Raw genomic sequence first — 54633 nt, 5'->3', positions numbered from 1 at the left:
GGCGCAGGGGGAAGGCGTGGAGCTGTCCGCCTACGGCAATGTGGAAGTTCTGTATACACGGGAGACAGACAAAGCCCTGACCCTGAAACAGCGGGCGGCCTACGCAAAATCCGTAGGCGCGGACTATCTGATTAGTCTGCATCTGAATGCCTCAGAGGAACACAATTTCTTCGGATCCGAAGTATTCACCTCAGCTTTCGGAAGCTACTACGCCTGGGGAAAGGGTGTCGGCGATCAGGTGCTGAGCCGGCTGGTCGGCGACGGCTTCGTATCCAAAGGGGTGAAGACACGGCTTGGAAGCAAAGGGGCAGATTACTATGGAATCATCCGGGAAAGCAAGGCGCTTAGGATTCCGGCTATCATCATCGAGCACGGTTACATGGATCAGGATGACGACTGGGCACGCATGAATACCGATGAAAAGCTGGCAGAGCTCGGCAAATGTGACGCCGCCGGAATTGCCGCGTTCTTTGGCCTGCAGAAGGGGAAAAATCTGCCGGAACTGCCCACAACCGACACACCTGAGCCTGTATCATCTCCGGTGCGTCCCGACAGCACAGATCCGGTCAACGTTTACTACACACTGACCCGTCAGGACACGGCGAACGCCCGGATCGCGCTCCACGCCGAAGATCCCGACAGCCGCGTCATGTATTATGACTACAGCCTGGATGGAGGGGATAGCTGGTCTAAACTGTATCTGTGGCCGGAAGGAACCGGCGACGACATCACCTTCACGGTTCCCGTGACAGAAGGTGAGGAATCGGAGTTGCTTATACGGGCATATAATACCTATGAGCTTAGGACAGAGGCTGTGAAAAAGTAAATATAGACGGACGAAGCGAGAGAAATCCCCTCTCACCGGGAACGCATAGTTTTCCTGCTTCCGTTCGCACGGCTTATTCGCGCCTGACCGCCAAACTCAGCCCTAAAGGGCCTCAAACAGTGGCTCCTTCAGGCGCTGCCTAGCGCAAACGGAAGCGACGGAAAACAAGCTAAACCCGGTGAGAGGGGATTTCTCTCGCTTCTTTGTATGGAATTAAGATTTTTTGAGACCGAGTAGTTTGGCTCCATTTTTATAGAGAATTTTCTCTAATTCATCATCGGTGAAACCGATACGTTTGATATACTCCACATCCTCCTTCTGCCCGCTCCAGGGAGAATCGGTTGCAAACAGGATTTTGTCGATGCCGTGGTTGCGGCTCATGCGCAGGATTTGTTCAGGCAGGGCCAGGCGCAGGATATAAGCCAGATCCATGTAGTAGCTGCCGCCCACCAGAAGCTGCTCGGACTCATTTTCCATATCGTGTCCGCCCAGGTGGGCCAGGATCAGTTTGGAGGTGTCGCCTTTGTCGCCCGGGAAGACATCCTCCAGCATGTGGTGCAGGCGGGCCGGGGTGGCGTTTACCTGGCGCGGGAAGCCCAGATCCCGGCCACAGTGGATGGAGATCAGCAGTCCCAGCTCTGTGGCGTAGCCGATGATGCGCTCATAGCGGATGTCATCAATGTAGGTGTTCTGATAGGTGGGATGGAGCTTGATGCCCTTGAGACCCATGTCGCGGATAGCACGGAGCTCGCCTTTATAGTCCGGGGAGTCCGGGTGGATACCGCCGAAGCTGATGATAGAAAGGCCGTCTTCGTCCGGCTCTTCGTGGGTGATGGAGCAGGCGAATTCGTTGATATGGCGAAACTGAGAGGGCTTTGTGACGATGGGGAGCACCACGGAATGGGTGACGCCTGCCTCTTTCATGGAATGACGCAGGTCTTCCAGTGTTCCGTCTGTATAAGCCACTACCCGGCCCACCTGCTCCAGATTGCAGACTGCCCGGTGTGCCACGGTATTGGGAAATATATGTGCATGGAAATCAATGATCATGGTGAGGGTCCTCCTGTATATCAGTAAAATTTAATATCCGTATTTTGAGGATAAAAAAATTTTTCTAAAAACTTACATAGTTTAGTATAGGAGATTTTATTTTATTTTTCAAGGGCAGAGCAGGAGCAGGGGAGATTTGGGCTATATATGGATTTTGATGATTCAGATCAAAAAAAGAATTCTGATTTTTCAGAATTCCTTTTGATGAGAGCGATAGACGGGGCTCGAACCCGCGGTCTCGACCTTGGCAAGGTCGCGCGTTACCAACTACGCCACTATCGCATCAGTTGTGTCGGCTGCTGTTCATCAGCGACATGTTGTATCTTACAGGATTTTGTTTCATTTGTCAACAGGTTTTTCAAAAAAAAATCAAAAAAATTTTCGATAGGGTGCAAACCCTTGTAAACAGGCCGATTATTTCCTATAATAGAAAACAGTGAAAAGGGATTACGATTCAGAAAGCGTAATACCTGATGAGAGCGACAGGGAGGAAGATACCGCATGAGTTATGCAGATCAGATATTTAAAGAGATGTGCCGGGACATCATCGAGAACGGCACCAGCACCGAGGGGGAGAAGGTGCGTCCTAAATGGGAGGACGGAACTTCTGCCTATACGATTAAGAAGTTTGGCGTGGTGAACCGTTATGATTTGTCGAAGGGGTTTCCGGCGCTGACGCTTCGAAGGACGGGGCTTAAAAGCTGTATGGACGAGATCCTCTGGATTTACCAGAAGAAGTCCAACAACATCCACGACCTGAACAGTCATATCTGGGACGAGTGGGCCGATGAGACCGGATCCATCGGCAAGGCCTATGGCTACCAGATCGGCGTGAAGAGTCATTACAAGGAGGGCGATATGGATCAGATGGATCGGGTGCTTTTCGATCTAAAGCAGAATCCCTACAGCCGTCGGATTATGACGAATACTTATGTATTTTCGGATTTGAGTGAGATGCATCTGTACCCCTGCGCTTACGGCGTTACCTATAATGTGACCAAGCGGTCGGGCGAGGAGAAGCTGGTGCTCAATATGGTGCTGAACCAGCGCTCCCAGGACGTGCTGGCGGCCAATAACTGGAATGTGTGCCAGTACGCCATTCTGCTGATGATGGTGGCCCAGGTCTGTGATATGGTTCCCGGCGAGCTGGTTCATGTGATTGCGGACGCCCATATCTACGACCGCCATGTGGACATTGTCAGAGAGCTGATTGAGCGCCCGGAGCATCCGGCGCCGAAGGTATGGCTGAACCCGGAGGTGAAGGATTTCTACGCGTTTACCACGGATGATCTGCATGTGGAAGGGTATGAGACAGAGCCGCAGATTAAGGATATTCCCATTGCGGTATAGGTGCTTGCGACTGTTGTATGTAAGAAAGTATGATAAGTAAAAATATGTAAAAGGAGTTTTCACTATGAACTTAATTGTTGCCGTAGATAAAAACTGGGCCATTGGCTACCAGAACAAGCTGCTGGTCAGCATCCCGGAGGACATGAAGTTCTTCCGCACCACCACCACCGGAAAAGTGGTTGTCATGGGCCGCAAGACCCTGGAGACCTTCCCGAACGGTCTTCCCTTAAAGAACCGCACAAACATCGTGCTGACCCGGAATCCGGAATACAAAGTGAAGGGCGCAGAGGTGGTTCACACGGTAGAAGAGGCGCTGGAGCTTATCAGCGAGTACCCGCCGGAGGATGTATATGTCATCGGCGGTGATACCATTTACAGGCAGTTCCTTCCCTACTGCGATGTGGCCCATGTGACCCACATCGATCATGAATACATGGCTGACGCCTGGTTCCCGAACCTGGAGGAGGATCCGGAGTGGGAGCTGACCGGTGAGAGCGACGAGAAGACCTATTTCGACCTGGAGTTCACCTTCTGTAAATACGAACGAAAAAAATAGGAAATTTCACACTTTTTCTCATTGCAGTATCAAAGAAACTGATCTATAATATAAAAAATTAAAGTTCAGTACGGGTAAGACCGCGGCAGCCTCAGTGTAAATACAGGCATACGGCTGGAGTGAATTTTCAGGAATCCCGAAAGGAAAATCAGAAAATTACTGAATGAGTGTAAGGAGGAGCTTTGACATGGAAAAGAAAAATTTAGACTGGTCAAATATCGGTTTTGGTTACGTACAGACAGATAAGCGTTACGTATCCAACTTTAAGGATGGCGCATGGGATGAGGGCGGTCTCACCGATGACGCAAATGTAGTCCTGAATGAGTGTGCAGGCGTTCTGCAGTACGCACAGACGGTATTTGAGGGTATGAAGGCATACACCACAGAGCAGGGCAAGACGGTTATCTTCCGTCCGGACCTGAACGCAGAGCGTATGGTTCAGTCTGCAAAGCGTCTGGAGATGCCGGTATTCCCGGAGGATCGTTTTGTAGACGCAGTTGTACAGACAGTAAAGGCAAATGAAGCATATGTACCGCCTTACGGAACAGGCGCAACCCTGTATATCCGTCCGTATATGTTCGGAACCAACCCGGTTATCGGCGTAAAGCCGGCTGACGAGTATCAATTCCGTGTATTTGGTACTCCGGTAGGACCGTACTTCAAGGGCGGTGTAAAGCCCCTTACCATCAAGGTATCTGATTTTGACCGTGCGGCGCCCCATGGATCAGGCCACATCAAGGCAGGTCTGAACTATGCCATGAGTATGCACGCTATCGTAACCGCGCATCAGGAGGGCTTCGATGAGAACCTGTATCTGGATGCGGCGACCAGAACCAACGTAGAGGAGACAGGCGGAGCAAACTTCCTGTTTGTAACGAAGGATGGCAAGCTGGTAACTCCGAAGTCCAACAGCATTCTTCCGTCCATCACGCGCCGTTCTCTGGTATACGTAGCAAAAGAGTACCTGGGAATGGAAGTAGAGGAGAGAACCGTGCCGTTCGCAGAGGTAAAGGAGTTTGCGGAGTGCGGACTTTGCGGAACAGCAGCCGTAATTTCTCCGGTAGGAAAGATCGTAGATCACGGCAACGAGATCTGCTTCCCCAGCGGCATGACCGATATGGGACCGGTTACCAAGAAGCTGTATGACACCCTGACAGGTATCCAGATGGGCCGCATCGAGGCTCCGAAGGGCTGGATCAAGGTCGTAGAGTAATTTTTAAACAAGACGGCACTTTACGTTACATAAGAGACGGGATAAGGAGACTTGTCCTGTCTCTTGTTATGTAATAGAAAATTCCGTTGGAATCTCCTATTACATAACAAAGCCCTTCGGGCAGGATCGCACTGCGGCGGAGTGGAATTGTGTCGCTGAGGCGACCCGCCGCAGGCGAAGAATCCTGCTTTGCAGGATTCTTCTTTGACGGATATCCGTTTTCAGCTTGCAAGAGGGATGGGAAGAAAGTATAATAAAAAGTAAACGAGTTTCAAAAAGGAGTGCCAGATGGCGAAAAAAAAGAAAAAGAGAAGAGTTCTCTCTTATCTGTTCAGTTATGATATGAACCTGATCGTGGCCGTCTTATTTTTGATCGTCTTTGGTCTGGTGATGATATACAGTGCCAGCTATTATACGGCCAGTATGAGTGACGCGTTCAACCATGATCCCACCTTTCTGTTGATGAGTCAGCTGAAATACAGCATCCTGGGCATTGTGGTGATGCTGTTTGTCGCCAATGTGGATTATCATTTCTGGAAGCATTTTGCGATGTTGGGGTTTCTGGCTTCGATTGTGCTCATTTTGCTTTTGAAGGTGCCGGGACTGGGCGTCACCGTAAAGGGCGCGACCCGATGGATCCGTATCCCGGGTCTTGGTCAGTTCCAGGTGGCGGAGCCGGTCAAGGTGGCGATGATTTTATTTTCCGCGACGTTGATAGGCAATTATTCCGGCAGGCTGGATAATATGAAGAACTTTATCACGGTTCTGATTCCGACGGCTGTGGTGTCTGTAATGATCCTGAAAATCAGCAACAATATGAGTACGGCTACCATCGTATTGGGCATCAGTTTCCTGATGGCCTTTATGGTATATCCGAAGTACTGGCCCTTTATGCTGATGGGCGGAGCGGGAGCCACGGGAGTCGGAGCGCTGATTTTCTATCTGAAGCAAAAGCTGGATTCCGGAGATGTGGGCAGTGGAAACGGTGGTTTTCGTGGCGCCCGTATCCTGGCGTGGCTGGATCCTTATTCTTATGAGTCGGACAAGGCCTATCAGTCCCTGCAGGCGCTGTACGCTATCGGTTCCGGCGGGCTCTTTGGAAAGGGGCTTGGAAATAGTATCCAGAAGCTGGGCCGTATTCCGGAGCCTTATAATGATATGATTTTTTCCATTATCTGTGAGGAGCTTGGCGTTTTTGGCGCGGGGCTGATTATCCTGATGTTTATCTACCTGCTATATCAGCTTTACAGTGTGGCACAGGAGGCGGAGGATACCTTCGGGCGTCTGCTGGCCATCGGGGTCTTTTCCCATGTGGCCCTGCAGGTCGTGTTGAATCTGATGGTAGTCACCAGCCTGTTTCCGACCACGGGCGTTACCCTGCCCTTCTTCAGTTACGGAGGAACGGCGTCGGTATTCCTGCTATTTGAGATTGGCATGGTGTTAAATGTAGAGAAGCAGAGTCGTTTCAAAAAGGAAAAAGAATTGCGGGAGGCAAGAATGGGATGAGAGAACATACAAAAGTAATTAAAATTGGCGGCCGGGTCATCGGAGGGGGCAATCCGATCCTGATTCAGTCCATGACGAACACAAAGACAGAGAATGTGCAGGCGACGGTGGCGCAGATTCAGGCCCTGACAGCGGCAGGCTGCGACATTATCCGCTGCGCGGTTCCAACCATGGAGGCAGCGGAGGCGCTGACTGAGATTAAGAAGCAGATTACGATTCCGCTGGTGGCAGATATTCATTTTGATTATAAGCTGGCACTGGCGGCCATCAAGCACGGCGCGGACAAGATTCGTATCAATCCGGGCAACATCGGAAGCAGGGAACGTGTACAGGCCGTAGTAGACGCTGCGAAAGAGCGCAGTATCCCCATCCGCGTAGGCGTCAACAGCGGTTCCCTGGAGAAAGAGCTGGTGGAAAAATACCACGGCGTCACCGCAGAGGGTATCGTGGAGAGCGCCCTGGATAAGGTACACCTCATCGAAGACATGGGCTATGACAATCTGGTTATCAGCATCAAGTCCTCCGACGTGATGATGTGCGCCAGGGCCCATGAACTGATTGCCGCAAAGACCGATTATCCCCTCCATGTGGGAATCACCGAGTCCGGCACCCTGTATTCCGGCAATATCAAGTCCGCCGTGGGACTGGGTATCATCCTGTACCAGGGCATCGGCGACACGATCCGTGTATCCCTGACCGGTGATCCGTTGGAGGAGATCCGCTCCGCAAAACGTATCCTGAAGACGCTGGGGCTCCGCAAAGGCGGCATTGAGGTCGTGTCATGTCCTACCTGCGGAAGAACCCAGATTGACCTCATCGGCCTAGCCAACCAGGTAGAGCGCATGGTAGAAGATATTCCGCTGGATGACATCAAGGTGGCAGTCATGGGCTGTGTGGTCAACGGACCGGGCGAGGCCAAGGAGGCCGACATCGGAATCGCGGGCGGCAAGGGCACTGGTATGCTGATTAAGAAGGGCGAAATCGTACAGCGAATGCCGGAGAGCGAGCTTCTGGGCGCGCTGCGCGAGGAGCTGTTACACTGGAACGAGAACTAGGGAGAACTGTCAATGGTAAAAATGTTCGCAGAGGTATTTCCGCCTCTGCATGTGGAAAAAGGTCTGTCAGACCTTCTGGAGCAGGTGCAGGTGGAAAAGGTCACTTCTAACCGGGCAAAAAATTTCATAAGAGTATATCTTGTGAGCGGAAAGCTGATCCATAAGGAGCAGCTTTTTCAGCTTGAAAAGACTTTAAAAAGGCAGTTGTTTGGCAACGCTGACATTACGGTAAAGATCCTGGAGCGCTACGAGCTGTCGGGACAGTACAACCCAGAGACCCTGATGGGGCTCTATAAGGACAGTATTCTTTTTGAGTTGCGTAATTACAGCATGCTGGAGTACAACCTGTTCCGGAGCGCGAAAATCAGCTTCCCGGAGAGTAATGTCCTGAAAATGGAACTTACGAAAACCACCCTGGGCGAGGACGCAGCCGATGAACTTATCCGCATTTTGTATAAGATTTTCACGGAACGATGTGGATTGGATGTGAAAATCCGGGTGGAGTTTGTGGATAAAAAGGAAGAAAAGAAGAGGCGCAGCGGCCGGGCGGACGTGGAGAAGCAGGCGGAGGCACTGAACGCGGCCATGTGGGCGGCCAAGCAGGCAGCGGACGCGGCGGAGAGCGCGGAAAATGCGGAAAGCGCGGATAGCAAAATCGCGGCAGCAGGCGGCGCGGGAAGCCCCGACAGGGCAAAGGTCGAGAAGAAGACGGCGGCCAAAGCGGACGGCGGTAAAAAGAACTTCGGCAATTTCGGCAAGAGCGAGTACGCATATGGTAAGACTCTGCGTTCCGGCGGAGGCTTCCGAAGCAGGGGTGCCAGCAATAATCCGGATGTACTGTATGGCCGGGATTTCGATGACAGCGAGATTACAGATCTGGTGCAGGTCATTGGGGAAATGGGCGAGGTGGTCATCCATGGCCAGGTCACCGGTTGGGATGAGCGGGAGATCCGTGGCGAGAAAACCATTGTAACCATTACAGTGACGGATTATACCGATACCATCCGCATTAAGATCTTTGAGAAAAACGACGAGATGGAAGCCTTCCGGGAGAAGGTAAAACAGGGATCTTTTATCAAGCTGAAGGGTCTGACTGCCATGGATCGCTTCGATAATGAGCTGACCATCAGCTCTGTGACAGGCATCAAGAAATCCTCAGATTTCCGGGCGCCCCGTACGGATAATAGCGAGCTGAAGCGCGTGGAGCTTCATTGTCACACGAAAATGAGCGATATGGACGGCGTCTCGGATGTAAAGAGCATCATCAAGCGTGCCAAGTCCTGGGGCCATACAGCCATCGCAGTGACGGACCACGGCGTGGTACAGGCCTATCCGGACGCCAGCCACAGCCTGGAAAAGGGCGATAATTTCAAGGTGATCTACGGCGTGGAGGGCTATCTGGTGGACGACCTGAAGGATATTGTCACCGACGCAGCCGGACAGAGCCTGGATGATACCTATGTGGTATTCGATATCGAGACGACAGGATTCTCCGCAGAAAACGACCGGATCATCGAGATTGGGGCTGTGCGGGTGGAAAAGGGCGAAATCACTGACAAGTTCAGTGTATTCGTAAATCCGCAGCTTCCGATTCCCTTCGAGATTGAGAAGCTGACCGGCATCAGTGATGAAATGGTTATGAACGAGCCTGCCATCGAGGAAATTTTGCCGCAGTTTCTGGATTTCTGCAAGGGCGCGGTCATGGTGGCTCATAACGCCGGCTTTGATATGAGCTTTATCCGAAAGAACAGCGAACGACAGGGGCTGCCCTGTGAATTTACAGTAGTAGATACAGTGGCGCTGGCGAGAATTTTACTGCCTCAGCTGAACCGTTATAAGCTGGATAATGTGGCGAAGGCATTGAATGTATCCCTGGAAAATCATCACCGGGCCGTGGACGATGCGGGCTGTACCGCTGAAATCTTCGTGAAGTTTGTGCAAATGCTGAAGGAACGGGATATCTTCGACCTGAACGGCGTCAACCAGATGAGTACCCTGGACGCGGACGCCATTAAGAAGCTGCCATCCCACCACGTCATCATTCTGGCGAAAAATGAGATTGGCCGGGTGAATCTGTACCGCATGGTTTCCTGGTCCCACCTGGACTATTTCGCCCGTGTGCCCAGAATTCCGAAAAGCGTGCTTCAGAAGCATCGGGAGGGCCTTATCGTGGGTTCTGCCTGCGAGGCCGGAGAGCTGTACCAGGCACTGGTACGGTCTGCCCCCGACGAGGAGATCGCGAGACTGGTGAATTTCTATGATTATCTGGAAATCCAGCCTCTGGGAAATAACGAGTTTATGCTGCGGGGAGAGCGTCCCACCTTTGAGTCTAAGGATGATTTGATTCGTCTGAATAAAAAGATTGTGTCCCTGGGCGAGCAGTTCCACAAGCCTGTGGTGGCCACCTGCGACGTGCATTTCCTGAATCCGGAGGATGAGGTCTACCGCCGTATCATCATGGCCGGAAAGGGCTTCAAGGACGCGGACGACCAGGCTCCCCTGTACCTGCGTACCACCGAGGAAATGCTGGCAGAATTTGAATATCTCGGAAGTGATAAAGCAGAAGAGGTAGTTATAACTAACACGAACAAGATCGCGGACATGATTGAACGGATTTCCCCGGTGCGCCCGGATAAGTGTCCGCCGGTTATCGAAAATTCCGATCAGACCCTGCGTGATATCTGCTATGAAAAGGCACATTCCATCTATGGCGAAGATCTGCCCCAGGTGGTAACGGAGCGATTGGAGAAGGAGCTGCATTCGATTATTTCCAATGGCTTCGCGGTTATGTATATCATTGCCCAGAAGCTGGTGTGGAAATCCAATGCGGACGGCTATCTGGTAGGATCCCGAGGATCTGTAGGTTCCTCCTTCGTAGCCACCATGGCAGGAATCACCGAGGTCAACCCGCTTCCGCCCCATTATTACTGCCCGGCCTGCCATTACAGTGATTTCGAGTCGGAAGAGGTGTGCAAATACGCGGGTGCGGCCGGCTGCGATATGCCGGACAAGAACTGTCCGGTCTGCGGCGGTCCCCTGAAGAAAGAAGGCTTCGATATTCCCTTCGAGACCTTCCTGGGATTCAAGGGCGACAAGGAGCCGGATATCGACCTGAACTTCTCCGGCGATTATCAGTCCAAGGCCCATAAGTATACGGAGGTCATTTTCGGTACAGGACAGACATTCCGTGCAGGGACCATCGGAACCCTGGCGGATAAGACTGCTTTCGGTTATGTGAAAAATTATTACGAGGAGCGGGGGCAGCACAAGCGAAACTGTGAGATCGACCGGATCGTCCAGGGCTGCGTGGGTGTGCGCCGTTCGACGGGTCAGCACCCGGGCGGTATCGTCGTATTGCCCCACGGCGAGGAAATTCATTCCTTTACGCCGATCCAGCACCCGGCCAATGATATGACCACGGACATTATCACCACCCATTTTGACTACCACTCCATCGACCACAACCTGTTGAAGCTGGATATTCTGGGACACGATGATCCGACCATGATTCGTATGCTGGAGGACCTGACCGGCCTGGACGCGAAAACGATTCCCCTGGACGACCAGGGCGTCATGTCCCTGTTCAAGAATACAGAGGCTCTCGGCATCAGGCCGGAGGATATCGACGGCTGTCCTTTGGGGTGTCTTGGAATCCCCGAGTTCGGCACCGACTTCGTAATCCAGATGGTGTGTGACGCCAAGCCCCAGTCCTTCTCGGACCTGATCCGAATCTCCGGACTGTCCCACGGTACCGATGTGTGGCTGAACAACGCCCAGCGCTTCATCAAAGAGGGAAAAGCTACCATTTCCACAGCTATTTGTACCCGAGACGATATCATGCTGTATCTGATACATCAGGGCGTGGAGCCAAGCCTGTCATTTACCATTATGGAAAGTGTGCGAAAGGGAAAAGGACTGAAGCCTGAATGGATAGACGCCATGAAGGCGGAAGGTGTGGAGGACTGGTATATCGAGTCCTGTAAAATGATCAAGTACATGTTCCCGAAGGCCCATGCAGCGGCCTACGTTATGATGGCCTGGCGAATCGCTTACTGCAAAATCAACTATCCGCTGGCCTACTACGCGGCCTACTTCAGTATCCGAGCGTCCGCCTTCAGCTATGAGCTCATGTGCCAGGGCAAGGAGCGGCTGGCTTACTATATGGCCGACTACAAGCGCCGCAGCGATTCTCTGTCCAAAAAGGAGCAGGACAGTATGAAGGACATGCACATCGTACAGGAGATGTACGCCAGAGGCTTCGAATTCTGGCCCATCGACATCTATAAGGCGAAGGCCCACCATTTCCAGATCATCGACGGCAAACTGATGCCCGCCTTAAGTACCATCGAGGGCCTGGGCGACAAAGCGGCCGACCAGCTGGAAGCCGCCGCCAAAGACGGCCCCTTCCTGTCCAGGGACGACCTGCGGACACGAAGCAAGCTGTCAAAGACCGTCATCGACTTCATGGGCGACCTGGGGCTGCTCGGCGACCTGCCGGAGTCCAATCAGCTGTCCTTATTTGATTATGTATCCTAATAGAAAAACGTACGGAAAACAAGACGGTAATATAAATAAAAAATAGTGAAACAAAATAGAATATGGAAAAACGTAGAACCCAAAACAACCGATATCCTAAATCGCAGGATAACTTAACCGTCCTGTAACGTCAGGAAAGAGAGTGTGCCTTGCTTGATCGGAGGTTATTATGTTTTACATCCTGTGCCCCCGCGCCTGCACCAGCGCCGTCAGCGACACATGAAACGTCGTAATCATATCTTCAATAAACTCATCTTCCGAGGAAATCTTCCGAAGCAGCACCCGGATAATCATCCCCGTCATACCGCTGGTATAAAAAGAAGTCAGGTACTCCCGATAAGCGTCGTCCAACGTAAGTCCAATCTCCGACTCGGCTTTTTGAATCACCATACGGATGGGAGCGGCAAAATCATCATAGAGAAAATTGCGGAGCTCATCATGACCAAGCTCTGTGATAACGCAGGTCAGAAGCTGCCGGTTCTGCTTAATATAACTCAGAGCGAAGCGGATTACCTTCTCCGGATCAGACGTTAATTCATTGCTGTCCACCACCGACAGCAGATCCTGTTCCAGCATCCAGCGCAGCAACGAATAAATATCTTCAAAATGATAGTAAAACGTCTTGCGGTTATACCCACAGTTTTCCACGATCTCCGTGACCGTAATTTTCGAAAACGACTTTTTCGTCAGAAGCTGCTTCAGCGAATCCACCAGCGCCTGCTTCGTAGCCTGACTTTGCATCTCATGTTTCATAAATCCACCATCCATCCTGCGTCATTCATCTTAGTGTACTGAATTTTCAGGTCTGAATCAAGCAAAAACGCGAAGTTTATAAAAAGTTCATCATTTTTCATAACAAAAAGAGGAGATAAACACCAAAATAGTCAAAAAATAATGCTGAAATTTATGGAATATTGTAAAAGTTAGTGATAGACAACCTGGAATGATTGGAGTATGATAGAAAAGGTAGTGTTTTACGAGGGGAAACTATATAAGCGGCAAGATGCCGTGAGGATGGAGGTAATAAATGAGAAAAAAATCACATATTTCACTGGCCAGATACATTGCGCAGGACATGCAGGTTCCGGTGATGACACATCATAGGAAAGCGTTCTATCTGGGAAGCATACTCCCGGACTGCAAGCCTTCCTTTCTGACCCAGCGTCACGAGTTCAATGGAACCTTTGATCTGGTGAAGGAACGTATCTGTGTACTGTCCGCGGATTCCGGTCTGCTGTTGGACAATGGACGCGCCTTTATGCGCCGACTGGGTGAAATCATTCATTATATTGCGGATTATTTTACCTTCCCGCACAATCAGATCTACGACGGCAATCTGAAAGATCATTGCGTGTATGAGAAAGAACTGAAATTCCGCCTTCGGGAATACGTAAAGAGTGGTAAGGCCTTTCGCGACCGGATTGACGCGAAAAAGTTTGAGACGCCGGAGGCAGTCTGCAGCTTTGTTAAGAAGGCCCATGAGGATTATCTGAAAATGAAGCACGGCGTGCAGGAGGATTGTGAGTATATTGTCCGCATTTGCCATCAGGTGGTGCAGGCGATTCTGAATCTGGTAAATCTGGCGGCGGCAAGGGAGGCAGAAAAACGGTTCTGTCCGGCATAAAAGTGAGATATAAAAAGGGTCTTCGCATAAAAGCGAAGGCCCTTTTCAAATCCGGAAGCTTATTTTAACAGAGAAGAAGGAACATAACCTTCAATCTTCTCACCGTTCTGTGTGAAAGAAATCTTGGTCCATTTCTGACCGTCATCCCCGGTTTTTTCTTTGATAATCGCTACCTTAGTGCCATTTTCCAGCGTGGCGCGGATATCCGCGTTGGGAGAAGCGTAGCTTCGAACCTGTGCGACGCCGCCGGAGGAGCTGCCGGATGAAGAATTTCCGGAAGAGCCGGAGGTGTTGGCCGCAGCGCCCATGGTTACCAGATCGGAACGGATATAGCCCTGCATGGTATTACCGTTCAGTGTGTAGGAGATTTTATACCATTTCTTGCCGTCATTGCCGGTTTTTTCGGAAATGATGGTAGCTGTGGTTCCGGCGGGCAGTTTGGAGCGGATATCAGCTCCGGTGGAAGCGTAGGAGCGGATATTGGCTACTGCCGGACGGATGGTGACGCTGGTAGAGGCGCTTCCTGAGGAAGTATTAGAAGAACCGGAGTCGCCTGCCGGGTTCTTGTCTGTCAGCAGATCGCTGCGGATATAACCGTTCAGCTTATAGCCGTCTACGGTATAAGATACTTTATACCAGGTCTGTCCGTCATCGCCCTTTTTGGAAGTAATCAGACTGACAGCTGTGCCCTTATTCAGTTTGGAGCGGATATCGCCATTGGTAGAGGCATAGGAGCGGACAGACACGCCGCTGTCAGGAACTACATAGCGGGTTCCGGATACATCGGTGGAAGAAGCAGAACCGCCCGGGTTAGTGTCGATCAGCAAATCGCCGCGGATGTAGCCTTCCATGGCAGAACCATTTTTTGTAAAGGAAATCTTGTACCAGGTTCTGCCGTCATCGCCCTTTTTGGAAGAGATAACGGAAGCTGCCGTGCCGCGTTCCAGCTTTGTACGGATGTCTGCATTGGTGGATGCGTAGGTACGGATGATAGCCACAGCCGGTTTCACATACTTCTGCCCGGATGCGGACGAACTGCTGTTGTCGGAGCCAGAGGAATTATTTGAAGCGCTTCCGGAAGAACCGGATACGCTTCCGGATACATTCAGCAGATCCGCCCGGATATAGCCTTCCTTGGCGTCGCCGCCATAGGCAAAGAACACATCGTACCATTTCAGGCCGTCATCGCCGGTGGTCTCAGAGATAATGGATACCTTAGTTCCCTGGGACAGCTTGCAGATGATGGAAGAACTGGTGGAAGCGGAGGAACGCACATTGAGAATGCGGTTCTTGACCGTTCCGGTGGCTCTGGCTGCCTCAGTCCGGAATGTGGGCGTCAGCAGCCCGAAACAGAGTGTGAAAATCAGGAAAAAGGAAAGTAATTTCTTCTTTTTCGTATACTTCATAATAAAATCCTCCCTTGTAGAGAAAAATGGTATGAGCGGCAATTCCCGCTCATACGTTCTGCTTTCAGTATAAGCGTTTGGCAGGCAAAAAGCAACGGGACGGGCCGAGTATTAAGAATATCTTAACTTTCTTAATCTACCTGCCGGATACCCGAAATATCTGAATCAATCATCAGGGAATAATTGGTATAATATACCACAAAACCGGGCTTCGCGCCGCCGGGCTTTTTTACCTGTTTCTTCTGTACATAGTCGATCTCTACCTTGTCGCCGCCCCGGTTCTTGGAATAATAGGCGGCCAGACGGCCCGCTTCTTCGAAGGTACGGTCGGGCAGCTCCCGGCTGTTTGCCTTCACGATGACGTGAGAGCCGGGCGCGCCTTTGGCGTGGAACCACCAGTCGTTTCCGGTGGCAAACTGGAAGGTCAGCTCGTCGTTCTGGAAATTATTTTTACCCACGTAGATATCGAAACCGTCGCTGGAGACGTAGTGGTAGGGTTTCGAGGTAATTTTCACCTTTTTGCCGCCGATTTTTCTGCGGATGTAGCCGGACTCTACCAGCTCTTCTTTGATCTGCACCAGATCTTCCTCGGACAGTGCCATATCCAGGGCGGTCTGTACGGATTCCAGGTGTTCCACCTCAGACTTCGTTTCAGCCAGCAGCGTGGTTACAGCCTCGAAGGTTCGCTTGAGCTTGCCATATTTGTCAAAATATTTCTTGGCGTTCTCCTGGGCGGAAAGGGTCGGATCCAGCGGAATCGTGACCTCTTCATTGGTATAGTAATTCAGGGCCTGCATGGATTTCGCCCCCTCGGGTACGCCGTAGCCGTAGGTGTGAATCAGCTCGCCCCAGATTTTATACTTTTCCCGTTTTTCCGTATCGGCCAGCTGTCGGCTCTGCAGATCGTATTTCTTGCGGCTCCGGTCCAGGGCAGTCTGGACGATGCGGCGTAGATCGGAGGATTTCTGGCGGATGCGGGTCAGGGTATTCTTTGTGGCGTAATAGCTTTCCAGGAGTGCGGAAACGGATTCGAAGGGCTGGGCGTTCATTTCTTCGTACATGGTCAGGGGAACAGCGGAGAATTCTACCGGCTCCAGACTCTGTCCGAACTGGGAAAATGTGGTATCAGTGGATACGGAACAGGCATTTCTATAATAAATACGGGGTTCGAAATCACCGTCCTTGACAGTCTCCATAAGCCGCAGCAGCTGGTGGGACAGCATTTCCCGTTCGGGAGCAGTAAGAGCCCCTGCGGGCCGCGAGGATTCCACAGAAGCCCGGTGACAGAGCTCCTCGGCCATGACCGGGGAAAAGCCGGTCAGTGTAGTGTAGATGGCTTTGGAGAGGGGCGCCGGTTTGTCGCAGATGGCAGAAACCATTTCCACGGGAGCGACAGTGAGGGGATCCAGCTTGTCCTGGGTATGGGGAATGAAATAAGTCCGGCCCGGCAGCACTTCCCGGACGGAGCTGACCGCCAGGGACACATGCTTGATGCTGTCCAGGATCATGCCGTCCTCTTTACAGAAAATCAGGTTACTGTGCTTGCCCATCAGCTCCACGATCAGGGTTTTCCGGCAGAGATCCCCCATCTCGTCCAGATGTTCGATATGGAAATGAAGAATGCGCTCCAGAGAGGGCTGGGTCACAGCCACGATGCGTCCGCCCCCCAGATGCTTGCGGAGCAGCATACAGAAGCCCGGCGCGGTCATGGGCGCGGGTTTATTTTTATCTGTCAGGTAGGCCAGCGGCAGACTCGCCGAAGCAGAAAGCAAAAGTCTGTACTGGTTTGCGTTGTTTTTTATGGTAAGCAGGAGCTCGTCGGCCTCGGACTGGACGATTTTTGTGATGCGTCCTCCGGTCAGCTTATCGGATAACTCCTTTCGAAGACAGGATACTGTAATTCCGTCAAATGCCATGGTGAAAACGGCCTCCTTCAAATAGCTTTTAAATAAGTATACTTGACATGTGGAAAAAATTCAACTACAATAAAATCCAAATGAGCAGTGCAAAGGTTCGGAAAATCAGACACTGCGGAGCGGAGAGAACAACCATGGTAAAGAGTATGACAGGCTTTGGCCGGTGCGAGGTATCCGAAGGGGATCGGAAAATGACGGTGGAGATGAAGTCCGTCAACCACAGATATCTGGACGTGGTCATCAAGATGCCGAAGAAGCTGAATTATTTTGAATCTGCCATCCGAAGCCTCCTGAAGACTTATATTCAGCGAGGCAAGGTGGACATTTTTATAACCTACGAGGATCTGTCCGAGAGCAATATGGCGCTTCATTATAATAAGGAAATTGCCGCGGAGTACCTGAAGTATTTAAAGCAGATGGCAGAGGATTTCGGCCTGGATCAGGATGTGAAGGTGGGGGCCCTGTCCCGTTATCCGGAGGTTCTGGTGATGGAAGAAGTGCAGGATGACGAAGAAGAACTCTGGAAGCTTCTGGAGCAGGCCTTAAAGGGCGCCTGCGAGCAGTTCGTAGCCACCCGCGTGACGGAGGGCGAGAATCTGAAGCGGGATCTGACTGCGAAGCTCGACGAGCTGCTGGTCCATGTGGATTATGTGGAGGAGCGTTCTCCGCAGATTGTGGCCGAGTACCGGGCGAAGCTGGAGGATAAGGTGAAGGAGCTCCTTTCCGATACCCAGATTGAGGAGAGCCGTATCGCTTCCGAAGTGACTATTTTCGCGGATAAGATTTGTGTGGACGAGGAGATCGTGAGACTCCGCAGCCACATTGAGCATACGAGAGCCACACTGGAAGAGAAAGAGAGCGTGGGCCGCAAGCTTGACTTCATTGCTCAGGAGATGAATCGGGAGGCCAACACGATCCTTTCCAAGGCCAACGACCTGGAGATTTCCAATCACGCCATTGAGCTGAAGACCGGCATCGAAAAAGTCCGGGAACAGATTCAGAATATTGAGTAGGGAGAATAAGATGGACAGAAAAGGAATTTTACTGGTTGTGTCCGGCTTCTCCGGCGCAGGAAAAGGAACACTGATGAAGGAGCTGGTCAGCCGTTATGATAATTACGCCCTTTCCATCTCTGCGACCACCCGCAGCCCCAGAGAGGGCGAGGTGGATGGAAGAGAGTACTTTTTCCGCACCAAAGAAGAATTCGAACAGATGATAGCCGATGAGGCGCTCATCGAGCACGCCTGCTATGTGGGCAATTATTACGGAACCCCGCGGGCTTATGTGGAAGAACAGCTGGCCCTGGGCAGGGACGTGATTCTGGAGATTGAGATTCAGGGAGCGCTGCAGATTAAGAAGCGGTTTCCGGATACGTTGCTGTTATTCGTATCCACGCCGGATGCGGAGACCCTGAAGAACCGTCTGATAGGCCGGGGAACCGAAAGCCTGGATGTGGTGGAGAAGCGTCTTTCCAGAGCTTCCGAGGAGGCCGAGGGCATCGAAAATTATGATTATTTCATCATCAATGATGATTTAGATACCTGTGTCACACAGGTGCATCAGATTATACAGGGCGAGCACAGCCGTGTTTCCCGGAATCTGGAGCTTATTAACACGATCAAAAAAGATATCAGCAAATTTCAGAAAGGTTAAGGTGAAAACATGTTACATCCGTCATATTCCGATTTAATGAAGGTCGTCAACAGCGAGGTAGAGGAGGGCGAAACTCCGGTAGTCAACAGCCGTTATTCCATCGTGCTGGCCACATCCAAGCGTGCCCGTCAGATCATCGGCGGCGAGGAGCCGTTCGTAGACGGCAAGGGCAAGAAGCCGCTGTCTATTGCTATCCAGGAGCTGGAGCAGGGTCTGATCAAGATCATGCCGGAGGATGACGACTCCTCAGATGAGATGGACGCAGAGCGCGCAGTGCTTCACGCAGATCATTACAATGAGGAGATGGCTGCAGAGCGTGCGGCAGAGGCAGAGGCAGCCGCAGAAGGCGAAGAATAAGCCAAAGGGTATAGAAAAGTCCAGGGGCAGACAGGTGAAAACCTGCCTGCCCTTATTTTTTACGCGTGCAATGAGCCAAAGTCTGTGCTTGCACAAGACCTTGGCGACTGCCGCGATAACTTGAGAAACTCGCGGAGCGTGTTTCTCATAGTTTCGTCAAATGTGGTTTGAAACAGAAAATGTAATGATATTTCAAAAAATAAATATTTGAAAAATATATTGAAATATATCAGGCAGTGGACTTTCTGCCGGAACATTCAGCGGATGAATTAAAAGAAAAAATGCAGAAGGCAGTGGCGGAGCTTGGAGCCTGCGACAGCGTTCTGATTCTGACCGATCTGACAGGCGGTACACCCTATAATGTGGTGTCCAAGCTGCGTCTGGAGCAGATGGAAGCTTTTCCACGCTTTCGGATTTGATGAGTTTCGTGGAGGCGTATCTGCAGCGGGACGGACGACTGTTCAGCGAAGGGATGTTCCAGACGATTTTGGATACCACGTTCAAAGATCGAGGCCTGGGATGGAACAAGGAATACGGAAACCATATCCTGTATCATACCGGCTTTACCGGAACCTCGATTCTGATGGATATGGATACGCGGGAAGGCATGATTCTTCTGACCAACCGGATTCACCCGAGCAGAGACAATAAGGTATTTCTGGAAGAACGAATTGCGTTGAATCATTTGTGGCTTGACTAAAGATCCCAACGATCTAAAGGAAAAGTGACACAAAAGCACAAATAAGTTGCACAAATCGGTAATCCCGTTGACAGAGTGTTTTTCCATTGCTAAGATGAAAATATCGAGGATATCGCGAAGGGAGAAAGCGGTATCATATCCAGTGGGAATGATTAATTTCAGGAGGGAATTTGTATGAATATCATTACAGTAAAGAATTACGAAGAAATGAGCAAGATGGCAGCGCACATTCTGGCAGCTCAGGTTATCGCGAAACCGGACAGCGTTCTGGGACTGGCTACCGGCTCCACCCCCATCGGCATCTATGACTGCCTGGCTGAGTGGTGCAAGAACGGCGAGGTAGACTTCTCCAAGGCTGCAACGGTCAATCTTGACGAATACAGAGGTCTGGATCACTCCAACGACCAGAGCTACTACTACTTCATGAATAAGCATCTGTTCAGCAGAATTAACATCGACCCGAGCCGCACCAACGTACCGGACGGAACCGAGCCGGATCCGGAGAAGGAGAGTAAGCGTTACGAGGCTCTGATTCAGGAGCTTGGCGGAATCGACATCCAGCTTCTTGGTATCGGCCATGACGGACACATCGGATTTAATGAACCGAACAGCTTCTTCGACAAAGAGACACATTGCGTAGACCTGACAGAGATGACCATTGAGGCCAACAAGCGTTTCTTTGAGTCCATCGACGACGTACCGCGTCAGGCATACACCATGGGCATCGGAACTATCATGTCCGCGAAGAAGATTCTGATGGTAGTTACAGGCGCAGACAAGGCAGATATCGTTGCCAAGGCTTTCTACGGAGAGGTAACACCGGAGGTTCCGGCTTCTATCATTCAGTTCCATCCGAATGTAACCGTGATTTGCGACGAAGCAGCCATGTCCAAGATTCCGGAATAAAAAAGAAAACCCAACAAAACCCATGCATAATGAGGGGAGTGCCGTCAGGCGCTCCCCTCATTGTTTTGGTGCATCGTTTGTGAAAAAGAATCAGGTAAACTGATTGGTGTCTGAATCGTAGACATAGTCCACAGAGGCCAGGGAAGACTCGATGGCGCTGCGCTCCAGGTTTTCGGAACGGCACAGGTCGTCCAGGGATGCGTAGTGATCGCGAAGTTGCGTGTTCATCCAGCTTAAAAGCATAATAGGATCCTTAGGAATCATGGGAAATTACCTCCTGACAAAAAAGATTAGGATAACTGTAAGACATTCTCCCGGAACTTGCAAGGATTATTTTTTTCTGGTACACTGAGAGCCAGAGAGATTGCAAAAGGAGAAGGGGAAATATGGAAAATACAGAAGAGATGAAAGCAAAGAAAAAAGCGGCGCAGCGGCTGACTACAGGTATTATCATCGGAATGACCGTAATCGTGCTCGGCTATGTGGCGTATGCCCTGGTTACGAAAAATATCAATATGCGGATTTTTGAGGTGCTGCTGGGTATTTTTGTAATTGGCTATCTGGCGCTTTCCGACGTGGTGGAGCCCTGGCTGACCGGTCTTCTGAAGGATATGACCCAGATGAGAAAGAACGCGTATCTGAAAATACTGGGGCTGGACGTTGTTGGCGCGGGAGCTTTGCTGTACTGGATTGTGGGGATGGGTTCTGAGGCAGGAAATAACCTCCTGATTCCGGTACTGATTTATTTCCTGGCAAATCAGATGAAGCGAAAGCTCCGTCCGGAATTTGAAGGACTTACAGAGAAGGTCCTGAAGGAGCAGGCAGAGGCGGAGGAGTCTGATTCGGAAGCGTCTGACGAAGAGGAGACAGCTCCGGAAGAGTTGTCCGACAAAGAGAAATAAGAAAAGCGGCGGAGCAGGATTCTATGCCTGCTCTTCCGGCATATATTACAGTAAAAGCAAACCGGGAGAGCGGCCGTGGATAGAAGAAGCAGGAGAAATCCGGAATGGAAGCGGGGACTTCGGAAGGGGCTTCTGGGGCTTATGCTGGTGCTGGGCGCCTTTTTCTGGCGTAAAAATCAGGAGGCCGGACAGCAGATCCGGACCGGATCGGAATCTGTCAGAAGCGCAGAAGCGGATCCGGTGGGCCGGGAAACAAAGCGGCTTGCCCTGACCTTTGACGACGGGCCTCACCCATACTATACGGAGCAGCTTCTGGACGGCCTTGCGGATCGCGGTGTAAAAGCCACCTTTTTTCTGCTGGGCGAGAATATCGAGGGCCGGGAGGATATCATCCGGCGCATGCATGAGGAAGGACATCTCATCGGCAATCATACCTTTTACCATGTGGACGTGAACAGTCTGCCCTTAAAAGAGGCCTGCGCGGAGATTCAGGACACCAGCAGCGCCATTACCGCCATCACCGGACAGCAGGTGGAATACGTGCGTCCGCCCTACGGAAGCTGGAATAAGGAGCTGGAATGTGAGGTGCTGATGATTCCGGTATTCTGGACCCTGGATACCCTGGACTGGAAGGTGAAAAATGCCGACCAGATTGTGCGGGAGGTACTATCCGATGTGGAGGAAAACGATGTGATTCTCATGCATGATTCCTACCGGACCACCGTGGATGCGGCCCTTCGGATTGTGGATGCGCTGCAGGAAAAAGGGTACGAATTTGTGACGGCGGACGAACTGATTCTGGAGTAGTGCGCCTGGGTACAAGGAGAGATACAGATGGATTTATTTGATTATATGCGGGAAAATACACAGAAGCAGGAGGCGCCGCTGGCGTCCCGGCTGCGTCCCCGGACCCTGGACGAGATTGTGGGACAGAAGCATATCATAGGAAAGGACAAGCTGCTTTACCGGGCCATCCGAGCCGATAAATTAAGCTCACTGATTTTTTACGGACCGCCCGGCACCGGCAAGACCACTATTGCCCGTGTCATCGCCAATACGACAAAGGCGGATTTTACCCAGCTGAACGCCACGGTGGCCGGCAAGAAGGATATGGAGGCTGTGGTAAATCGGGCCAAGGATAACCTGGGGATGTATGGCCGCAAGACCATCCTGTTCGTGGACGAGATTCACCGGTTCAATAAGGGGCAGCAGGATTATCTTCTGCCCTTCGTGGAAGACGGTACGGTGATTCTCATAGGAGCCACCACCGAGAATCCCTATTTCGAAGTAAATGGAGCTTTACTGTCCCGTTCTGTGATTTTTGAATTAAAAGCACTGGAAAAATCAGATATTCTGGAACTGATTCACCGGGCTCTGACGGATAAAGAGCGGGGCATGGGCGCGTATCAGGCGGAGATCACCGACGAAGCGGCGGATTTTCTGGCGGATATCGCAGGCGGCGACGCCCGGTCGGCCCTGAACGCCATCGAGCTTGGCGTGCTGACCACGGAGCCCTCCGGGGACGGGCGGATTCACCTGACGCTGGAGGTGATGTCCGAGTGCATCCAGAAGCGGACGGTGCGCTACGACAAGACCGGCGACAATCACTACGATACCATTTCCGCCTTTATCAAAAGTATGCGCGGCTCCGATCCGGACGCTGCAGTCTATTATCTGGCGAAAATGATTTACGCGGGGGAGGATGAACGGTTTATCGCCCGCAGAATTATGATTTGCGCGTCTGAGGATGTGGGAAACGCGGATCCCATGGCTTTAACCGTGGCGGTATCAGCAGCTCAGGCCGTGGAGCGCATCGGTTTTCCGGAAGCACAGATTATCCTGGCCCAGGCGGCTTCCTATGTAGCCTGCGCGCCCAAGAGCAATTCCGCAGTCAATGCCATCTTTGCGGCTATGGAGTCGGTGAAGACAAAGCGCACCAGCGTGCCGCCCCATCTGCAGGACGCCCATTATCCGGGTGCGGGCAAGCTGGGTCATGGTACAGGGTATAAGTATGCCCATGATTACCCGAATCATTATGTAGAGCAGCAGTATCTGCCTGACGAGGTGCTGGGAGAGAAGTTTTATGAGTTGTCAGATAACGGATATGAGAGACAGATCAAAGAGCATTTTAAGAAAATAAAGGGTGAGGCATAGACCGCTTTATGCCGGAAAAAGAACAGGACGGGGAAGTGCGCATAGACTTCTCCGTCCTGTGTGATAAGACTTACAGTTTTTCCGGCTCCGGATAATCCACGCCGAAGGTATCGACAGTCACAGTCTTCATGACCTGCGGTTTCATGGGACGATCGCGGAAATCGGTGCGTGTGGTGGCGATCTTGTCTACCACGTCAAGTCCCTCGATGACTTTTCCAAAAGCCGCGTAAGCGCCGTCCAGATGGGGACTGGTCTTATGCATGATGAAGAACTGGGAGCCTGCGGAGTCCGGATGCATGGCTCTGGCCATGGACAGGACGCCCGGTGTGTGAGCCAGATCGTTCTGGACGCCGTTCTGGGAGAACTCTCCCTTGATGGAGTAGCCCGGTCCGCCGGTTCCGGTGCCCTGGGGGCAGCCGCCCTGAATCATGAAGCCGTTGATAACGCGGTGGAAATTCAGTCCGTTATAGAAACCCTTCTTCACGAGGCTGATGAAATTGTTGACTGTGTTGGGGGCGATTTCCGGATAAAGCTCCGCTTTGATGATATCGCCATTTTCCATTTCAATGGTAACTACCGGATTCTGTGCCATAATGTATTCCTCCATTTTGTTAATATCCATATTTATCTATTATTTTAGCCGAAAACAGGGAGAACGTAAAGGAGTTTTTCGAAAATGCTGAAAGGACTGATTATACAGGCGTCCCACACAGAGGCGCTGGAGGCCGCTCTGACAGCCTCCGGGCTTCCCTGGAGGAAGGTTCCAGGTGGCAGCGGGAAAGCGATTTCCAAGGCCTCCGGAAGCCTTGGGGAGCCCAAAGAGTTGCTGTGTCTGGTGGAGACAGACGCAGAGGAAAAAGCCGCGCTGGAGCAGGGCTTCTTCTGTATCGGTTATCTGAATCCGGATCTGCCCGGCCAGAAGCTGTCCGGCTGCCGGATCCTGCTGGAGGGCTTTGAGGAAATTGATCGAGAATTTCTGGAGCAAGTACATACGAGAGCCCTGGGGCTTCCGGTCACCATCGCGGAAACAGCACGTCTGCGGATTCGGGAAATGACGCTTTCCGATCTGCCGGAGCTGAACCGGATCTGCCGGGAAAACGGCCTGCCGGAAATCGGGGAAGAGGAGACAAAGGCCTATATCCGGTATATGTATGGGCTTTATCAGTGCGGGATGTGGGTGGTACTGGAGAAGGAGAGCGGCAGAATCATCGGCCGCGCCGGTTTTGGAATCGCCGATTATCTCCCGGAGGCGGAGCTGGATCTGGGATACCTGATTGACACGCCTTATCGGAGACAGGGCTACGGGGAGGAAGCCTGCCGGGCAGCGCTGGATTACGGGAGGGACTGGCTGGAGCTTCCGGAGATCAGTGCCTACGCAGAGGCGGAAAACACGGCGTCCTGCCATTTACTGGAAAAGCTTGGATTCAGGCGGGAGCAGGAGTTTACCTGTAAAGAACAGAAAATGTATCGATACCGGAAGGACTTTGGATATTAAAAAACGGCAGTAATTAGAAATTAATGGGTTCCGCCCTTGCCGCTTCCGCCCATGACGATATCATCGTCTACCATGGGCTGCAGCCACAGCTCGCCCGGTATCTCCGGGATATACGGCATCAGGATATAGGACGGGTAGTCCTTATCGCGGTAAATCTTGTAGTTGATGGTGTTCGCACTCGGGAGCGGTCCTAAGTGGTCCATCTTAGCCTGCCATGCGCCGGACTGAGGCAGAAAAAGGCTGCCTGAAGAGCGAAGTGGGACCGCTGCTTGGTATCGGAACGTCATTGATATCCAATGGGTTGTCTGTACTGGTGGTTGGTATCCTGACATTGTTTGTGTAAGAATACAGGTGTAAAACGAAATTTTCGAAATGTATTGGGAAATTATATAGGGGTGGAAGGGATCGTCATTTTCGGATGGCGGTCCTTTCTTATTGGAAATAAAAAGATAGCAGTCTGCGGGGCAGGCATTCAAATCTGGTATGCAAATGCGTTGGCAGATCGGGTGGAATGTGATAGAATATCATTGGGTATGCAACCTTGCTGAATGGCATCCAAAGCGGAGCGTGCATATCCGAAGGATATGGGAAAATAACCATAACTGTGAAAATTATGTATCAGGAAGGAAACGGACACCTTGTATAATTTATACGAAAAAATAAAAAACGGAGAAGACGTAAGACAGAGCCTGTCCACCATGCGGGGACTTCTGCGGGATAAGAAAGAAGGACCGGCGGCAGGTCTGTGGCTGGATGAGAAATTCGAGGAGGAGCCGGAATTCTGGCTGTCCCTTTTGAAATCCGAGGATCCTAAGATTCGGAAAAATGCGGCTCTGGTGCTGGGACTGCTGGGCAGAGACGAGTGCCGGGACGCGCTGCTTGCAGCCTATGAGAAGGAAGAACAGCGCTTTGTAAAGAGCGCCTATCTGCTGGCGCTTCAGGGCTGCGACTGCGAGGAGCAGCTGCCGTTTCTGAAAGAGCGCAGACGTATTCTGCTGGGAGAAAAGCGGACCGCAGAAAACGATAAGCATCTTCGCGAAGAGCTGGAAGCCCTGAACGGCCTGATTTCCGAATATCAGGCTGCGAAGAAGCGTCGGTTTACAGGCAAAAACGAACTGTCAGATGTGATCCTGACCACCTGGAAAGACTACCGGGATCTGACAACCCGTCAGATCACCTGCGGTGAAGTCACCATGATGGGATCCGGCATGCGGGTAAAAGACGGGGATCTCAGAGAACTTCTGTCCATCCGAACCTGGCGGGAGCTGCTGTTCTGCCTGGATATCGACGAGGTATCCCGGGAAAACGCCGCCAAAGAGCTGGCAGAATCCAATCTGCGGGAAGTCCTGAAGCGATACTACGAGGGCGGCGCTCCCTGGCAGTTCCGGATCGAATGCCGCAGCAAAATGAACCTGGAGGAGCGCAGCCGCTTTACCAAAAAACTGGCAGACGGCCTGATGCTGGAGACCGGCGGCACTATGTTGAACGATACGTCAGATTATGAGGTAGAGCTTCGCCTTAACGAGAAAAAATCCGGCGGATTCCTGCCCTTACTTAAATTCTCCGGCCTGCCGGATCGCCGCTTCGCCTACCGGAAACACAGCGTGGCAGCCTCCATGCAGCCTGCCCTGGCTGCCGTACTGGCAGAGCTGGCAAAACCTTACATGAAAGAAAATGCCCGGGTGCTGGATCCCTTCTGCGGCGTGGGTACCCTGCTCTTTGAGCGGAACTACGCAGTACACGCCGACACCCTCTATGGCACCGACATCTTTGGCCCGGCCATAAAAGCCGCCCGGGAAAACGCCGCCACAGCAGGCATCCCGGCTCATTTCATCAACAAAGACATGCGGGACTTCAGCCACGAATATAAATTCGATGAAATCATCACCGACATGCCCGGCGAAGGCAAAAACCGCACCGCCCACGATGTGGACTGTCTGTACCGCGCTCTGTTCGAGCGGGCAGAAGCACTGCTGAGGCCCGGCTCCATGATTTTTGTATACGCCCATGACCGGGGCTACGCAAAGCGCTGGATACGGGAGAACAAAGAGCTTAAGCTTGAAAAAGAGTGGCGGATCAGCGAGAAAGAGGACACCTGGTATCTGGCAGTCCGTTATGAAGGATAACTGGAAAAATGTGGAAGAACAAGAAACGAGAACAGACAGAGCATCCAGAACGCGGAACCGGGTGCAGCATCAGAAAACAGGGAATGCTGCTGGCATGCGCATTGCTGGGAATATTGCTGTGTGGGCCGCTTAGCGGCTGCGGGCAGGAAAAAGTGGCGGAGGCAGAAGCCTCAGAGAAGAAATCCGAAGCGATAGAACAGGAAAATCCAGATGCAGGAGAACAGATTTCACGTATCGGTCTGATATTGACCAGCCGGGACGATTCGGAGAATGAACAGGTACAGACAGACTTTGAGAATCTGGCGGAAGCTCTGGGCGCAGAACTTCATGTAAAGACGCCGGATGTATCCGCCGCAGAAGCAGACGAGGCCCGTGGGCTGGAGTATCGTACCTTTGCCCTCTGTGACGTAGATCCGATAGAGTATCAGATGCTGGCAGTCAACGAGCTGGTGGCCGAGGACGTAGACGTAATTGCGATTCACGCCAATCATGAAGAAGCGCTGGAAAGTGTTCTCTCAGCCGCACGCAGTGTCGGCGTCCGCGTGATAGCGTTTGAACAGCCGGTTACGGATGCAGGCTGCGATGTATATGCGGAGACATCGGAAGAGGCAGTGGCAGTAATAAAAAGTGAATAACGGACGGAAAACCGGAACCCAGCCCGGGAAATCTTTCTTTCGAGGTGTTCGGACGCTTCGCGGACAGCCGGACACCGTAGTGAAAGAAAGATTTCCCGGGCTGGGTCCCGGTTTTCCTGTTTTTAGAGATACCCGCAGGGTATTCCATGTATTGGTTCATTTCATGGTCAGAAAAAGAGGGGGCGGGAGACTTTGCTTACACATGACTGTCCGTGAAATGTCCGAACACGGTGTAAGCAAAGTCTCCCGCCCCCTTTTTTTCGTCCGTCTTATTATTCCAAATTCAAACTATTCTTCATAAAGTAGGCCGTCAGCCAATAACAAACCCCACCCTGCATCAGTGAAATCAAAGCCGAAATAACCGAACTAAGCCAGAAAGCCGTCGTATTAGACCAGCTGGCCGAAAACATATGAGCCGTGAACGACAGACCGGAAAACAGAGAAGTCCCAGTGGAATAGGTAGTAGCAGTAATTCCGGTCAGAATACCGGCAATTACGTTAGAAAGAATCGTAACGCCCACAAAAATACCGACAGAAGACAAAATTTTATGGGTATGAAAGCTATGTCCAATGGTAATACACATATAGTAAATCAGGATACTCGCCATTTCCGATAAAACAAAAAGCGGAATCCACACAAGCCCTGCAGCAACCGGAGATACCCCGAAATTGTCCCGAAAACTGATAAACAGAGTAGGGACCTCATCAAAGACCGCAGAGATCAGATCCTTGTTTAAAAACATCACCAGAATAGAAAGAATGAGAAGCACCGTATCGATGGCAATCCAGACAGTCGCCACGATCAGCTTTCCCCAGATCTGTTCATGGACAGATACCGGAAGCGTGTGCATCAGGTACCCTTCATCTGTGAACAGATTTTTTTGAAATCGCAGGATCGACAGATAAATGGAAGTAATCAGCGCGATGGCGACCAGCGCGATGACATAAAAAATAATCAGAGATGTGTCCGCAAAGGTCATCCAAACATTCCCGTCGTTGAAGCGCGGACGGTTCAGCGCCAGCTGAACATAAAAGCGGCCGAAAATCGTAATGGCAATGAGCCCCAGATGCAGCGGAATCATCAACCGGTTCACTGCCTTAAATTCGTATTTTATCAATTTTCCTAACATCTGAATACCTCCCTGAATAAAGTGTCCACCGATTTCCCTTCCTGCTCCCGGATAGCATCCACGGAAGTATGCAGGCGGATGTGGCCGTTCTGGATGAAAATCACGTCGTCCAGCACATTTTCAATATCGGAAATGAGGTGAGTCGAGATCAGAACCGACGCATTTTCATTATAATTGGAAATGATTGTCTGGAGAATATAGTCCCGGGCTGCCGGATCCACGCCGCCGATGGGCTCGTCCAGGCAGTACAGGTCAGCGTCCCGGCTCATAACCATGATGAGCTGCACCTTTTCCTTGGTACCCTTGGACATGGTGGACAGGCGGGCCGTCGGGTCGATGCCCAGACGCTGGAGCATATCTTCGGCGCGGTTCCGGCGGAAGTCCGCGTAGAAATCGCAGAAGAAGTCCAGAATGTCGTTGACTTTCATCCAGCTGTTGAAATACGTGCGTTCAGGCAGGTAAGAGACGACTTTTTTGGTGTCAGGGCCGGGCTCATTTCCATTGATGTACAGCTGTCCGGCGGTGGGAGCGAGCAGGCCGTTGATAAGCTTGATCAGGGTCGTCTTGCCGCTGCCGTTTGGTCCTAAGAGGCCGATGATGCGGCCCCGGGGTAAGGTCAGGTTCAGGTTGTCCAGGGCAGCCTTGGAGCCGTATTGCTTGGTGAGCCCTGTACAGGTTAAGAGTTCGTTCATTTACACTTCCTCCTTGCTTTCTTCGATGAGAAGCTGAATGCTTTCTTCTCTGGTGTATCCTAAGTGGGCCATGGCTTCCAGAAACTGCTGGATCAGGTCGTGGGCCAGCTGGTGTTTCAGATTTTGCATAATGGCGGTGTCCTCGGTGATGTATCTGCCGCTGGTGCGCTGAGTGTAGACCAGGCCGCTGCGTTCCAGCTCGGCCAGAGCTTTTTGCATGGTGTTGGGGTTGACGGCGGCTTCGGCGGCCAGTTCCCGCACGGATGGAAGCTTTTGGCCGGGCTTATAGATGCCGGCGATGATTTTGGATTTGATGATGTCTTCCAGCTGTAGGTAGATGGGACGGGTGTCATCAAGGATCCAGGGCATGGGATCACGCTCCTTTCACATGGTTACAGACAAATTGTATTACTTAATTAGTACAATAGAATATTCATGAAAAAATGTCAAGGATATAGAAAGAATCTTCAGGAAGTCTTAATAAATAGGGGGGACGAAAGGCCGGATCAAACGGTAACCCGGGCATCAAGCCCGTCAGGCTCGCTATCAGAGCAAGAGCAGAGATAACAAGAAACGTAATATCCTTTTTTATACCACCAAGCTCCCCAAAGGCCTCCAGCTTCTCCATAACAGCATTCATAATAACTTTAATACTCCTTTCTTATCATACAAGCACATATTACATATACCCCTATTGGTATATGGCTTATAACGACATACTATACCCATAGGGGTATAAAGCCAAGACACAAAATATAAAAAACTGCAATTCTCCGGCCCCTCTCTTCCGTCCGTCTTAGAATAAGTAAGCAGGAGATAAAAAATCCTTGACTTCAACCCTACTTTAAGGTTTAAAATAAAATCAGAGTAGGGTATTTTTATCCGAAAGCATTATTTTGCCAAAAGCATCTGTAAAAGGAGGATTTCAACATGTCAGATCAGAAAACACCCGGCACCGGCGGTGATCACTATATTTCCTATGAGGAGCGCACCGGCGGCGAATCCACCGTATACTTCACCAAAGACCTCTCCGCAGAAGGACTGCATAACATATTTCAGAAAGTAGGCGGCCACCTGACCGGAAAAGTGGCAGTAAAGCTGCACACCGGTGAAAAGCACGGCCCGAACATCATTCCGCGTCCGTGGGTAGAGTCCCTCATCAAAAACGATATCCCGAACGGCAATATCGTCGAGACTAACACCTACTACGAAGGCGACCGCTACACCACCGAAGCGCACCGGGAGACCCTGAAGGTCAACGGCTGGACCTTCTGCCCCGTAGACATCATGGACGAGGACGGCACAGCTTTGTTCCCGATTAAAGGCGGCAAATGGTTCAAAGAAATGTCCGTAGGTAAGAACCTGGCAAACTACGACTCCTTCCTGGCTCTGACCCATTTCAAAGGACATACCATGGGCGGCTTCGGCGGATCCAATAAGAACATCGGTATCGGCTGCGCAGACGGCCGCATCGGAAAAAAATGGATCCACACCGTAGAGGGATCCGACAACCAGTGGAGCATCGCCGAAGAAGAATTCATGGAGCGCATGACCGAGTCCACCAAATCTGTCTTTGATCATTTCGGCGATAAGATCGTATATATCAACGTCCTTCGCAACATGTCCGTATCCTGCGACTGCGAAGGCGTGGCAGCAGAGCCGGTAGTCACCCCGAACATCGGTATTGTAGCCTCCACTGACATTCTGGCCGTGGATCAGGCGTCCGTAGACCTGGTATACGCCCTGAGTGAGCATGACCATCACGCCCTGGTAGAGCGCATGGAGACCCGCCACGGCCTGCGCCAGCTCACCTACATGAAAGAGTTGGGTATGGGAAATGACAAGTATCATCTGCTGGATATTGATGAGAACGACAAGGAAATCAGCGTAAAAGAAGCGGTAAAGGATGTAAAGCCGTTCCACGCGGAATAACAGAAAAGCAGGTGGCGGAGATAGTGAAGACGCTGTGAAAACAGAATACAGAATGGCATCAAAAAAGGATCCTGTGGCAGGATCCTTTTTTGTAGAATGTGATTCGGAAAGAATTTTGCATAAGAACAGAATTTACAGTTGACATACCTAGAATTTCTAGGTAATATGGAAGCATAGAAAATCTAGGTATTATTTTGGAAACGAGAAAACGGAAAAGGAGGAATTTCCCATGGACAAGAAAATGATGGCGATCAGCACGTCCATGCTGGTGCTGAAGCTTCTGGAGGAGGGCGACCTGTACGGCTACCAGATGATCCGGCTTCTGGAAGAGCGGAGCGCTCGGGTCTTTTCCCTGAAGGAGGGAACCCTGTACCCGATTCTTCACAGCCTGGAGGAGCAGGGGGCGGTGGAGAGCTATGAGCAGTGCGCGGAAAATGGCCGGAAGCGGAAGTATTACCATCTGACGAAGGGCGGCGGAAAGTTATTGAAGTCCAAGCAGCAGGAATGGCAGGAGTACGAGCGGGCCGTCCGGAATGTGCTGAAGGGAGGCGTGGGCTTTGCGGGATAAGATGGATTTATTTTTGGAGACGGTGGATGAGCAGATTGCCTGCAGGCTCTGCCATGCGGAGATTAACGAGGAGCTGCGGGGGCACATTGAAGACAAGGCGGAGGACTACCGAGGATATGGGCTGTCGGAGGAAGAGGCCCTTGGCCGGGCCATCCGGGATATGGGCGAGCCGGATGTCATCGGCATGGAGTTAAACCGGCAGCATCGGATCCGGATGCCCTGGCCGCTGCTTGGAATTATCGGGCTTTTGCTGGTGATTGAATTGGGTGAACTGGTGGTGTTCGGGGGAAGTTGGAACAGTCTGTCGGATCTGGCTTACAGCCTTTCCGATGGAACCTGTTACATCTGGGGGCTTGGGCTCCTTCTGATGATGATGTATCAGGGTTATCCATTTTTGTTGAAACATGCGGGCGCAGTGGTGAAAACCATTGGAATTTTCTGCGGCGTGCTGGCAGCGGGCGGCTTTTGTCAGAGGCTGCTTGCAGGCTATGGCTCTGAAAATATGACGCTTTATCGGCTGTACAGCTCCGGTTTCCAGGTGCTGATTCTGGGACTTGGCGTCCCGGTGTCGGCAGTCTGGTTGTATCGAAGACGGGCGGGAGGCTGTCGAGCCATCGCGCTCCTTACCCTGGCGCAGGCCTTTTATCTGGCTGCCCTCCGTCTGTCCCGGGGTTTCCGACCCGGCGGCTCCTGGATTCCGGTGCTGTGCCTGCTTCTGACCTGTCTGGGAATCGAGCTCTACATGGCGGTCAAAGGCTGGTTTGGCGGGTCTGCCGGAAAGGCCATCGCGGCGGCTATCCTTGGCTTTGCGGTACTCCTGACCCTCTGGGCCGCGCCGGGAAGTCAGGCGCGGGAGCTCTGGAACCGCTGCATCCATCCAGAGGCCTACGCGGCTAACTCTACGGCCTGGGATGACAGTTATAATAACATGCTGATCCGGGAGCTTCTTAGCCGAGCGGAAAATTTTGGAGAGGTACAGCTTAGCAGAGAGGAGCTTTTGAATTACGGCACCGGCGAATGGTATTATGGGAAAAATGGGGCCGGACACTGGAAGGATCAGCGCATCGGCGAGACGTCCGGGGAGGACAGCCCATTTTCCAGCTTTGCGGCCTACCGGGAATATCGGCTTCAGTTTCTGGAGCATCCGACTCTGGAAAAAATTCTCCCGGATAAATACCAGAGCAATTACCGGGCTGCCTGGTGGGTACTCCATTACGGACGCATTCCGGCCGCCGCGCTGATGCTGCTCAGTGTCATCCTTCCGGCCGCCCTGCTCTTCCTGACCTTCCGTATCCGTAACCGCCTGGGCCGCACCATAGCTCTCTCCGGCAGCCTCCTCCTGACCCTGGAGACCGTCATCTACCTGATAGAAAACCGGGGTTACCAGTTCAGCCATTTCTCCAACCTCCCCTTCCTGGCCGAAGGCTGGAGCAGCATCACCATCACCGCGCTGGCGGCAGGAATGGTACTGTCCGTGTGGCGGTATGACCGGGTGGTGACGGAGAAGGAGAAAAATAAGAAGAAAGAGTGCGAGACCGTAGTGTCATAAAAACAGAGTCCCCTTGCAAGGCGTTTCACACACCCGGTAAGGGGACTTCCCATTTCTATTTCATATTCGCGAACCGTTCCACCGCCTTGGTGAAGCTCTCGATGGTCTTATCAGCGTCCCCATGCTGGATGCCGTCCCGGACGCAGTGCTGGATGTGGCCTTCCAGAATCACCTGACCGGCCTTGTGCAGGGCAGATTTGGCGGCGTTGATCTGGGAGAGAATGTCTTCACAGGGGATATCCTCGTCGATCATGCGGTCAATGGCCTGAACCTGGCCGATGATCTTTTTTAATCTGCGGTGCAGATTATCTGAATCCATGCATTGTTTCATAAAATGATACCTCCCGGAAAATTCATATGTTAGCCCAATTATAAAAGGAATCCATGGAACTGTCAAGCGAGCCGAAAGGAGCCAAAAAGGAACAGGACAGATAAAAACCAAAGGAAAATGCAGGCTGGAATAGATAAAATCAACTGTACAGACATTGTTCCCTGCGTTATAATACAGCATAACAGCACTCTGCGTCTCAGGTTTGGAGCCGACGCAGAGCAGATGAAAAATGTTAGCGTATAGAAACGGTAACAGAAAAGGACGAGGAGCAAAATTATGTACAAGGAAGTCGCAAAATTAATATTATACCGGGATCTGGGAGAAAACAGCATCCTCCGGAAACTGGCCGGTATTTTCGAGGATTATGAAAAGGATAACTGCAGCGCAGCAGAACTGACCACGCGGATCTACGAGCAGATGAAGGCGCTTCTGGATCTGTCTACCGTATACGGATTCGACGAGAATCTCTGGCACAATTACCTGACCTTTATTCTTCTGACCAACGAGAATTCCTTCAGTATGACCAGCGAGAAGGTGGGAGCCAACGACGGAACCGTCAACCATTTCGCAAAGGCGGATTTTAAGGTGTTCAAACACCTGTTTGACTTTGATTTTAGCACCATCGAGCGGGATCTGGAGATCGACTGCTTCAGCACCGTCTGCCACTATAAGGCCATCGGCAAAAAGGAACGGATGTACAATAAAAACGTCAGTGAAAAGGTACAGGCGGTGAGCCGTCAGATTGAGCAGGCAGAAGATGAAAATGAAATCTTCAAAATAATTACAGATTTTTACAAAGCCTACGGCGTAGGTATGTTCGGTCTGAATAAGGCCTTCCGCATCAAGGCGGTGACGAACGGCGTGGAATTCCTGCCGGTCAACAATACAGAGCAGGTGCTTTTGAAGGACCTGGTAGGCTATGAAATTCAGAAGAAAAAGTTGGTTGATAATACAGAGGCCTTTGTAAAAGGTCTTCCGGCCAATAATGTACTGCTGTTCGGAGACGCCGGTACCGGCAAATCCACCAGCATCAAGGCCATTCTGAACGAGTATTACGATCAGGGCCTGCGTATGATTGAGATTTACAAGCATCAGTTCCAGGATCTGTCCAGCGTCATTGCCCAGATCAAGAACCGGAACTACCGCTTTATCATTTACATGGACGATCTGTCCTTCGAGGAGTTTGAGATCGAGTACAAGTTCCTGAAGGCGGTCATCGAGGGAGGTATGGAAACCAAGCCGGATAATGTGCTGATCTACGCCACCTCCAACCGCCGCCACCTGATCCGGGAGACCTGGGGCGACCGGAGCGACATGGAGCAGGACGAGGGCATGCACCGGTCCGACACCATGCAGGAGAAGCTGTCCCTGGTGGCCCGTTTCGGCGTGACCATCAATTTCTCCAAGCCAACTCAGAAGGAATACTTCCAGATCGTCACGGAGCTTGCGAAGCGCTACCCAGAGATTACCCTGACCGACGCAGAGCTTTGCGCCGAGGCCAATAAGTGGGAGCTGAGCCACGGCGGTATATCCGGCAGAACGGCCCAGCAGTTTATCAATTATCTGGCAGGAAAATCGGAGAACGCGTAAACCCAGAAGCGTAGATTGCGGAAATATAAGGACAGAAAAATAGGAAATATGTAGCAGGAGGTGCGAAAATGCATCTCCTGTTTTTACGTGAGCAACGAGCAAAATTCACGAAGCGTATTTTATCTCGTTGTTACCGTCGTGTCAACCTCCGCTCCGCCACATTTAACCCCTGATACAGCCCCATGGCCAGCCCGCACAGGATGACGATGGACATCAGCACCAGATCCAGCTGAAACACCTGGCTGCCATAGATAATCAGATACCCAAGCCCCCGGCGGCTGCCGATAAATTCTCCGATGATGACGCCCACCAGGCAAAGTCCGATATTGACCTTCATGGTATTCAGAAAAATGGGGACGGAGCCGGGCAGCACCACCTTCCAGAGCACGTCGCCCCGATCTCCGCCCAGTGTGTAGATAAGCTTGATTTTCTCCGCTGAAATCTGCTGAAAGCCTGTGTACAGAGTCAGAATGCTGCCAAAGACTGCCACGGAGATTCCGGCCACAATGATGGTCCGTATATTGGCGCCCAGCCAGACGATGAGAAGCGGGGCCAGGGCGGATTTTGGCAGACTGTTTAAGACCACCAGATAAGGCTCCAGAGTGCGGGACAGCCCCGGCGACAGCCAGAGCAGCACGGCGGTCAGAAGACTTAAGAGAAAGACCAGCAGAAAGCTCACCAGCGTCTCCAGAAGCGTCACGCCCACATGGAGAAATATGGAGCCGTCCCGGCCCATGGAGAGAAAAGTGCGGATCACCCGGGTGGGACTGCTGAAAATAAAGGCGTCGATGAGGTGCATCCTCGTGCTGGCCTCCCATAAAACCAGAAAGCCAAGGAAAATGAGAAGCCTTGCCAGCCGCACCCGGTTCCGGAGCCGGGTCTGGTTTTTCAGAAAATTCTGCTGGGCCAGGGAGCAATTTGCAAGATCAGGCATGGTCGTTCAGCTCCTTCCAGATGGTGTTGAAATAATCCTTGAATTCCGGCGCGCTGCGGGAACGCATGGGCGTGCGGTTAGCCAAATCAAACTTGACAGGCACCCGTTTCCGGATGCGCCCGGGCCGCGCGGAGAGCACTAGCACCTCGTCGGCCATACTGATGGCCTCCGACAGATCGTGGGTCACAAGAACCGCCGTCTTCTCCTCCTTTTTAATAATCTCATAGATATCGTCGCAGACCGTCAGCCGGGTCTGATAATCCAGCGCTGAAAATGGTTCGTCGAGAAGCAGCAGGTCGGGCTCCAGAGCCAGAGTGCGGATCAGCGCTGCCCTTTGCCGCATGCCGCCGGAGAGCTGGGAGGGGTGGGCGTTCCGAAAACTGGACAGGCCGTAGGAGTCCAGCATGTGATCGACTTTTTGAAGCTTTTCGGGCGTTTTTTGATGCTGAATTTCCAGGCCCAGCAGCACATTGGTGTAGACGGTACGCCACTCAAAGAGGTGATCCCTCTGAAGCATATAGCCGATGTTGGCTCGGGCCTCCCGGACCGGCAGGCCGTGGAGCAGGATACGTCCCTCCTCCGGCAGAAGGAGGCCGGAAATCAGCGAGAGCAGCGTGGATTTTCCACAGCCGCTGGGTCCCACGATGGCCAGAAAATGCCCGGCCTCAAGTGTAAAAGAAATATCGGAAAGAGCCGGAGTTTCGCCCTCCGCTTGATGGTAGGCGAAGCCGACATGCTCCAGCGTAAGCAGCGGATTCATAGGCAAGCCTCCTGATACTATATAGTTAGTTTATGGAAAAATAAAGAAGGGTGTGACTGAAACAAGAAAGAACCATTTACATCATGGTTGATCAAAGCTCAACCATGATGCAAATATGATGCAGATATGATACACTCTATCATATAGAAGGAGAGAGTAAAATGCTGCAAATCTTAGTGGTGGAGGACGAACAATCTATTTCCAATCTGATAAAGATCAATCTGACCAGGGCCGGGTATGCCTGCGACTGCGCCTACGACGGGCTGGCGGCGGTGGATATGCTGGATAAAAAGCCCTACGATCTGGTGCTTCTGGATATCATGCTGCCCGGGGCAGACGGCTACGAGATCATGGATTATATCGCGCCCCTGGAGATCCCGGTGATTTTTCTGACGGCGAAGGCGAGCGTGGCGGATCGGGTGAAGGGACTCCGCATGGGGGCGGACGATTACCTGACCAAGCCCTTTGAAATCATCGAGCTTCTGGCCCGGGTGGAATCGGTGCTGCGGCGCTACCACAAGACCGAACAGGTTCTGACTGAGGGCGACCTGGTCGTCGATACGGCTTCCCGGACGGTCACAAAGAAGGGCGAGACCATCAGCCTTACGAAAAAGGAATTTGACCTGCTCCTGCTCTTTGTACGTAATAAAAATATCGCCCTTTACCGGGAGACCATCTACGAGCGCATCTGGGGCGGCGAATACATGGGCGACAGTCGGACCGTGGATCTGCATGTGCAGCGGATGCGGAAAAAAGCGGGCCTGGAGGAGCAGATTCAGACCGTGTACAGAGTAGGATACCGCTATTGCCCGTAATCAGTACGGGGAATCAAGCTATCTGCGGCAACTGGTTCAGAATATAGACTGTCCGGAGGCAGAACGCAGAGTATAAAAATGAAAAGAGGATAACGGATGAAATTTTCCTGGAAAATCAGTATTTCCATGCTGGTCATCAGCATGCTGGTGATGGGACTGGGCGGCTATGCACTTTTAGACGCTCTGTTTTCGTCGTCCTGGCAGCGAGAGACCCGGAACGCGGCAGAGGAGAACCGGATGCTGTCTTATTCCTTTGTGGCCTACTGGAATACCACGGTACAGGAATGGCAGAATTTTACAGATAAAGAAATTCAGAAAACAGCGGAGGCCATGTCCCAGGGAATGACGGACAGCGGCCTGACCTTCTGCATCTATGACGGGGATGGCCAGCCTCTCTACATGGAAAAACAAATTTCCTACGATCAGGAGAAGGAAAAAGACATCCAAAAGCTCATCAAGGCCGCATCCGGGGAAACCCGCGCCCGGGAGCTCCGCGAGGAAAACGGCACATATGAGCTGGCTACCATGAGCAGCATTCAGCTGGGAGAGAAGCGGACGCTCTATCTGGAAAGCGACCGGGACGTGACAGCCCTTTTTAACGACCGGACGGAACAGTACCGGATTTACCGCCGGTGGATGCTGGTGGTTTTGCTTTTAGAGCTTCCAGTGTGCTATCTGATGACCGCATGGCTTCTGAAGCCCCTGCGCCGTCTCTCCCGGGCTGCCCGCCGCATCGCCAGCGGCGACATGGAGGTGCGGGCCCGGGTGGAATCCGAGGACGAGGTGGGAAGGCTTACCCGGGATTTCAACCGGATGGCAGACCACCTGGAGCAGCAGTTTACGGAGCTTCAGGATACGGCCAGACGGCAGGAGGATTTTATCGGAAGCTTTGCCCATGAGCTGAAGACGCCCCTGACCTCGATGATTGGCTACGCGGATATGCTGCGGAGCCGGGAGATGACGGAAGAGGAACGGATGGACGCGGCCAATTATATATTTAAAGAAGGAAAGCGGCTGGAGGCCCTGTCCTTTAAGCTTCTGGATCTGATGGTGCTCCGTCATCAGGAGCTTGTGAAAAGACGCGTGTCCACCGAGTGGCTAGCGGAGGAAATCCGGGGGATCCTGGAGCCTGCCCTGGAAAAGCAGGAGATCCGTCTTTGGATGTCGGTAGAGGACAGGCAGGTGGAGCTGGAGCCGGATCTGATGAAAACGGTGCTGATGAATCTTCTGGACAATGGCCGGAAGGCCATGGAGGGCAGCGGTCGGGAAAAGAGGCTGACGCTGCTGGGGCGTCCGGAGCAGGGAGGCTATGCCTTTTATGTGTGCGACAAGGGAAAGGGCATGCCGGAGGCAGAGCTTAGCCGGATCACGGAAGCCTTTTATATGGTGGATAAATCCCGCGCCCGCAGGCAGGGCGGAGCAGGCTTAGGACTCTCCATCTGTGCGGAAATCGTAAAGCGTCATGGGGGCAGATTGGATTTTCAGAGCGAGGAAGGAAAAGGAACTCTGGTAAGGGTATGGCTGCCGGAACAGGCCGGGGAGGAGGAAGCATGAGAAGAAAAAACTGCAGATCCCGAAAAAGTTGGCTTCTGACCGTGGGAGCATTGCTTCTGGCGGCGTCAGTGGGCTTTGGCGTTCCCCTGCTTCTAAGAAAATGGCAGGACGACAGGCGTCTGTCTGTGGTGGAGACGGAGGAAGCGCCGGAGGTGCGGATTACGTCCCAGACAGAGCTTAGTATGGTAGAAAAGACGGAACTGTTTCTGAGCGCCGACGCGAGCACCACCGTATTGGAAAAAGGGAAAAATTACGATGTGCCCGGAAGCCTTGCGAAAGCGGAGGAAGAGCTTGGTACCTTATGCGAAATGGGCGTACTGGACGAAACCTTCCGCACTGCCCAAATGACAGAAGATGACGCAGAGCAGAGTGCGGATCCGATTTTCTATATCGACCCCAGCGGGGAAAAATCCATGATTATCTGGATGCTGAATTTCCAAATCGACACGGAGGAGGACAGATGGATCCTGAAAGCCGCTCTGGATGACGAGACCGGTAAGCTTCTGGAGCTGGGCGTTCAGGAGTGGAACGAGGGTTATGGAAATGGAATCCGTTCCGGCGCGGCGGCGACCGATTCGGACGTGGCGGCGACTGATTCAGACGTGGCGGTGGCCGATTCGGATATCGCAGAGCGGGCTCAAAAATTCGGCTCCTATCTGGGCCTGACAACAGAGCGCGTTACGCAGAGCTGGGAGCTGGCAGATACCATACTTTCCGATGGAGATAAGACGGACTACGACAATCAGGTACACCTTTATGAAAAGAAGGGCTATACCGAAGAAGAGGCCAGAAGGCTGGTAAGCGAGGAATGGGGTATCAGTGATATGAATCCGGACGGTTCCCGGACGGCTCAGATTGTTTACCGCGAGGGCGACAAGGGAGAAGTCAATTACTATCTCCGCCTCGGTTCCCTGAGTCTTTCCATTTATTTTGCCCTATAGCGCAAACTTCCTTGAAAAATGTCGATATCTATGCTATTTTTAAAGATAACATTAGTAGAAAGAAACGACAAAAAGGAGAAAAACCATGAATTTCCTGGAAGAAAGAATTTTAAAAGACGGCATCGTAAAAGAAGGCAACGTCCTGAAAGTAGACAGCTTTCTGAATCATCAGATGGACATCAACCTGTTCAAGCAGATGGGCGAGGAGTTCAAAAAGCGCTTTGCGGACAAGAATATCAATAAAATCATGACCATTGAAGCCTCCGGTATCGGCATCGCCTGTGTGGTAGCCAGCTATTTCGACGTGCCGGTGGTATTTGCCAAAAAGAGCCAGAGCATCAACATTGACGGAGACGTCTACGTGGCAGAGGTAGAGTCCTTCACCCACAAGAACAAAAATCAGGTCATCGTATCCAAGCGTTTCTTAGGGCCGGAGGATCACGTACTGATTATCGACGATTTCCTGGCAAATGGCTGCGCGCTCCAAGGCCTGATTTCCATCGTGGCACAGGCAGGCGGCACCGTGGAAGGTATCGGAATCGCCGTAGAGAAGGGCTTCCAGTCCGGCGGACGGATGATCCGGAACCTTGGCTATCAGCTGGAGTCCCTGGCCATCGTAGAGAGCATGGACGCGGCGACTGGAAATGTGAAATTCCGCGATCAGAGTGAAGTGGAATAAAGATTGGATTAGAAGAAAAACTATGAGTGAAAAAATCGTATTCTGTAAGGGCGGCGGCTGTACAGCAAAACTGGGAGCCGGCGTTTTAAGCCATGTCCTGGAAAAGCTGCCCAGGGGGCCGGAGAATCCGGATCTTCTGGTGGGCTACGACAGTAAGGACGACGCGGCGGTTTACCGCATCAGCGACGACACAGCGGTGGTTCAGACCCTGGACTTCTTTCCGCCCATGGTGGAGGATCCCTATACCTTTGGAAAAATAGCGGCGGCCAATGCCTTAAGCGATATCTATGCCATGGGCGGCGACGTGAAAACCGCGCTCAATATCGTCTGCTTTCCCGAGTCTGCGGATCTGAATATCCTGGGAGAAATCATGCGGGGCGGCTCGGAAAAGGTGCTGGAGGCGGGAGGTATCCTGGCGGGAGGCCATTCTATCCACGACGCCGATGTCAAGTACGGCCTGTCGGTCATGGGACTGGTACACCCGGATCACATCTGGTCCAATAACGGCGGACGGCCCGGAGACAGACTGATTTTTACCAAAAAGCTGGGCGTCGGTATCGTCTGCACGGCGAACCGGGTGGGCGAGGCTTCCGAAGAGGCCATGGCGGAGGCGATTGCGTCCATGACTACGCTGAATAAAACAGCCTCTGAGATAGGAAGAAACTACGAGATTCACGCTTGTACCGATGTGACGGGCTTTGGCTTCCTGGGTCATCTCCATGAGATGATGGACGGAAAGCTGTCCTGTCGGATACAGGCGGAGAAGGTGCCGCGCATCGAGGAAGCGCTGCATCATGCAGAGGAATTTCTGCTGACGGCGGCCGGACAGAAGAATCGGAATTATATGGAGAAATATGTAAAATTTGAAAAAGTTTCCTTTGCTATGGAGGAGCTGCTCTTTGATCCGCAGACCTCCGGCGGACTGCTGATGGCGGTAGGCGCGGACGAGGCAGAGGATCTGAGAAATGAGCTTCGCGCGGCGGGACTTCCGGCGGAGATCGTGGGCGAGATTGTGAAGCGCACGGAGCCGGAGATTCTGGTAGTCGAAGGAGACTCATAGGTAATTATTTAGTAGAAAGAAGGAAGTTATTTTTACAGAAAGAAATTTTCATAAAAATGAGAAAGGAAGAGGAGGGAAAGAAACATGATTCAGGTAAACGCACTGGGCGACGCCTGCCCGATTCCCGTAGTGAAGACCAAAAACGCCATTAAAGAGCTGGGCGGAAGCGGCGTGGTGGAGACGCTGGTAGACAATGAGATTGCAGTCCAGAACCTGACCAAGATGGCCAATCAGAAGGGCTACAGGGTCAGCTCCAAAAAGCTTTCGGACAGACAGTATCAGGTAACCATGGAGATTGGCGAAAACGCAGCAGATACGCAGACTTTGCCGACGAAAGCGGAGCCGGAAGCCTGTATTCCCGACGCCAGGGAGAATACGGTGGTCGTGATAGCCTCCGCCACCATGGGCGAGGGAGATCCGGAGCTTGGACGGCTTCTGATGAAGGGGTACATCTATGCGCTGACACAGCTGGATATCCTGCCAAAGACCCTGCTCTTTTACAATGGAGGTGCCGCCCTCACCTGCGAGGGGTCCGCGTCCCTGGAGGATTTGAAGTCCCTGGAGGCCCAGGGCGTACAGATTCTCACCTGCGGCACCTGCCTGAACCACTACGGGCTGACAGACCGCTTAAAGGTGGGCGAGGTCACCAATATGTACGTCATCGCTGAGACCATGGCGGGCGCGGCGAAAATCGTTAAGCCATGATTTATCTGGATAACGGAGCGACCACCCTTAGAAAGCCCGAGTGCGTAAAGGAGGCCCTTCTGGAAGCCATGGCTTCCATGGGAAATTCCGGAAGGGGCGTCCATGACGCGTCCCTTTACGCGGGACGGACCATCTACCGGGCCAGAGAAAGCCTGGCAGAGCTTCTGGGCGCGGCGGCTCCGGAGCAGGTGGTCTTTACGGCCAATGCCACCGAGAGCCTGAATCTGGTGCTTGGCAGCCTGTTCGGGCCGGGGGATCATGTGATTACCACCGTCTGCGAGCACAATTCCGTGCTGCGACCCCTGTACCGGCTGCAGGGCGTGGAGCTGTCGGTGCTTCCTGTAAAGGCGGAAGCCGGGGAAGAGCGGCAGGCAGGCATCCTGGCTTACGATGAGTTGGAATCCCTGCTCCGTCCGAACACAAAAGCCCTGATCATCACCCACGCCTCCAACCTGACGGGCAATATCACCGATCTGGAACGTGCGGCAGCCTTCGCAAAAAAGCACAGTCTTTTGCTTATCGTAGACGCTGCGCAGACGGCGGGCGCAGTCCCCATGGATATGGAACATATGGGGATCGACGTCCTGTGCTTCACCGGCCACAAGGGACTTTACGGCCCCCAGGGAACCGGAGGCGTCTGCGTCCGTCCCGGCCTTTCGATCCGGCCCCTGAAGGTGGGCGGAAGCGGAATTCACAGCTTCGACCGGGAGCATCCGTCGGAGATGCCGGCGGCGCTGGAGGCGGGCACCCTGAACGGCCATGGAATCGCGGGCCTGGGCGCGGCGGCCCGTTGGCTTCTGGAGACCGGCGTGGAGCAGATTCGCGCCCGGGAGCAGGCGCTTCTTCGGCGGTTTGTGGACGGCGTGAAGGAGGTGGAGGGCGTAACCCTCTACGGAAATCCGGATCTGGACCGTCGGACGGGAATCCAGTCCCTGAATATCCGGGATTACGATTCTGCACGGGTGGCGGACTGGCTCTATGAGGATTACGGGATCGCCGTCCGGGGAGGAGCCCACTGCGCGCCGCTTCTGCATGAGGCGCTGGGAACCCGGGAGCAGGGGGCGGTCCGGTTCAGCTTTTCCTATTTCAATACAGAGGCAGAGGCAGACGAGGCGGCGGCAGCCGTCCGGGAGCTGGCGGAGGAGTAAGGCAATGCGGAAAAAAACAGAAGCGCTGGTGATCTCCTTTGGAACCACCACCGAGGCCATGAAAATGGAACGGCATTGTGAAAAGGAGGGGCTTCCCGGCAGACTGATTCCCATTCCCCGGGAGATTACCGCAGGCTGCGGTATGGCCTGGAAGGCGAAGCCCACAGAGAAGGAGCTGCTGCAGCAGGCAATGCTTTGGGCGGCTATCCGGTGGGAGGGTATGTATACCCTGGAACTATGAAAAATATGTAAGAATTTATCTATCGCAAATGAGGAGAAACATGTATGAATGAAGTAGAAAACAAGAAAGCAGCCTATGATTTTTATGGCAAAATGCCTTTTCGAAAAGCATTTCCCCTGGGACTCCAGCACGTGCTGGCCATGTTCGTGGGAAATCTGACCCCGATTCTGATTATCACAGGAGCCTGCGGAATCGGCTCCGGTACGGAATTTGCGGAGGTGCAGGTAGCGCTTCTGCAGAACGCCATGCTGGTGGCGGGAATTGTAACCCTGATTCAGCTGTACGCCATCGGTCCGGTGGGCGGAAAGGTACCGATTATCATGGGTACCAGCTCCGGCTTTATCGGCGTATTCAACAGCGTGGCAGGCGTCATGGGCGGCGGTATCCTGGCGTACGGCGCGATTCTGGGAGCTTCCCTGATTGGCGGCCTTTTTGAGACGGTTCTCGGCTTTATGCTGAAGCCTCTGCGCCGCTTCTTTCCGGCAGTTGTGACCGGTACCGTGGTACTTTCCATCGGTCTGTCCCTGATTTCCGTAGGCGTGGGATCCTTCGGCGGCGGAAGCTCCGCGAAGGATTACGGCTCCATGGAAAACCTGCTCCTGGGAACTCTGGTGCTGGTGGTCATCATTGCGCTGAAGCATGGCACAAAGGGAATGACCAGTGTTTCTTCGATTCTGATTGGAATTATTGTAGGCTATATTGTGGCGGCGATCATGGCACTGGTTCTGCCCACCACCGGAGTAACCGCGGAGGGCGTGGAGTATACCAAGGCCTGGGTTTTGAACTGGGATAAGGTGGCCCAGGCAAAATGGTTCGCGGTTCCGGCCCTGATGCCGGTGAAGCTGGTCTTCGACCCCAGAGCCATTGTTCCGGTGCTGATTATGTTCGTGGTAACCGCGGTGGAGACCGTAGGAGATATCTCCGGCGTCATTGAGGGCGGTATGGATCGGGAGGCGACCGATTCCGAGCTGTCCGGCGGCGTAGTCTGCGACGGCGTGGGCTCCTCCCTGGCTTCCCTGTTCGGCGTGCTTCCGAACACCTCCTTCAGCCAGAACGTAGGTCTGGTCACCATGACCAAGGTGGTAAACCGGTTTGCCCTGGCGACCGGAGCCGTGTTCCTGATTCTCTGCGGCCTGTTCCCCAAGCTGTCCGCACTGATTTCCATTATGCCCCAGAGTGTTCTGGGCGGCGCGGCAGTCATGATGTTTTCCTCCATCGTAGTCAGCGGTATCGGCCTGATTACCAAGGAGAAAATGACCGTTCGCAACACGACGATTGTATCTGTGGCGCTGGGTCTGGGCTATGGTCTGGGCGCCAACAGTGGCGTGCTGGCGGGACTGCCCCAGAGCGTACAGCTCATCTTCGGCGGATCCGGTATCGTACCGGCTGCCCTGGTAGCGATTATCCTGAATATTGTTCTCCCAAAGGAGGAATAGCATGATAAAAATAAGAGAATTGGTAAAGGTGGAAAGTCTGGAGGAGGCCTGGGAGCTGAACCAGAAGCGCACCAACAAGATCCTGGGCGGTATGCTGTGGCTCCGCCTGGGCAACCGGAACGTGCAGAAGGCCATCGATCTGTCAGGTCTGGGGCTTGACGAGATCGAGGAGACGGAGGAAGCATTTTCCATCGGCTGTATGGTGACCTTGCGTCAGATCGAGCTGCATGAGGGACTGAACGCCCTGTGCGAGGGACTGCTGCATGACGCGATCTGCGATATCGTGGGCACCCAGTTCCGGAACCTGGCTACGGTAGGCGGCAGTATCTTCGGACGCTTCGGCTTCTCCGATGTGATGACGGCGTTTCTGGCCCTGGATTCCTACGTGGAGCTCTATAAGGGCGGCATTGTGCCAATGTCAGAATTTGTAAAAATGAAGCGTGACAATGACATTCTGGTGCGGGTCATCGTAAAGAAATGTCCGGGTCATTTTGCGTATCTGTCCCACCGGAACACACGAACCGATTTTCCGGTGCTGACCGTGGCCGTATCCGACTGCGGCGGCGTAAAGAAGGCCGTGATTGGCGCAAGACCGGGTATCGCGAAGCTGTATGAGATCGAGCGCATGGACAAGGAGACAGCAGAGCGTCTGGCAGATGAAACCCCCTTCCAGAGCAATATGCGCGCCTCCGACGCCTTCCGCCGTCATCTGGCAGGCGTGCTGCTTGGACGTGCCTTCGCAGAGATTCAGGGAAAGGAGTGAGGCTGACATGATCGTAACGATGATCTTAAACGGAAAAAAGATAACAGATGAGATTGCCGCGGATATGACACTCTTTGATTTTGTCCGGAAGCATGGCTGCCACAGTGTAAAATGCGGCTGTGAGACGACCAACTGCGGACTCTGTACCGTATTTCTGGACGGTACCCCGGTGCTTTCCTGCGCCATGCTTGCGGCGCGGACAGAGGGACGCCGGGTGGAGACCCTGGAGGGACTGCAGAAGGAAGCAGAGGAATTCGGCTCCTTTATCGCCGATCAGGGCGCGGAGCAGTGCGGCTTCTGCAATCCGGGCATGATTATGAACGCCATCGCCCTGTTCCGGGAGAACCCGGAGCCCACCGACGAGGAAATCAAGCAGTATCTGGCAGGCAACCTGTGCCGCTGCTCTGGCTATGAGGGACAGCTGCGGGGAATGCACGCCTTTATCGAGTATAAGAAGAACGGAGGTGCCGCATGCGGGAAGTAGGAAAACGGGAACGCAAGAAGGACGCCATAGCGCTGGTGACCGGACAGCCGGTCTATGTAGATGACCTCGCCCCGAAGGAATGTCTGGTGGTAAAGCTTCTTCGCAGCCCCCACGCCAATGCCATCGTGGAGGACGTAAACTACGCGGCGGCCTTGAAGATTCCGGGTATCGAGGCAGTGTATACCTGGAAGGACGTGCCGAAGAACCGGTTTGCCACAGCGGGACAGACCTATCCGGAGTGGAGCCCCTACGACCATCTGATTCTCGATCAGCATGTGCGCTTTGTGGGCGATCCGGTAGCGATTGTAGCAGGCGAGAATGAAGAATGTGTGGATAAGGCCCTGCGGGTGATCCGGGTGAAATACCAGGTGCTTCCGGCGCTGCTGGATTATCATGAGGCCATCGATAATGAAATCCTGGTGCATCCGGAGGATAACTGGGAATCCCGGTTCCCGGTGGGAGCGGACAACAGGCGGAATCTCTGTGCCCATATGGAGGACGGCGACGGAGATGTGGAGGCGGTCCTTGAGGACTGTGAGGTAAAGCTCACCCGCACCTACCATGTCCCGGCGGTCAACCAGGCCATGATGGAGACCTTCCGGACCTATTGCTATATCGATACCTACGGAAGACTGGTGGTCGTAAGCTCGACCCAGATCGTATTCCATGTAAGACGAATTGTATCCACGGCCCTCGGGATTCCCAGGGCAAAGGTGCGGGCCATGAAGCCCCGGATAGGCGGCGGCTTCGGCGCCAAGCAGACGGTGGTGACGGAGATTTATCCGGCCTTTGTTACCTGGATGACAAAGAAGCCGTCCAAGCTCATCTATACCAGAAAAGAAAGCCAGATTGCCGGCTCTCCCCGTCATGAGATGGACGTCCGGGTCAGCATCGGCGCAGACCGGGACGGAACGATCCGTGCCATCGACCTCTACAACCTGTCCAATACAGGCGCTTACGGCGACCACGGCCCCACTACGGCGGGACTGACGGGACACAAGGCGATTCCCCTGTATACAGCCAACCTGGAGGCCTTCCGTCATGTATTTGACGTAGTCTACACGAATCAGCTTGCCACAGGCGCGTACCGGGGTTATGGAGCCACCCAGGGAATCTTTGCCCTGGAATCCATCGTAAATGAGCTGGCGACGGTTCTTCACATGGATCCGGTGGAGCTGCGACTGAAAAATGTGGTACGGGAAAAGATGCTTATGCCGGCTTATTTCGGCGAGGTGGCAGAGAGCTGCCGTCTGGACGAGTGTCTGGTCCGGGCCTGCGAAATGATTGGCTGGAAGGAAAAATACCCTGCCCGGGATATGGGAAATGGCAAGGTACGCGCTGTAGGCGTGGGTATGGCCATGCAGGGCTCCTGTATCTCCAATGTGGACGTGGGATCCGCGACGATCATGCTCAACGAGGACGGTACCTATAAGCTGGCCATCGCGGCGGCGGATATGGGAACCGGCTGCGATACCATTCTGGCCCAGATGGCGGCGGAATGTCTGCATGTGACCACCGACGAGATCTTCGTTTCCGGCGCGGACACAGACAGCTCCCCCTATGATTCCGGATCCTACGCCTCCAGTACCACCTATATTACGGGGCAGGCCGTGGTCAAGGCAGCCACAGAGCTGGAAAAACGGATCTGCCAGGTAGCGGCAGGCATGCTGGAATGCGACCCGGAGGACGTGGAGTTCGACGGCAGAAAAGCCACCGATGTGAAAACCGGAAAATCCGTTACCAGCGAGGAGATCGGCTACAAGGCCCAGGTCTGCAACGAAATCGCGTTACAGGTGACAGAAAGCCATAGCTCCCCGGTATCGCCGCCTCCCTATATGGCAGGCGCGGTGGAAATCGAGCTGGATAAGGAGACGGGCCATGTGGAGATCCTGGACTATGCGGCGGTGGTAGACTGCGGTACGGTTGTGAACCCGAACCTGGCGACGGTCCAGGTGGAGGGAGGCTTAGGTCAGGGAATCGGAATGACTCTCTACGAGAATATTCAGTACACGGAGAAGGGTAAGCTTATCAATAGTTCCCTGATGCAGTACAAGATCCCGACCCGCCAGGATATGGGACATTTCCGGGTGGAATTTAAGCCGAGCTTCGAGCCCACCGGCCCCTTCGGCGTAAAATCCATCGGTGAGATCGTGATCAATACCCCGGCTCCGGCCCTGGCCCATGCCATCTATAACGCGACGGGCGTATGGCACCGGAACCTGCCGATTACCAGCGAGAAGATTGCGCTGGGGACAGACTGATTCGGATAAGACATGTTAAAAGAATGGATAGACGGGAAATGGGTGGAGCGGGAGTCGCTGCTGGCTTCCCTGGGTCCGGTCGAAAGCAGCGTTGCTTTTGGTGGGAAACCGGAAAAGAAGCCGGAAAAGAACCGGGTCATTTCCATCGTGGGCGCAGGCGGAAAAACCACCTGTCTGCGCCGCTTACAGATGGAATGTAAAAAACTGGGAATCCAGGCAGCCGCAGGTACCACCACCCATATCCGATATGAAAAGAATACAGGATTTCTGGACCGTCCGGATCTGCAGGCGGCCCGGGAGATGTTAAAGAAGACAGGCACTCTCTGGATGGGAGAGCCTGTTTCCGACTGGAAATGTAAAGCGCTGCCGGATCGGTTTTACCGGGAGCTTCTGTCGGAGGGGATCTGGCTTTTGCTGGAGGCAGACGGAGCCAGAGAAAAGCCGGTCAAAGCGCCCAGGGAGGGCGAACCGGTGATTTTGCCGGAGACGGGGCTTGTGCTCTGCGTGTATGGACTGGACGCTGTGGGGCAGCCTATCAAAGAGGTCTGCTGTCGTGTGGAGCAGGTCTGCGCCATTCTGGAAAAGCAGGAGACCGCCCGGCTGACCGCCGCGGATCTGGCAAAACTGGCAATCAGTCCACAGGGGGGCCGAAAGGGTGTGCAGCCTGGCATGTGCTATGCGGTGCTGTTCAATAAGGCGGATACGCCGGAGCGCGAGGCAGCAGCATGGGAGGCCGCCCGGCAAATACGAACATTGGAAAAGAAACTGATAAACGCAAAATATTTCAAAGAAACCTTTATGAGAAATCCAACGGGAGAAGTTGAAATAAGTTTAGCGAAAAAACAGTTTTCAGATAGAGAAATGAGAGAGAAATCAGGAAGTGCGGAATGGGGAGAGTGTGTGATTCTCACAGCCTCTCACTTAATGCCGCCCTGGAATCCGCAGATAACAGGAGAAGCAAAGTGAAGATATTGATTAGGGGAGCCGGGGATCTGGCCACCGGCGTGGCCTGGGAGCTTTTCCGGGAGGGGCACCGGATTATCATGACAGAAATCGCCGTACCGCTGACGGTACGCCGCCAGGTGGCCTATTCCCGGGCGGTCTACGAGGGACGGGCGGAGGTAGAGGGCGTGACCGGCGTGCTGGCCGGATCGGCGGAGGAAGCCATAGCCCTCTCAGAACAGGGCGTCATCAGCGTACTGGTGGATCCGGAAGCCCGGGTGCGAAAGATCTGGCAGCCGGAGGTAGTTATCGACGCCATCATGGCGAAGAAAAATATCGGAACAATGCTTACGGACGCGCCGCTGGTGCTGGCTCTGGGGCCCGGCTTCCGGGCAGGGACAGACTGCCACGCAGTCATTGAAACCATGCGCGGAGAAGCCCTGGGCCGCCCCATTTACCGGGGCAGCGCCATTCCCAATACGGGCGTACCGGGCATGGTGGGCGGCTACGCCATGGAGCGCCTGATTAAGGCTTCCGGGGACGGCCGGATGGAGCCGGTGGCGGCCATCGGAGACATCGTAGAGAAGGGTAGCGTCCTGGCCTATACAGGCGGCAAACCGGTGTACGCGCAGATTGATGGCGTTATCCGGGGCATGCTGCAGGCAGGCGTGCCGGTAAAGAAGGGTATGAAAATCGGGGACGTGGATCCGAGAAAGGACGAAAGCCTGGTTCATCTCATTTCCGATAAATCCCATAAGATAGGACGGGGCTGCGCGGAGGCCGTCCGGACGCTGGTAGGGCGGCAGTACGGTATCGTGGCGCTGGCAGCGGGGCTGTCCAGCCGGTACGGCGGAAATAAGCTTCTGGAGGAGCAGGTGGACGGGCGTCCCTTGTACGAAGTAACTTTGGATAAGCTGGGCGCTTTTTCGGACTGCACCCGTGTAATCGTGACCCGGTTTCCGGAAATTGCCAAGGCAGCCGGGAAGCGCGGCGTAAGGGTTGTGATAAATCAGGAGCCGGAGCGGGGGATCAGCCATTCCCTGCAGCTTGGACTTACGGAATGTCTTCGGCAGAATCCGGATCTGCGGGGCGTATTGTGTATGGTCTGCGACCAGCCCTATCTGGAACCGGCGACCATGGAAAGACTTCTGGAGGAGGGCTTTTCTTATCCCGGGGCTATCGTCTGCGCCGGACACGGGGAGCAGCGGGGCAATCCGGTTCTCTGGGACAAAAGCTATTTCCCGGAGCTTCTGGAGCTGACCGGCGATACCGGAGGCCGTCAGGTGATAAAGCGGTATCCGGAAAGGGTGCGCCTGGTGGAATGTGGGGAAAAGGAACTCGCAGATGTGGATATCCGCGCGTAAAGAAAGAAGGATTGTGGAAAACTTGCGTCATTTATATACCATCTTACAGGAATATCAGGATAAAAAGGAGAAACGGATTCTGACCGTCTTAAAGGGACCCCATGCGGGGGAAAAAGCCTTTTTTGCCGGAGACGGGCTTCTCTGGGAGAGAACCGGACAGGGATTTTTCACAGAACACCGGGAGGAGGCCGGGGCAATCCGGGCCGAAGGACAGCAGGAGCTGGCAGGGGAGACGGTATTCTGCGACTGTCTGGGAGAAGCGAAGAAGCTGGTGATCTGCGGCGCGGGCCATGTGGGCGTGGCGCTGCTTCGTATGGCTTTGCTGCTGGGCTTCGACGTGACGGTTCTGGAGGACCGCCCGTACTTTGCGGACGGAGCCAGACGGGCCGGCGCCCGGAGGGTGATCTGCGATACCTTTGAGGCAGGGCTTGCAGAGGTTCCCGGGGACGAGGACACCTTCTTTGTCGTCATGACCCGGGGACACCGCTACGATCTCATCTGCCTGGAAAAGATTCTGGGGAAGAGCTATGCCTATCTGGGTATGATGGGCAGCAGGGGCCGGTCGGCGCTTGTGAAAAAAAAGCTGCTGGAGCAGGGCTTTTTGGCAGGACAGGTGGAGGATCTTCACGCGCCCATTGGACTGGGCATTCACGCGGAGACGCCGGAGGAAATCGCGGTCTCGATACTGGGAGAAATCATTTCCGTCAAAAACGGGGATAAGAAGAACAGCAGCTTCTCGGAGGAGCAGCTGGAGCTTCTCGGGGACGGGACGGACACACGGGCGAAGGTGCTGTGTACCATCGTAGCCCGCCGGGGTTCGGCACCAAGAAGTGTCGGTACCAAAATGCTGGTGCTGGAGGACGGCACCGTATCCGGAACCATCGGCGGCGGCTGCGTGGAAGCGGGCGTGAAGGAAAAAGCCCGGTGGCTTATGCAGGATAAGGAAAAGCAGCAGGAGCTGATTTCTGTGAGTATGACAGCCTGCGACGCGGAGGAAGAGGGCATGGTCTGCGGCGGCGTCATAGAAGTGCTGCTGGAGAAATGCTGAAAGAATTTTAAAATGATACAAGCCGGATACATTCCTCACCTATACTGAGCTTCAAGAGGTGAGGAACATGCAGCGTGAGCATGTATATGAGAGACCGGGGCGTTCCGAATCCCGCCGTCGCCGCCGGCAGAGGCAGTTTTATCGGATTCTTGCAGCCATCTGGCTGATGGCCTTTGTGCTGGGATTGCTTTGCGGGAAGCTTGTATTTGCGAAAGAGACGGGCCTGCTGGCGAGAGCCGGGGCGGAATCGGCGGCAGAAGAATCCGAAAATGACAGGACGCAGACGGCTGAGCATGATAGTGGGACAATCGATAACCCGGACGGGGAAGAAAGCGCCGGGGACTGGAAGCTGACCCTGGTCAACGCCACGCACCCCATGGCGGAGGGCTATCGTCCCCGGGTGTCTGAAATCGAGAATAATTACTATTTTGACAGCCGGGCGGTGGGAGAGCTGCAGCAGATGCTGGCCGATGGCCGGAAAGAGGGCCTGGACTTCTGGATCTGCTCCGCCTATCGGACCATGGAGAAGCAGACAGACCTTTATAACAATAAGGTGAGCCGCCTGCAGGCCGAGGGCTTAAGCTATGAGGATGCCTATCGCCAGGCGGGAACCGTCGTGGCCTACCCCGGGACCAGCGAGCATAACCTGGGACTGGCGGCAGATATTGTGGCAAAGGATTATCAGCTTCTGGACGATAAGCAGGCAGAGACGCCGGAGGCTAAATGGCTCGGGGAAAACTGCTGGCGCTACGGCTTTATCCTGCGCTATCCCACGGATAAGACCGGGGAAACGGGGATCATCTTCGAACCCTGGCATTACCGCTATGTGGGGAAAGAGGCTGCCAGGGAAATCATGGAGCAGGGAATCTGCCTGGAGGAATATCTGGGCGAGAAGTAAAAGGAAGCAGGAACGATGAACAAAATAAATTATCAAAAAGAACTGGATAAAGTAATCGAAGTATTGCAGCGTCAGGGCCGGGTGCCCCGTCTTCTGCTCCACAGCTGCTGCGCGCCCTGCAGCAGCTACGTGCTGGAATATCTGTCCCGGTATTTTGAAATCACCGTCTTTTATTACAATCCGAACATCTATCCGCCGGAGGAATTCGGAAAGCGTGTGGAGGAGCAGAAGCGCCTGATTGCCCAGCTTCCCGCAGAGCATCCCATCTCCTTCCTGGACGGGCCTTACGAGCCGGAGCGCTTCTATGAGATGGCCCGGGGACTGGAGCAGGTTCCCGAGGGAGGGGAGCGCTGCTTTAAGTGTTATCGTCTGCGTCTTACGGAGACTGCGGAGATGGCCCGCGCCGGAAAATACGATTACTTTACCACGACCCTGTCCATCAGCCCCTTAAAGAACGCGGAGAAGCTCAATGAGATCGGCGGTCAGCTGGCGAAGGACTATGGCGTGGACTATCTCTACAGCGATTTCAAAAAACGGAACGGTTACAAGCGCTCCACAGAGCTGTCCAGGGAATACGGCCTCTACCGGCAGGATTACTGCGGCTGTGTGTTCTCCATGCGGGAGCGCCGGGCACAGCAGGAGGCCGCGGCAAAAGAAATTTAAAACTGTTTGAGATGTGTAGAAAAACAGAATAGTTTTCAAAATATGAAAAAATATGAAAAATAAGGTTGACAAATAGGAAAACATCCCGTATAATATGTTTTGTTGCTGCTTCAGTAAGAAGCAAATACAAATGCGATAGTGGCGTAGTTGGTAACGCGCGACCTTGCCAAGGTCGAGAC

55 protein-coding genes and 1 tRNA gene are annotated in these 54633 nt (G+C 53.1%); 41 read left to right on the top strand and 15 right to left on the bottom strand.

Annotated elements, in window-relative coordinates:
- A partial coding sequence (locus ACTRC3_RS04915) for an N-acetylmuramoyl-L-alanine amidase family protein (protein WP_440321978.1) occupies positions 1–826 on the top strand: 826 nt, incomplete at its 5' end.
- A gap of 213 nt (positions 827–1039) precedes the next feature.
- On the opposite strand, the gene ACTRC3_RS04910 is transcribed toward ACTRC3_RS04915, so the two are convergent.
- Both ACTRC3_RS04910 and ACTRC3_RS04905 read right to left on the bottom strand, forming a co-directional pair.
- On the bottom strand, positions 1040–1876 hold the full coding sequence (locus tag ACTRC3_RS04910; protein WP_440321976.1) for an amidohydrolase family protein: 837 nt from the start codon (positions 1874–1876) through the stop codon (positions 1040–1042).
- Positions 1877–2085: 209 nt separating this feature from the next.
- A tRNA-Gly gene (locus ACTRC3_RS04905) sits at positions 2086–2158 on the bottom strand.
- 219 nt (positions 2159–2377) lie between these two features.
- Between ACTRC3_RS04905 and thyA the strand changes: the two genes are divergently transcribed.
- The 6 genes from thyA (at position 2378) to ACTRC3_RS04875 (ending at position 12092) form a co-directional block, all read left to right on the top strand.
- Entirely contained in the window at positions 2378–3226 is an 849-nt protein-coding gene (gene thyA, locus ACTRC3_RS04900) for a thymidylate synthase (protein WP_440321974.1), read from the top strand.
- A gap of 64 nt (positions 3227–3290) precedes the next feature.
- Positions 3291–3782 carry a dihydrofolate reductase gene (locus ACTRC3_RS04895; protein ID WP_178038854.1) on the top strand — a complete coding sequence of 164 codons (492 nt, stop codon included), beginning with the start codon at positions 3291–3293 and terminating at the stop codon, positions 3780–3782.
- Positions 3783–3969: 187 nt separating this feature from the next.
- Positions 3970–4995 (top strand): branched-chain amino acid aminotransferase, encoded by a 1026-nt coding sequence (locus tag ACTRC3_RS04890; protein ID WP_158362885.1) that lies wholly within the window; start codon positions 3970–3972, stop codon positions 4993–4995.
- Positions 4996–5283: 288 nt separating this feature from the next.
- Entirely contained in the window at positions 5284–6501 is a 1218-nt protein-coding gene (locus ACTRC3_RS04885) for an FtsW/RodA/SpoVE family cell cycle protein (protein ID WP_440321971.1), read from the top strand.
- The gene (gene ispG, locus ACTRC3_RS04880) at positions 6498–7556 is read left to right on the top strand and encodes a flavodoxin-dependent (E)-4-hydroxy-3-methylbut-2-enyl-diphosphate synthase (protein ID WP_178038853.1); all 1059 of its coding nucleotides are present in this window, start codon (positions 6498–6500) and stop codon (positions 7554–7556) included. Before ACTRC3_RS04885 ends, ispG begins: the two co-directional genes overlap by 4 nt.
- 12 nt (positions 7557–7568) lie before the next feature.
- Positions 7569–12092 (top strand): PolC-type DNA polymerase III, encoded by a 4524-nt coding sequence (locus ACTRC3_RS04875; RefSeq protein WP_440321968.1) that lies wholly within the window; start codon positions 7569–7571, stop codon positions 12090–12092.
- Positions 12093–12266: 174 nt separating this feature from the next.
- Here the strand turns inward: ACTRC3_RS04875 and ACTRC3_RS04870 are convergent, their stop codons facing one another.
- Positions 12267–12845, bottom strand: coding sequence for a TetR/AcrR family transcriptional regulator C-terminal domain-containing protein (locus tag ACTRC3_RS04870; protein ID WP_440321966.1), 579 nt, complete (start codon positions 12843–12845; stop codon positions 12267–12269).
- A gap of 274 nt (positions 12846–13119) precedes the next feature.
- On the opposite strand from ACTRC3_RS04870, the gene ACTRC3_RS04865 reads away from it, so the two are divergent.
- A complete protein-coding gene (locus ACTRC3_RS04865; protein ID WP_440321964.1) occupies positions 13120–13716 on the top strand; it encodes a zinc dependent phospholipase C family protein in 597 nt (198 codons plus the stop codon).
- 59 nt (positions 13717–13775) lie between these two features.
- Here ACTRC3_RS04865 and ACTRC3_RS04860 read toward each other — a convergent pair whose 3' ends face one another.
- Both ACTRC3_RS04860 and ACTRC3_RS04855 read right to left on the bottom strand, forming a co-directional pair.
- On the bottom strand, positions 13776–15122 hold the full coding sequence (locus ACTRC3_RS04860) for an SH3 domain-containing protein (RefSeq protein ID WP_440321962.1): 1347 nt from the start codon (positions 15120–15122) through the stop codon (positions 13776–13778).
- Positions 15123–15253: 131 nt separating this feature from the next.
- On the bottom strand, positions 15254–17038 hold the full coding sequence (locus tag ACTRC3_RS04855; protein WP_440321960.1) for an Rqc2 family fibronectin-binding protein: 1785 nt from the start codon (positions 17036–17038) through the stop codon (positions 15254–15256).
- Positions 17039–17172: 134 nt separating this feature from the next.
- On the opposite strand from ACTRC3_RS04855, the gene ACTRC3_RS04850 reads away from it, so the two are divergent.
- From ACTRC3_RS04850 to nagB, 6 genes are all read left to right on the top strand, one after another.
- Positions 17173–18051, top strand: coding sequence for a YicC/YloC family endoribonuclease (locus tag ACTRC3_RS04850; RefSeq protein ID WP_440321959.1), 879 nt, complete (start codon positions 17173–17175; stop codon positions 18049–18051).
- Between the two features lie 10 nt (positions 18052–18061).
- On the top strand, positions 18062–18691 hold the full coding sequence (gmk, locus tag ACTRC3_RS04845) for a guanylate kinase (RefSeq protein ID WP_349163666.1): 630 nt from the start codon (positions 18062–18064) through the stop codon (positions 18689–18691).
- A gap of 9 nt (positions 18692–18700) precedes the next feature.
- On the top strand, positions 18701–19048 hold the full coding sequence (rpoZ, locus tag ACTRC3_RS04840) for a DNA-directed RNA polymerase subunit omega (protein WP_349163665.1): 348 nt from the start codon (positions 18701–18703) through the stop codon (positions 19046–19048).
- A 236-nt stretch (positions 19049–19284) separates the two neighbouring features.
- The gene (locus ACTRC3_RS04835; protein ID WP_440321957.1) at positions 19285–19467 is read left to right on the top strand and encodes a PTS sugar transporter subunit IIA; all 183 of its coding nucleotides are present in this window, start codon (positions 19285–19287) and stop codon (positions 19465–19467) included.
- Positions 19467–19748 carry a hypothetical protein gene (locus ACTRC3_RS04830; RefSeq protein WP_440321955.1) on the top strand — a complete coding sequence of 94 codons (282 nt, stop codon included), beginning with the start codon at positions 19467–19469 and terminating at the stop codon, positions 19746–19748. The genes ACTRC3_RS04835 and ACTRC3_RS04830 overlap by 1 nt, the downstream gene beginning before the upstream one ends.
- Before the next feature lie 174 nt (positions 19749–19922).
- On the top strand, positions 19923–20654 hold the full coding sequence (nagB, locus tag ACTRC3_RS04825; RefSeq protein WP_440321954.1) for a glucosamine-6-phosphate deaminase: 732 nt from the start codon (positions 19923–19925) through the stop codon (positions 20652–20654).
- 90 nt (positions 20655–20744) lie between these two features.
- On the opposite strand, the gene ACTRC3_RS04820 is transcribed toward nagB, so the two are convergent.
- Positions 20745–20918, bottom strand: coding sequence for a DUF4250 domain-containing protein (locus ACTRC3_RS04820; protein WP_440321953.1), 174 nt, complete (start codon positions 20916–20918; stop codon positions 20745–20747).
- Positions 20919–21040: 122 nt separating this feature from the next.
- On the opposite strand from ACTRC3_RS04820, the gene ACTRC3_RS04815 reads away from it, so the two are divergent.
- From ACTRC3_RS04815 to ACTRC3_RS04805, 3 genes are all read left to right on the top strand, one after another.
- Complete coding sequence (locus tag ACTRC3_RS04815; RefSeq protein WP_440321951.1) at positions 21041–21556, top strand: hypothetical protein; 516 nt, start codon at positions 21041–21043, stop codon at positions 21554–21556.
- Between the two features lie 75 nt (positions 21557–21631).
- The gene (locus tag ACTRC3_RS04810) at positions 21632–22363 is read left to right on the top strand and encodes a polysaccharide deacetylase family protein (RefSeq protein WP_440321950.1); all 732 of its coding nucleotides are present in this window, start codon (positions 21632–21634) and stop codon (positions 22361–22363) included.
- 27 nt (positions 22364–22390) lie between these two features.
- Positions 22391–23710 (top strand): replication-associated recombination protein A, encoded by a 1320-nt coding sequence (locus ACTRC3_RS04805; protein WP_440321948.1) that lies wholly within the window; start codon positions 22391–22393, stop codon positions 23708–23710.
- Positions 23711–23780: 70 nt separating this feature from the next.
- On the opposite strand, the gene ACTRC3_RS04800 is transcribed toward ACTRC3_RS04805, so the two are convergent.
- Positions 23781–24302 (bottom strand): peptidylprolyl isomerase, encoded by a 522-nt coding sequence (locus tag ACTRC3_RS04800; RefSeq protein WP_178038535.1) that lies wholly within the window; start codon positions 24300–24302, stop codon positions 23781–23783.
- An 84-nt stretch (positions 24303–24386) separates the two neighbouring features.
- Between ACTRC3_RS04800 and ACTRC3_RS04795 the strand changes: the two genes are divergently transcribed.
- The gene (locus ACTRC3_RS04795; protein WP_440321946.1) at positions 24387–25205 is read left to right on the top strand and encodes a GNAT family N-acetyltransferase; all 819 of its coding nucleotides are present in this window, start codon (positions 24387–24389) and stop codon (positions 25203–25205) included.
- A 20-nt stretch (positions 25206–25225) separates the two neighbouring features.
- On the opposite strand, the gene ACTRC3_RS04790 is transcribed toward ACTRC3_RS04795, so the two are convergent.
- The gene (locus ACTRC3_RS04790; protein ID WP_440321945.1) at positions 25226–25408 is read right to left on the bottom strand and encodes a hypothetical protein; all 183 of its coding nucleotides are present in this window, start codon (positions 25406–25408) and stop codon (positions 25226–25228) included.
- Positions 25409–25843: 435 nt separating this feature from the next.
- On the opposite strand from ACTRC3_RS04790, the gene ACTRC3_RS04785 reads away from it, so the two are divergent.
- Together ACTRC3_RS04785 and ACTRC3_RS04780 are read left to right on the top strand one after the other, a co-directional pair.
- Positions 25844–27331, top strand: coding sequence for a methyltransferase domain-containing protein (locus ACTRC3_RS04785; protein ID WP_440321943.1), 1488 nt, complete (start codon positions 25844–25846; stop codon positions 27329–27331).
- 8 nt (positions 27332–27339) lie between these two features.
- Positions 27340–27966 carry a substrate-binding domain-containing protein gene (locus ACTRC3_RS04780; protein WP_440321941.1) on the top strand — a complete coding sequence of 209 codons (627 nt, stop codon included), beginning with the start codon at positions 27340–27342 and terminating at the stop codon, positions 27964–27966.
- 272 nt (positions 27967–28238) lie between these two features.
- Here ACTRC3_RS04780 and ACTRC3_RS04775 read toward each other — a convergent pair whose 3' ends face one another.
- The 4 genes from ACTRC3_RS04775 to ACTRC3_RS04760 all read right to left on the bottom strand — a co-directional run bounded on the left by ACTRC3_RS04775 (position 28239) and on the right by ACTRC3_RS04760 (position 30428).
- Positions 28239–29096: a hypothetical protein gene (locus tag ACTRC3_RS04775; protein WP_440321939.1), complete on the bottom strand. Its 858-nt coding sequence runs from the start codon at positions 29094–29096 to the stop codon at positions 28239–28241.
- Entirely contained in the window at positions 29090–29788 is a 699-nt protein-coding gene (locus tag ACTRC3_RS04770) for an ATP-binding cassette domain-containing protein (RefSeq protein ID WP_178038548.1), read from the bottom strand. The genes ACTRC3_RS04775 and ACTRC3_RS04770 overlap by 7 nt, the downstream gene beginning before the upstream one ends.
- Complete coding sequence (locus ACTRC3_RS04765; RefSeq protein WP_349163652.1) at positions 29789–30157, bottom strand: GntR family transcriptional regulator; 369 nt, start codon at positions 30155–30157, stop codon at positions 29789–29791.
- A 64-nt stretch (positions 30158–30221) separates the two neighbouring features.
- Complete coding sequence (locus ACTRC3_RS04760; protein ID WP_440321937.1) at positions 30222–30428, bottom strand: hypothetical protein; 207 nt, start codon at positions 30426–30428, stop codon at positions 30222–30224.
- Positions 30429–30718: 290 nt separating this feature from the next.
- Here ACTRC3_RS04760 and ACTRC3_RS04755 point away from each other — a divergent pair, with 290 nt between their 5' ends.
- The 3 genes from ACTRC3_RS04755 to ACTRC3_RS04745 all read left to right on the top strand — a co-directional run bounded on the left by ACTRC3_RS04755 (position 30719) and on the right by ACTRC3_RS04745 (position 33837).
- Positions 30719–31720, top strand: a complete 1002-nt coding sequence (locus ACTRC3_RS04755; RefSeq protein WP_349163651.1) for a DUF362 domain-containing protein — start codon at positions 30719–30721, stop codon at positions 31718–31720.
- A gap of 229 nt (positions 31721–31949) precedes the next feature.
- Positions 31950–32288, top strand: a complete 339-nt coding sequence (locus ACTRC3_RS04750) for a PadR family transcriptional regulator (RefSeq protein ID WP_440321934.1) — start codon at positions 31950–31952, stop codon at positions 32286–32288.
- Positions 32278–33837 (top strand): permease prefix domain 1-containing protein, encoded by a 1560-nt coding sequence (locus ACTRC3_RS04745; RefSeq protein WP_440321933.1) that lies wholly within the window; start codon positions 32278–32280, stop codon positions 33835–33837. The genes ACTRC3_RS04750 and ACTRC3_RS04745 overlap by 11 nt, the downstream gene beginning before the upstream one ends.
- A 55-nt stretch (positions 33838–33892) precedes the next feature.
- Here the strand turns inward: ACTRC3_RS04745 and ACTRC3_RS04740 are convergent, their stop codons facing one another.
- Positions 33893–34168 carry a metal-sensing transcriptional repressor gene (locus ACTRC3_RS04740; protein ID WP_178038542.1) on the bottom strand — a complete coding sequence of 92 codons (276 nt, stop codon included), beginning with the start codon at positions 34166–34168 and terminating at the stop codon, positions 33893–33895.
- A 276-nt stretch (positions 34169–34444) separates the two neighbouring features.
- Between ACTRC3_RS04740 and ACTRC3_RS04735 the strand changes: the two genes are divergently transcribed.
- Positions 34445–35758 carry an ATP-binding protein gene (locus ACTRC3_RS04735; protein ID WP_440321930.1) on the top strand — a complete coding sequence of 438 codons (1314 nt, stop codon included), beginning with the start codon at positions 34445–34447 and terminating at the stop codon, positions 35756–35758.
- A gap of 130 nt (positions 35759–35888) precedes the next feature.
- Here ACTRC3_RS04735 and ACTRC3_RS04730 read toward each other — a convergent pair whose 3' ends face one another.
- Together ACTRC3_RS04730 and ACTRC3_RS04725 are read right to left on the bottom strand one after the other, a co-directional pair.
- Positions 35889–36692 (bottom strand): ABC transporter permease, encoded by an 804-nt coding sequence (locus ACTRC3_RS04730; protein WP_440321928.1) that lies wholly within the window; start codon positions 36690–36692, stop codon positions 35889–35891.
- Positions 36685–37452: an ABC transporter ATP-binding protein gene (locus ACTRC3_RS04725; protein ID WP_440321927.1), complete on the bottom strand. Its 768-nt coding sequence runs from the start codon at positions 37450–37452 to the stop codon at positions 36685–36687. Before ACTRC3_RS04725 ends, ACTRC3_RS04730 begins: the two co-directional genes overlap by 8 nt.
- A gap of 161 nt (positions 37453–37613) precedes the next feature.
- Between ACTRC3_RS04725 and ACTRC3_RS04720 the strand changes: the two genes are divergently transcribed.
- The 17 genes from ACTRC3_RS04720 to ACTRC3_RS04640 all read left to right on the top strand — a co-directional run bounded on the left by ACTRC3_RS04720 (position 37614) and on the right by ACTRC3_RS04640 (position 54454).
- On the top strand, positions 37614–38267 hold the full coding sequence (locus ACTRC3_RS04720) for a response regulator transcription factor (RefSeq protein WP_158363326.1): 654 nt from the start codon (positions 37614–37616) through the stop codon (positions 38265–38267).
- A gap of 96 nt (positions 38268–38363) precedes the next feature.
- The gene (locus ACTRC3_RS04715; RefSeq protein WP_440321925.1) at positions 38364–39821 is read left to right on the top strand and encodes a sensor histidine kinase; all 1458 of its coding nucleotides are present in this window, start codon (positions 38364–38366) and stop codon (positions 39819–39821) included.
- Complete coding sequence (locus ACTRC3_RS04710) at positions 39818–40762, top strand: hypothetical protein (protein ID WP_440321923.1); 945 nt, start codon at positions 39818–39820, stop codon at positions 40760–40762. The genes ACTRC3_RS04715 and ACTRC3_RS04710 overlap by 4 nt, the downstream gene beginning before the upstream one ends.
- An 85-nt stretch (positions 40763–40847) precedes the next feature.
- Positions 40848–41441, top strand: a complete 594-nt coding sequence (locus ACTRC3_RS04705; RefSeq protein WP_178039790.1) for a xanthine phosphoribosyltransferase — start codon at positions 40848–40850, stop codon at positions 41439–41441.
- Between the two features lie 22 nt (positions 41442–41463).
- Complete coding sequence (gene selD / locus ACTRC3_RS04700) at positions 41464–42501, top strand: selenide, water dikinase SelD (protein ID WP_440321920.1); 1038 nt, start codon at positions 41464–41466, stop codon at positions 42499–42501.
- 84 nt (positions 42502–42585) lie between these two features.
- Complete coding sequence (yedF, locus tag ACTRC3_RS04695) at positions 42586–43206, top strand: sulfurtransferase-like selenium metabolism protein YedF (protein ID WP_440321918.1); 621 nt, start codon at positions 42586–42588, stop codon at positions 43204–43206.
- On the top strand, positions 43203–44354 hold the full coding sequence (locus tag ACTRC3_RS04690; protein ID WP_440321917.1) for an aminotransferase class V-fold PLP-dependent enzyme: 1152 nt from the start codon (positions 43203–43205) through the stop codon (positions 44352–44354). The genes yedF and ACTRC3_RS04690 overlap by 4 nt, the downstream gene beginning before the upstream one ends.
- Positions 44355–44358: 4 nt before the next feature.
- Positions 44359–44595, top strand: coding sequence for a DUF3343 domain-containing protein (locus ACTRC3_RS04685; RefSeq protein WP_440321916.1), 237 nt, complete (start codon positions 44359–44361; stop codon positions 44593–44595).
- A gap of 44 nt (positions 44596–44639) precedes the next feature.
- Positions 44640–46031: a uracil-xanthine permease family protein gene (locus tag ACTRC3_RS04680; RefSeq protein WP_440321914.1), complete on the top strand. Its 1392-nt coding sequence runs from the start codon at positions 44640–44642 to the stop codon at positions 46029–46031.
- Position 46032: 1 nt separating this feature from the next.
- Positions 46033–46794 (top strand): FAD binding domain-containing protein, encoded by a 762-nt coding sequence (locus ACTRC3_RS04675; protein ID WP_440321912.1) that lies wholly within the window; start codon positions 46033–46035, stop codon positions 46792–46794.
- Positions 46795–46801: 7 nt separating this feature from the next.
- Positions 46802–47278, top strand: a complete 477-nt coding sequence (locus ACTRC3_RS04670; protein ID WP_440321910.1) for a (2Fe-2S)-binding protein — start codon at positions 46802–46804, stop codon at positions 47276–47278.
- Positions 47266–49539, top strand: coding sequence for a xanthine dehydrogenase family protein molybdopterin-binding subunit (locus ACTRC3_RS04665; protein WP_440321909.1), 2274 nt, complete (start codon positions 47266–47268; stop codon positions 49537–49539). Before ACTRC3_RS04670 ends, ACTRC3_RS04665 begins: the two co-directional genes overlap by 13 nt.
- A 12-nt stretch (positions 49540–49551) precedes the next feature.
- Positions 49552–50505 carry a selenium cofactor biosynthesis protein YqeC gene (yqeC, locus tag ACTRC3_RS04660; protein WP_440321907.1) on the top strand — a complete coding sequence of 318 codons (954 nt, stop codon included), beginning with the start codon at positions 49552–49554 and terminating at the stop codon, positions 50503–50505.
- On the top strand, positions 50502–51845 hold the full coding sequence (gene yqeB, locus ACTRC3_RS04655) for a selenium-dependent molybdenum cofactor biosynthesis protein YqeB (RefSeq protein ID WP_440321905.1): 1344 nt from the start codon (positions 50502–50504) through the stop codon (positions 51843–51845). The genes yqeC and yqeB overlap by 4 nt, the downstream gene beginning before the upstream one ends.
- A gap of 13 nt (positions 51846–51858) precedes the next feature.
- Complete coding sequence (locus ACTRC3_RS04650; RefSeq protein WP_440321903.1) at positions 51859–52893, top strand: XdhC family protein; 1035 nt, start codon at positions 51859–51861, stop codon at positions 52891–52893.
- A 67-nt stretch (positions 52894–52960) separates the two neighbouring features.
- Positions 52961–53791: a M15 family metallopeptidase gene (locus tag ACTRC3_RS04645; RefSeq protein ID WP_440321901.1), complete on the top strand. Its 831-nt coding sequence runs from the start codon at positions 52961–52963 to the stop codon at positions 53789–53791.
- 15 nt (positions 53792–53806) lie between these two features.
- On the top strand, positions 53807–54454 hold the full coding sequence (locus ACTRC3_RS04640; protein WP_440321899.1) for an epoxyqueuosine reductase QueH: 648 nt from the start codon (positions 53807–53809) through the stop codon (positions 54452–54454).
- The last annotated feature ends 179 nt before the right edge of the window (positions 54455–54633 follow it).

Source organism: Laedolimicola sp. (assembly GCF_051972735.1).
In the GTDB taxonomy this organism is placed as follows: Bacteria; Bacillota; Clostridia; order Lachnospirales; family Lachnospiraceae; genus Laedolimicola; species Laedolimicola intestinihominis.
Note: the sequence above shows the minus strand (reverse complement) of the source record. Positions and strands in the feature narration are given on the sequence as shown.

What these genes read in the sequence shown, in the direction of transcription:
- selD (WP_440321920.1), top strand. Translation starts at nt 41,464, where the DNA reads ATGAGTGAAAAAATCGTATTCTGTAAGGGCGGCGGCTGTACAGCAAAA.
- ACTRC3_RS04870 (WP_440321966.1), bottom strand. Translation starts at nt 12,845, where the DNA reads ATGAAACATGAGATGCAAAGTCAGGCTACGAAGCAGGCGCTGGTGGAT.
- ACTRC3_RS04820 (WP_440321953.1), bottom strand. Translation starts at nt 20,918, where the DNA reads ATGATTCCTAAGGATCCTATTATGCTTTTAAGCTGGATGAACACGCAA.
- ACTRC3_RS04855 (WP_440321960.1), bottom strand. Translation starts at nt 17,038, where the DNA reads ATGGCATTTGACGGAATTACAGTATCCTGTCTTCGAAAGGAGTTATCC.
- ACTRC3_RS04715 (WP_440321925.1), top strand. Translation starts at nt 38,364, where the DNA reads ATGAAATTTTCCTGGAAAATCAGTATTTCCATGCTGGTCATCAGCATG.
- ACTRC3_RS04665 (WP_440321909.1), top strand. Translation starts at nt 47,266, where the DNA reads ATGCGGGAAGTAGGAAAACGGGAACGCAAGAAGGACGCCATAGCGCTG.
- ACTRC3_RS04735 (WP_440321930.1), top strand. Translation starts at nt 34,445, where the DNA reads ATGTACAAGGAAGTCGCAAAATTAATATTATACCGGGATCTGGGAGAA.
- ACTRC3_RS04710 (WP_440321923.1), top strand. Translation starts at nt 39,818, where the DNA reads ATGAGAAGAAAAAACTGCAGATCCCGAAAAAGTTGGCTTCTGACCGTG.
- ACTRC3_RS04790 (WP_440321945.1), bottom strand. Translation starts at nt 25,408, where the DNA reads ATGGACCACTTAGGACCGCTCCCGAGTGCGAACACCATCAACTACAAG.
- ACTRC3_RS04720 (WP_158363326.1), top strand. Translation starts at nt 37,614, where the DNA reads ATGCTGCAAATCTTAGTGGTGGAGGACGAACAATCTATTTCCAATCTG.
- ACTRC3_RS04680 (WP_440321914.1), top strand. Translation starts at nt 44,640, where the DNA reads ATGAATGAAGTAGAAAACAAGAAAGCAGCCTATGATTTTTATGGCAAA.
- ACTRC3_RS04895 (WP_178038854.1), top strand. Translation starts at nt 3,291, where the DNA reads ATGAACTTAATTGTTGCCGTAGATAAAAACTGGGCCATTGGCTACCAG.
- ACTRC3_RS04885 (WP_440321971.1), top strand. Translation starts at nt 5,284, where the DNA reads ATGGCGAAAAAAAAGAAAAAGAGAAGAGTTCTCTCTTATCTGTTCAGT.
- ACTRC3_RS04730 (WP_440321928.1), bottom strand. Translation starts at nt 36,692, where the DNA reads ATGCCTGATCTTGCAAATTGCTCCCTGGCCCAGCAGAATTTTCTGAAA.
- ACTRC3_RS04640 (WP_440321899.1), top strand. Translation starts at nt 53,807, where the DNA reads ATGAACAAAATAAATTATCAAAAAGAACTGGATAAAGTAATCGAAGTA.
- yqeC (WP_440321907.1), top strand. Translation starts at nt 49,552, where the DNA reads ATGTTAAAAGAATGGATAGACGGGAAATGGGTGGAGCGGGAGTCGCTG.
- ACTRC3_RS04645 (WP_440321901.1), top strand. Translation starts at nt 52,961, where the DNA reads ATGCAGCGTGAGCATGTATATGAGAGACCGGGGCGTTCCGAATCCCGC.
- ACTRC3_RS04780 (WP_440321941.1), top strand. Translation starts at nt 27,340, where the DNA reads ATGTGGAAGAACAAGAAACGAGAACAGACAGAGCATCCAGAACGCGGA.
- ACTRC3_RS04675 (WP_440321912.1), top strand. Translation starts at nt 46,033, where the DNA reads ATGATAAAAATAAGAGAATTGGTAAAGGTGGAAAGTCTGGAGGAGGCC.
- ACTRC3_RS04750 (WP_440321934.1), top strand. Translation starts at nt 31,950, where the DNA reads ATGGACAAGAAAATGATGGCGATCAGCACGTCCATGCTGGTGCTGAAG.
- ACTRC3_RS04830 (WP_440321955.1), top strand. Translation starts at nt 19,467, where the DNA reads ATGAGTTTCGTGGAGGCGTATCTGCAGCGGGACGGACGACTGTTCAGC.
- ACTRC3_RS04800 (WP_178038535.1), bottom strand. Translation starts at nt 24,302, where the DNA reads ATGGCACAGAATCCGGTAGTTACCATTGAAATGGAAAATGGCGATATC.
- ACTRC3_RS04770 (WP_178038548.1), bottom strand. Translation starts at nt 29,788, where the DNA reads ATGAACGAACTCTTAACCTGTACAGGGCTCACCAAGCAATACGGCTCC.
- ACTRC3_RS04875 (WP_440321968.1), top strand. Translation starts at nt 7,569, where the DNA reads ATGGTAAAAATGTTCGCAGAGGTATTTCCGCCTCTGCATGTGGAAAAA.
- ACTRC3_RS04815 (WP_440321951.1), top strand. Translation starts at nt 21,041, where the DNA reads ATGGAAAATACAGAAGAGATGAAAGCAAAGAAAAAAGCGGCGCAGCGG.
- ACTRC3_RS04890 (WP_158362885.1), top strand. Translation starts at nt 3,970, where the DNA reads ATGGAAAAGAAAAATTTAGACTGGTCAAATATCGGTTTTGGTTACGTA.
- ACTRC3_RS04685 (WP_440321916.1), top strand. Translation starts at nt 44,359, where the DNA reads ATGCGGAAAAAAACAGAAGCGCTGGTGATCTCCTTTGGAACCACCACC.
- yedF (WP_440321918.1), top strand. Translation starts at nt 42,586, where the DNA reads ATGATTCAGGTAAACGCACTGGGCGACGCCTGCCCGATTCCCGTAGTG.
- ACTRC3_RS04740 (WP_178038542.1), bottom strand. Translation starts at nt 34,168, where the DNA reads ATGAAACAATGCATGGATTCAGATAATCTGCACCGCAGATTAAAAAAG.
- ACTRC3_RS04690 (WP_440321917.1), top strand. Translation starts at nt 43,203, where the DNA reads ATGATTTATCTGGATAACGGAGCGACCACCCTTAGAAAGCCCGAGTGC.
- ACTRC3_RS04860 (WP_440321962.1), bottom strand. Translation starts at nt 15,122, where the DNA reads ATGAAGTATACGAAAAAGAAGAAATTACTTTCCTTTTTCCTGATTTTC.
- ACTRC3_RS04765 (WP_349163652.1), bottom strand. Translation starts at nt 30,157, where the DNA reads ATGCCCTGGATCCTTGATGACACCCGTCCCATCTACCTACAGCTGGAA.
- rpoZ (WP_349163665.1), top strand. Translation starts at nt 18,701, where the DNA reads ATGTTACATCCGTCATATTCCGATTTAATGAAGGTCGTCAACAGCGAG.
- ACTRC3_RS04725 (WP_440321927.1), bottom strand. Translation starts at nt 37,452, where the DNA reads ATGAATCCGCTGCTTACGCTGGAGCATGTCGGCTTCGCCTACCATCAA.
- gmk (WP_349163666.1), top strand. Translation starts at nt 18,062, where the DNA reads ATGGACAGAAAAGGAATTTTACTGGTTGTGTCCGGCTTCTCCGGCGCA.
- ACTRC3_RS04805 (WP_440321948.1), top strand. Translation starts at nt 22,391, where the DNA reads ATGGATTTATTTGATTATATGCGGGAAAATACACAGAAGCAGGAGGCG.
- ACTRC3_RS04755 (WP_349163651.1), top strand. Translation starts at nt 30,719, where the DNA reads ATGTCAGATCAGAAAACACCCGGCACCGGCGGTGATCACTATATTTCC.
- ACTRC3_RS04865 (WP_440321964.1), top strand. Translation starts at nt 13,120, where the DNA reads ATGAGAAAAAAATCACATATTTCACTGGCCAGATACATTGCGCAGGAC.
- nagB (WP_440321954.1), top strand. Translation starts at nt 19,923, where the DNA reads ATGAATATCATTACAGTAAAGAATTACGAAGAAATGAGCAAGATGGCA.
- thyA (WP_440321974.1), top strand. Translation starts at nt 2,378, where the DNA reads ATGAGTTATGCAGATCAGATATTTAAAGAGATGTGCCGGGACATCATC.
- ACTRC3_RS04795 (WP_440321946.1), top strand. Translation starts at nt 24,387, where the DNA reads ATGCTGAAAGGACTGATTATACAGGCGTCCCACACAGAGGCGCTGGAG.
- ACTRC3_RS04670 (WP_440321910.1), top strand. Translation starts at nt 46,802, where the DNA reads ATGATCGTAACGATGATCTTAAACGGAAAAAAGATAACAGATGAGATT.
- ACTRC3_RS04775 (WP_440321939.1), bottom strand. Translation starts at nt 29,096, where the DNA reads ATGTTAGGAAAATTGATAAAATACGAATTTAAGGCAGTGAACCGGTTG.
- ACTRC3_RS04910 (WP_440321976.1), bottom strand. Translation starts at nt 1,876, where the DNA reads ATGATCATTGATTTCCATGCACATATATTTCCCAATACCGTGGCACAC.
- ACTRC3_RS04705 (WP_178039790.1), top strand. Translation starts at nt 40,848, where the DNA reads ATGAATTTCCTGGAAGAAAGAATTTTAAAAGACGGCATCGTAAAAGAA.
- ACTRC3_RS04850 (WP_440321959.1), top strand. Translation starts at nt 17,173, where the DNA reads ATGGTAAAGAGTATGACAGGCTTTGGCCGGTGCGAGGTATCCGAAGGG.
- ACTRC3_RS04760 (WP_440321937.1), bottom strand. Translation starts at nt 30,428, where the DNA reads ATGAATGCTGTTATGGAGAAGCTGGAGGCCTTTGGGGAGCTTGGTGGT.
- ispG (WP_178038853.1), top strand. Translation starts at nt 6,498, where the DNA reads ATGAGAGAACATACAAAAGTAATTAAAATTGGCGGCCGGGTCATCGGA.